The sequence below is a fragment of the Caecibacter sp. AF58-12pH5A genome (genome assembly GCF_027681725.1).
GTDB classification, from domain to species: Bacteria; Bacillota; Negativicutes; order Veillonellales; family Megasphaeraceae; genus Megasphaera; species Megasphaera hominis.
The window spans coordinates 1-42248 of the sequence record NZ_JAQDBC010000014.1 but is presented as its reverse complement, the minus strand read 5'-3'; the positions used below and the strand labels follow the sequence as shown (position 1 = coordinate 42248).

At 51.7% G+C, this 42248-nt stretch carries 58 protein-coding genes and 3 tRNA genes; all 61 read right to left on the bottom strand.

All coding sequences use genetic code 11. From position 1 onward, the window contains the following. On the bottom strand, window positions 1-818 hold an 818-nt coding region (locus PGX44_RS07820; protein WP_498854923.1), incomplete at its 3' end, for an IS200/IS605 family accessory protein TnpB-related protein. A gap of 213 nt (window positions 819-1031) precedes the next feature. Next, window positions 1032-1292 carry a hypothetical protein gene (locus PGX44_RS07815; protein ID WP_498854922.1) on the bottom strand — a complete coding sequence of 87 codons (261 nt, stop codon included), beginning with the start codon at window positions 1290-1292 and terminating at the stop codon, window positions 1032-1034. A 299-nt stretch (window positions 1293-1591) separates the two neighbouring features. Continuing rightward, window positions 1592-2110: a hypothetical protein gene (locus tag PGX44_RS07810; protein WP_498854921.1), complete on the bottom strand. Its 519-nt coding sequence runs from the start codon at window positions 2108-2110 to the stop codon at window positions 1592-1594. Next, complete coding sequence (locus PGX44_RS07805) at window positions 2058-2549, bottom strand: PilN domain-containing protein (protein ID WP_498854920.1); 492 nt, start codon at window positions 2547-2549, stop codon at window positions 2058-2060. The genes PGX44_RS07810 and PGX44_RS07805 overlap by 53 nt, the downstream gene beginning before the upstream one ends. An 80-nt stretch (window positions 2550-2629) precedes the next feature. Then, window positions 2630-3325, bottom strand: a complete 696-nt coding sequence (locus tag PGX44_RS07800; protein ID WP_498854919.1) for a hypothetical protein — start codon at window positions 3323-3325, stop codon at window positions 2630-2632. Window positions 3326-3390: 65 nt separating this feature from the next. Further along, entirely contained in the window at window positions 3391-3849 is a 459-nt protein-coding gene (locus tag PGX44_RS07795; protein WP_498854918.1) for a hypothetical protein, read from the bottom strand. Further along, a complete protein-coding gene (locus PGX44_RS07790) occupies window positions 3833-4390 on the bottom strand; it encodes a hypothetical protein (protein WP_498854917.1) in 558 nt (185 codons plus the stop codon). The genes PGX44_RS07795 and PGX44_RS07790 overlap by 17 nt, the downstream gene beginning before the upstream one ends. After that, window positions 4329-4691, bottom strand: a complete 363-nt coding sequence (locus PGX44_RS07785; RefSeq protein ID WP_186502341.1) for a hypothetical protein — start codon at window positions 4689-4691, stop codon at window positions 4329-4331. Before PGX44_RS07785 ends, PGX44_RS07790 begins: the two co-directional genes overlap by 62 nt. After that, window positions 4678-5148: a pilus assembly FimT family protein gene (locus tag PGX44_RS07780; protein ID WP_498854916.1), complete on the bottom strand. Its 471-nt coding sequence runs from the start codon at window positions 5146-5148 to the stop codon at window positions 4678-4680. The genes PGX44_RS07785 and PGX44_RS07780 overlap by 14 nt, the downstream gene beginning before the upstream one ends. Then, entirely contained in the window at window positions 5127-5609 is a 483-nt protein-coding gene (locus PGX44_RS07775; protein ID WP_498854915.1) for a prepilin peptidase, read from the bottom strand. The genes PGX44_RS07780 and PGX44_RS07775 overlap by 22 nt, the downstream gene beginning before the upstream one ends. Window positions 5610-5615: 6 nt before the next feature. Next, window positions 5616-5999, bottom strand: a complete 384-nt coding sequence (locus tag PGX44_RS07770; protein ID WP_498854914.1) for a competence type IV pilus major pilin ComGC — start codon at window positions 5997-5999, stop codon at window positions 5616-5618. A 34-nt stretch (window positions 6000-6033) separates the two neighbouring features. Beyond that, entirely contained in the window at window positions 6034-7242 is a 1209-nt protein-coding gene (locus PGX44_RS07765; protein WP_498854913.1) for a type II secretion system F family protein, read from the bottom strand. Next, window positions 7239-8207, bottom strand: a complete 969-nt coding sequence (locus PGX44_RS07760) for a type IV pilus twitching motility protein PilT (RefSeq protein ID WP_498854912.1) — start codon at window positions 8205-8207, stop codon at window positions 7239-7241. Before PGX44_RS07760 ends, PGX44_RS07765 begins: the two co-directional genes overlap by 4 nt. Window positions 8208-8212: 5 nt before the next feature. Beyond that, window positions 8213-9355 carry a GspE/PulE family protein gene (locus PGX44_RS07755; RefSeq protein ID WP_498854911.1) on the bottom strand — a complete coding sequence of 381 codons (1143 nt, stop codon included), beginning with the start codon at window positions 9353-9355 and terminating at the stop codon, window positions 8213-8215. Between the two features lie 190 nt (window positions 9356-9545). Continuing rightward, window positions 9546-10958, bottom strand: a complete 1413-nt coding sequence (locus PGX44_RS07750; RefSeq protein WP_498854910.1) for an amidohydrolase — start codon at window positions 10956-10958, stop codon at window positions 9546-9548. A gap of 77 nt (window positions 10959-11035) precedes the next feature. Continuing rightward, window positions 11036-12277, bottom strand: coding sequence for an MFS transporter (locus tag PGX44_RS07745; protein ID WP_498854909.1), 1242 nt, complete (start codon window positions 12275-12277; stop codon window positions 11036-11038). After that, complete coding sequence (locus PGX44_RS07740) at window positions 12274-12687, bottom strand: MarR family winged helix-turn-helix transcriptional regulator (protein ID WP_498854908.1); 414 nt, start codon at window positions 12685-12687, stop codon at window positions 12274-12276. The genes PGX44_RS07745 and PGX44_RS07740 overlap by 4 nt, the downstream gene beginning before the upstream one ends. 171 nt (window positions 12688-12858) lie before the next feature. After that, a tRNA-Val gene (locus PGX44_RS07735) sits at window positions 12859-12934 on the bottom strand. Window positions 12935-12938: 4 nt separating this feature from the next. Beyond that, a tRNA-Glu gene (locus PGX44_RS07730) sits at window positions 12939-13013 on the bottom strand. A gap of 1 nt (window position 13014) precedes the next feature. Beyond that, a tRNA-Asn gene (locus tag PGX44_RS07725) sits at window positions 13015-13090 on the bottom strand. Window positions 13091-13742: 652 nt separating this feature from the next. After that, on the bottom strand, window positions 13743-13949 hold the full coding sequence (locus tag PGX44_RS07720) for a hypothetical protein (protein WP_498854907.1): 207 nt from the start codon (window positions 13947-13949) through the stop codon (window positions 13743-13745). Window positions 13950-14070: 121 nt separating this feature from the next. Next, the gene (locus PGX44_RS07715) at window positions 14071-14493 is read right to left on the bottom strand and encodes a hypothetical protein (RefSeq protein ID WP_498854906.1); all 423 of its coding nucleotides are present in this window, start codon (window positions 14491-14493) and stop codon (window positions 14071-14073) included. A 365-nt stretch (window positions 14494-14858) separates the two neighbouring features. Then, window positions 14859-15137: a hypothetical protein gene (locus PGX44_RS07710; protein WP_498854905.1), complete on the bottom strand. Its 279-nt coding sequence runs from the start codon at window positions 15135-15137 to the stop codon at window positions 14859-14861. A gap of 18 nt (window positions 15138-15155) precedes the next feature. Then, a complete protein-coding gene (locus PGX44_RS07705) occupies window positions 15156-15725 on the bottom strand; it encodes an N-acetylmuramoyl-L-alanine amidase family protein (RefSeq protein WP_498854904.1) in 570 nt (189 codons plus the stop codon). Continuing rightward, entirely contained in the window at window positions 15709-15906 is a 198-nt protein-coding gene (locus PGX44_RS07700; RefSeq protein WP_498854903.1) for a hypothetical protein, read from the bottom strand. Before PGX44_RS07700 ends, PGX44_RS07705 begins: the two co-directional genes overlap by 17 nt. Beyond that, the gene (locus PGX44_RS07695; protein WP_498854902.1) at window positions 15896-16156 is read right to left on the bottom strand and encodes a hypothetical protein; all 261 of its coding nucleotides are present in this window, start codon (window positions 16154-16156) and stop codon (window positions 15896-15898) included. Before PGX44_RS07695 ends, PGX44_RS07700 begins: the two co-directional genes overlap by 11 nt. 2 nt (window positions 16157-16158) lie before the next feature. Beyond that, window positions 16159-16323, bottom strand: a complete 165-nt coding sequence (locus PGX44_RS07690) for a hypothetical protein (RefSeq protein WP_498854901.1) — start codon at window positions 16321-16323, stop codon at window positions 16159-16161. A 16-nt stretch (window positions 16324-16339) separates the two neighbouring features. Further along, a complete protein-coding gene (locus PGX44_RS07685) occupies window positions 16340-16774 on the bottom strand; it encodes a hypothetical protein (protein ID WP_440339554.1) in 435 nt (144 codons plus the stop codon). A 12-nt stretch (window positions 16775-16786) separates the two neighbouring features. Then, entirely contained in the window at window positions 16787-17662 is an 876-nt protein-coding gene (locus PGX44_RS07680) for a tyrosine-type recombinase/integrase (protein ID WP_440339553.1), read from the bottom strand. 1134 nt (window positions 17663-18796) lie between these two features. Next, window positions 18797-19492, bottom strand: a complete 696-nt coding sequence (locus PGX44_RS07675) for a hypothetical protein (protein WP_498854900.1) — start codon at window positions 19490-19492, stop codon at window positions 18797-18799. A 24-nt stretch (window positions 19493-19516) separates the two neighbouring features. Beyond that, a complete protein-coding gene (locus PGX44_RS07670; protein WP_498854899.1) occupies window positions 19517-20164 on the bottom strand; it encodes a baseplate wedge 1 family protein in 648 nt (215 codons plus the stop codon). Between the two features lie 13 nt (window positions 20165-20177). After that, window positions 20178-21629 carry a baseplate J/gp47 family protein gene (locus PGX44_RS07665; protein WP_440339550.1) on the bottom strand — a complete coding sequence of 484 codons (1452 nt, stop codon included), beginning with the start codon at window positions 21627-21629 and terminating at the stop codon, window positions 20178-20180. Continuing rightward, window positions 21619-21990 carry a contractile injection system sheath initiator gene (locus PGX44_RS07660; RefSeq protein ID WP_444322130.1) on the bottom strand — a complete coding sequence of 124 codons (372 nt, stop codon included), beginning with the start codon at window positions 21988-21990 and terminating at the stop codon, window positions 21619-21621. Before PGX44_RS07660 ends, PGX44_RS07665 begins: the two co-directional genes overlap by 11 nt. An 11-nt stretch (window positions 21991-22001) precedes the next feature. Continuing rightward, window positions 22002-22553 (bottom strand): Gp138 family membrane-puncturing spike protein, encoded by a 552-nt coding sequence (locus PGX44_RS07655; RefSeq protein WP_440339548.1) that lies wholly within the window; start codon window positions 22551-22553, stop codon window positions 22002-22004. A gap of 14 nt (window positions 22554-22567) precedes the next feature. After that, entirely contained in the window at window positions 22568-23905 is a 1338-nt protein-coding gene (locus PGX44_RS07650) for a phage protein (protein ID WP_440339547.1), read from the bottom strand. After that, complete coding sequence (locus PGX44_RS07645; protein WP_498854898.1) at window positions 23883-24230, bottom strand: phage baseplate plug family protein; 348 nt, start codon at window positions 24228-24230, stop codon at window positions 23883-23885. Before PGX44_RS07645 ends, PGX44_RS07650 begins: the two co-directional genes overlap by 23 nt. After that, entirely contained in the window at window positions 24227-25036 is an 810-nt protein-coding gene (locus tag PGX44_RS07640) for a phage baseplate protein (RefSeq protein ID WP_498854897.1), read from the bottom strand. Before PGX44_RS07640 ends, PGX44_RS07645 begins: the two co-directional genes overlap by 4 nt. Window positions 25037-25049: 13 nt before the next feature. Further along, a complete protein-coding gene (locus tag PGX44_RS07635; protein WP_498854896.1) occupies window positions 25050-26834 on the bottom strand; it encodes a tape measure protein in 1785 nt (594 codons plus the stop codon). Next, complete coding sequence (locus tag PGX44_RS07630) at window positions 26821-27006, bottom strand: hypothetical protein (protein ID WP_440339543.1); 186 nt, start codon at window positions 27004-27006, stop codon at window positions 26821-26823. The genes PGX44_RS07635 and PGX44_RS07630 overlap by 14 nt, the downstream gene beginning before the upstream one ends. Further along, window positions 27003-27530 carry a phage tail assembly chaperone gene (locus PGX44_RS07625; protein ID WP_440339542.1) on the bottom strand — a complete coding sequence of 176 codons (528 nt, stop codon included), beginning with the start codon at window positions 27528-27530 and terminating at the stop codon, window positions 27003-27005. Before PGX44_RS07625 ends, PGX44_RS07630 begins: the two co-directional genes overlap by 4 nt. Window positions 27531-27545: 15 nt before the next feature. Continuing rightward, on the bottom strand, window positions 27546-27977 hold the full coding sequence (locus PGX44_RS07620; RefSeq protein WP_498854895.1) for a phage structural protein: 432 nt from the start codon (window positions 27975-27977) through the stop codon (window positions 27546-27548). A gap of 16 nt (window positions 27978-27993) precedes the next feature. Continuing rightward, window positions 27994-29073 carry a DUF3383 family protein gene (locus PGX44_RS07615; protein ID WP_498854894.1) on the bottom strand — a complete coding sequence of 360 codons (1080 nt, stop codon included), beginning with the start codon at window positions 29071-29073 and terminating at the stop codon, window positions 27994-27996. 13 nt (window positions 29074-29086) lie between these two features. Next, complete coding sequence (locus tag PGX44_RS07610) at window positions 29087-29728, bottom strand: phage neck terminator protein (protein WP_498854893.1); 642 nt, start codon at window positions 29726-29728, stop codon at window positions 29087-29089. Beyond that, complete coding sequence (locus PGX44_RS07605; protein WP_498854892.1) at window positions 29715-29975, bottom strand: hypothetical protein; 261 nt, start codon at window positions 29973-29975, stop codon at window positions 29715-29717. The genes PGX44_RS07610 and PGX44_RS07605 overlap by 14 nt, the downstream gene beginning before the upstream one ends. Before the next feature lie 112 nt (window positions 29976-30087). Further along, on the bottom strand, window positions 30088-30528 hold the full coding sequence (locus PGX44_RS07600) for a hypothetical protein (RefSeq protein WP_498854891.1): 441 nt from the start codon (window positions 30526-30528) through the stop codon (window positions 30088-30090). Between the two features lie 4 nt (window positions 30529-30532). Continuing rightward, window positions 30533-30928: a DUF4054 domain-containing protein gene (locus tag PGX44_RS07595; protein WP_498854890.1), complete on the bottom strand. Its 396-nt coding sequence runs from the start codon at window positions 30926-30928 to the stop codon at window positions 30533-30535. 5 nt (window positions 30929-30933) lie between these two features. Continuing rightward, a complete protein-coding gene (locus tag PGX44_RS07590) occupies window positions 30934-31236 on the bottom strand; it encodes a Rho termination factor N-terminal domain-containing protein (protein ID WP_349173477.1) in 303 nt (100 codons plus the stop codon). An 18-nt stretch (window positions 31237-31254) separates the two neighbouring features. After that, a complete protein-coding gene (locus PGX44_RS07585; protein WP_498854889.1) occupies window positions 31255-32217 on the bottom strand; it encodes a DUF2184 domain-containing protein in 963 nt (320 codons plus the stop codon). Window positions 32218-32235: 18 nt separating this feature from the next. After that, entirely contained in the window at window positions 32236-32691 is a 456-nt protein-coding gene (locus tag PGX44_RS07580; protein ID WP_498854888.1) for a structural cement protein Gp24, read from the bottom strand. A 2-nt stretch (window positions 32692-32693) separates the two neighbouring features. Further along, a complete protein-coding gene (locus tag PGX44_RS07575) occupies window positions 32694-33794 on the bottom strand; it encodes a DUF2213 domain-containing protein (protein WP_498854887.1) in 1101 nt (366 codons plus the stop codon). A 5-nt stretch (window positions 33795-33799) separates the two neighbouring features. Continuing rightward, a complete protein-coding gene (locus PGX44_RS07570; protein ID WP_498854886.1) occupies window positions 33800-34015 on the bottom strand; it encodes a hypothetical protein in 216 nt (71 codons plus the stop codon). A gap of 14 nt (window positions 34016-34029) precedes the next feature. Beyond that, window positions 34030-35550 carry a minor capsid protein gene (locus tag PGX44_RS07565; RefSeq protein WP_498854885.1) on the bottom strand — a complete coding sequence of 507 codons (1521 nt, stop codon included), beginning with the start codon at window positions 35548-35550 and terminating at the stop codon, window positions 34030-34032. Further along, entirely contained in the window at window positions 35522-36892 is a 1371-nt protein-coding gene (locus tag PGX44_RS07560; RefSeq protein WP_498854884.1) for a phage portal protein, read from the bottom strand. Before PGX44_RS07560 ends, PGX44_RS07565 begins: the two co-directional genes overlap by 29 nt. A gap of 12 nt (window positions 36893-36904) precedes the next feature. After that, a complete protein-coding gene (gene terL, locus PGX44_RS07555; RefSeq protein ID WP_498854940.1) occupies window positions 36905-38197 on the bottom strand; it encodes a phage terminase large subunit in 1293 nt (430 codons plus the stop codon). A gap of 105 nt (window positions 38198-38302) precedes the next feature. Next, window positions 38303-38761, bottom strand: a complete 459-nt coding sequence (locus tag PGX44_RS07550) for a hypothetical protein (protein WP_288298689.1) — start codon at window positions 38759-38761, stop codon at window positions 38303-38305. A 429-nt stretch (window positions 38762-39190) separates the two neighbouring features. Continuing rightward, window positions 39191-39691, bottom strand: a complete 501-nt coding sequence (locus PGX44_RS07545; protein ID WP_288298688.1) for an RNA polymerase subunit sigma-70 — start codon at window positions 39689-39691, stop codon at window positions 39191-39193. A gap of 96 nt (window positions 39692-39787) precedes the next feature. Further along, a complete protein-coding gene (locus PGX44_RS07540) occupies window positions 39788-39919 on the bottom strand; it encodes a hypothetical protein (RefSeq protein ID WP_288298687.1) in 132 nt (43 codons plus the stop codon). Window positions 39920-40418: 499 nt separating this feature from the next. Continuing rightward, window positions 40419-40619 carry a hypothetical protein gene (locus tag PGX44_RS07535; protein WP_288298686.1) on the bottom strand — a complete coding sequence of 67 codons (201 nt, stop codon included), beginning with the start codon at window positions 40617-40619 and terminating at the stop codon, window positions 40419-40421. After that, window positions 40597-41061, bottom strand: a complete 465-nt coding sequence (locus tag PGX44_RS07530; RefSeq protein ID WP_498854883.1) for a hypothetical protein — start codon at window positions 41059-41061, stop codon at window positions 40597-40599. The genes PGX44_RS07535 and PGX44_RS07530 overlap by 23 nt, the downstream gene beginning before the upstream one ends. A 240-nt stretch (window positions 41062-41301) precedes the next feature. Further along, window positions 41302-41724, bottom strand: a complete 423-nt coding sequence (locus tag PGX44_RS07525; RefSeq protein ID WP_288298684.1) for a RusA family crossover junction endodeoxyribonuclease — start codon at window positions 41722-41724, stop codon at window positions 41302-41304. A gap of 9 nt (window positions 41725-41733) precedes the next feature. Then, a complete protein-coding gene (locus PGX44_RS07520; RefSeq protein ID WP_498854882.1) occupies window positions 41734-42123 on the bottom strand; it encodes a single-stranded DNA-binding protein in 390 nt (129 codons plus the stop codon). Window positions 42124-42248 lie beyond the last annotated feature (125 nt).

Sequence of the window (42248 nt, the reverse complement as noted above, 5' to 3'; positions counted from 1 at the left end):
GCAATCTTGCTTGTATAAGCAGGATTGATTTGAATTACATGAACACTTCGTCTATAACAACAATTTTCAAACGTTTTCTTGTACCTGGAATAATCGAAGGCATGAATCATTTTGTTGTATGCCCTGCCCTTATCAGACTTTGCTGTAGCTGTTTCTGATTTTGCTTTGCGAAAATCTAAATCTTCAATAACGATGTCTTTTCCCACAGAGATTGCATACTTTACAATGTGAGAGGTGACTTCACGGATTTCGGATTCCGCTTTCTTTCCCGTACCATGATACTGTAACCGATAGTGTTTTAGTCTGACGAGATTTCCCGTGTCATTGGTTTCGGCTACTTCAATAAACCCGTCGTTATAGTCTAAACCAAGTGTTCCATAGGTTTTTCTCGTTTTACAATCGTCGGTATCCCTGTCAAGCGTTACCATGGCTTGCAGGTAACAGGCATTGCCGCGAAAGACGATGCGATAGCTGATGCCGTGGTCTTGCTTAACAATCGTTTTGGCAAGTAACCCGCTCAAGTATGAAAAGATACAAGTTCCATAAACATATTCACGTTTTTTTGTATTTTTTCGTACCTGAATAGCGAAGCGATTCCCTTTGCCTGCGTGTACCATGGGTATTAATTGTACAATCTGGTTGCAACGATGTTCGTCTTTTGAGCCGATATATAAAGACCGGTTATCTCTTTGCTTACGAAAATGGTCTAACCAGATGGCATGACTTGTCAGCTTGTTTTCTGCCAGATGATATTGAGCCCGAAACAGTTTCTTTGAACCAAAACATAGATGTAAATCCTTGCTTTGAATCTCTTTCAATACATTGGCTTGTTTCTGCTTTAGCTTATTAAGCTTTTGATTGGTATAAAAGATTTTTTCTTTCTGCTGGTGATAATAGGTTAAGGCAGAAGGAGATAATTGATTGTTTCGGGATTTTTCTTTTAATACGGCTACTTTTTCGCAAAGCGTCTTCCGCTTTTTATAAAGCTTTTTTATTTTACGACTCAGCTGATTGAACTCATACCATTTTAGTTAATACAGGGCTTTATATAGCCCTTCTACTTCAGACATAACCGAATTGGCAAGGCGCTTGTTCACGTGAAAGCGGTTTTGCAAAATAGCATTAAACGCACTCTTCTTTACAGAGAATCTGCCACCATTGTTATACCGATGCCATGTAAAACGCAGCATCTTGCCATAGAGGATATGATACTCTTTTACATATTCGATTAACCCGGTATTGTCTCTTTGATTGAGCCGGGTTTCAATGGTATACGTTTTAGAAGCAATCATTCTCCTCATCTTCTTTCTTATCCATTAGTAATCACAATAATGCTAACTACACAGGTGAATTTTCACGAACAAAGATTCGTTTCCCTCTTTCTATTCATTTGATAGGCACATTCCCTAGTCTATCGTAATTGTTCCGTTTTGCAGGCATGGTTTGTGAGGTTACTTTTTTGTATATAAGTTTGCATCTCATTTGTTTTCTCTTATTATTATAACTGATATCATTTTGTTTATCAAATAAAATAACAGCGTACAATCATGTATTTATTACATAATTGTACGCTGTTTATAGAAACTGCTAACTAACCCCGTTTCCGCTCAGAAGCGTTTGTGTTTCCTTGTCCCGGCAAAACCGTAAGGGAAAGGTGAATCGCCAAGTGCTCTCCTTCCCGCTTCACTTCAGCTACTACCGGCAGGCTCTGTGGTACCTGCTGTTCTAAGGCTGTAAGGAAATAGATCAGCTCGTGATAGGTTCCCTGCAGTTCGATTTCATAGACAGAAGGATTGGCCGGATCTGCCTGGAGTGATTGCAGCTGTATTCCCGTGGCGGCAGCGCTTTCCTGTATCACTTGGGACATGTCAGCAGTCAGGGCTGGGGACCGTTCCAGCCACGGTGCTGGCAGCTTTTCCTGTAACACCGGCCGCAGTTCTGTTAGCCGTTCATTCGCAGCCTGCCAGTTACACTTTCTCTCATATAGCGCATGGGTCAGATACGCTGAAATGAGAAACAGCAGGCTCAGGCCCGCCAGCAACGCCCGGCGCGTTGTATTATTTTTTATGTATAGAAGCTGTTTCAGTTTTTCCATTCGTTTCATCTGCATTTCCAAACCCCAAATAAAGCTGCATTTCGAGCCGTGCCTTTTCTTTCTTTTGCACATTGCCGATGTGTACTTGGCTAAAATATTCCGTTTTCTTTAATTGCCGCAGCCACGTCTGTACGGAAGCGATTTTCGTACTGGTCAGGTGAAGACAGAGCTTATCCTTATCTGCTGTAAGGCCCTGTACGGCTACATCGGGCGGCTTGGTATCTGCCAGGCAGACGAGCAAGGCCGGCCAGGCAATGCGGGAAGTCAGACCGGCCCGGATGCGGTCCGCTTTTAGCTTGGCCCGTTCAATCCGGTCATTGCGCTGTTCCAGCCGCTGCTGTACCGGATACAATTCTTTTGCATAGTACTGCTCCTGCTGTGTAATTTCATACAATAAAAAGGCGGATGCCAGCCCCAGGCAAAGGATGCCGGCACAGAGAACTACGATTGCCATGGGGATAAACCGGTACGGCTTCGTTCCTTTTTGACGCTGCCTCGTTGGCGGTATTAAATTCATACGTATCATGGCATACCTCATAAAAGTACCGACGGGGGACCTGCCAGATGCCAGTGCTGTACGCGCTTTCCATACGCCGGCTTCCAGCAGGGCGCTGTCGGTTCTTCTTCTCCCTGGGGATAAAAGCTCATCGTATACGGTTCTTCCTGAGCCAGGTCCCTTTCATCTGCTGCACCATAGGTATAAACAGACACATATCCATCCTGCATATGTAACACATGGGTTCTATTTTTTTCCCGTAAATATAAGGTCCCATCGGTTCCGCCATAGCGGTTACTGATCCAGGCAGGCAGCACGTCTACACGGTCTACAGGTACACCTCTTTCCTCAAAGAATTGCAGCATCGCCTCAACAGGGGCCGCCGGATACGCACTAAAAAGCCATAAATTCGTCTCCCGGCTCTGTTTACGTATCTTATATATATCATACGTATAGGTATCGGCTGTACTAGCCAGGGCATCTGACCAGCTGGCTGCTTCCCGCGCTTCTTTCCGCGTCCGTCCGGGCAGCTCCAGCACCTGCCAAAGCAGCAGGGAACCACTGAGGACAATAGTCAGGGTATACGTAGAAAGCTCATACACCGTAAGAATATCTTCCAGTACAGCTTTCAGTTTTTCTGGTTTTTCCAGCCAGTGGAAATCCCTAATATCCTCATACGTACAGCCGAGGACATGCTTTGTCCGGCCTAACCAGTTTTTTTCTACTTTAACCACATGGACCACCCGGTCCGTGACCCACAATACAGCTTCGTTTCTCATCAATTGTTTTATCATATGCCTTAAACCTTATACGCACCAAAAGTAAAATTCCATTTCCGTTCTGTCGTATCATAAACGGCCGTAAAAGGAACTGCACAGGTCTTCTCCATTTGTTCCAGCCCGTCTTTTCCCTCTACAGGACTGCTGCCGATACCACGCAGCGTCCCCTGCAATATGCCCTTTTCATTTTTGGCTTTAAACTGGACCCGCATGGCTTCGCCGGCCTGCAATCCAGCGATATCCTTGAGAACCAGTGTTTCCCGCAACAGCAGGCTACGCGATGTCTTTTGGCTATAGCGTTCTTTGCCTATTTCTAACGCGCTCTCAGCCAAATACGCAGCCCGTGTCGCATGAGAAAAAGTCCGCACCTCCTGCCAATGCCGCTCTGCCAATACGGCTACAGCCAGGGAAAAGCTGAAAACGACAAAGCCAAGCCAGGTCACAAAAAGCGTTATAAAGCCATTACGTGTTTTTCTCATTCATCCTCCCTAAAGGCCTGACCTTCATGTAACAAGGCCATCTATACAAGCCATCCTTGCTCTGCAGGCAGAGAGAAACGACAATGTATGGGCCTTCAAAATAAAAACACCGTCCGTCTGCAGCTAAGGGCTTAGCCACGATCTGCCGCTCTACCGCCGCGCCTACACGGCTTCCTGTCAGGGGCTGCTCATTGCCATTAGAGAGAATTTTATATACGACCTCTCCCCGTACGGAAAAGCCGCTTTTCCTTTGTTCGGACAGGATGATCAGCTGCGAATGATTTGACAAGGTGACCGTGTCGGCATAGCGCAGAGAGGTAGACAGTGTCTGGTCCAGCAAGATTCCCTGCAAGGCCAGCTCGGTCCGTACGCGGCAGGCTTCAAAATGACGGACAGCCAGGGCCGCCGCCGGCACAAGGGAAAGAAACAGCATACTGACCAATAAGACCGACAAGGCAGCTTCCATAAGCAGGAAGCCATTACGGCTCCGCTTCAGGCATTTTCCAAACGCGCAGGAGTACGTATTTTTCTCCATTCCCATTGGTCACCTCCACTTCGTAGTGCAGCAAACCGGATTCCAGCGGCCGTGCCGTCGTACGAATTCCATAGGACTGCTGCTGAAAGACCTGTTCGTTTTGAGTATCTTCCAGATGCGGCCACGTAGTTTCTGCTTCGGCCAACGCACTACGTCCTGCCAGTACCAGTTCCTGCAGCCTGCGGCTTCGTTCGTAATATAATTCAGACTGGCGCAACAGCCCCAAGGAAGGCACAAATAAAAGCAAGGCTATCGTCATAGCACACAACAGGTCTGTCAGCATGAATCCATTCTTACGCTTTTTCAATTCGTATTCGTCCCGTCTGGGCTGCAATGACAATCGTTTTTTTATACGTATCATCAGCCAGCTTGAAGGTAATGCGCATATCCGGACCTGAAGGGCGTCCCGCTTCGTCAAAGGAAAAGTCTTTTCGTTCTTTTGATTCTGTGACAATCCGGTTATTACCAAAATACTTTCTCTTTTCAATCCGGTAATTATGCATAATCCGGTACTCCCCGTCCTGCACCACAATAGACCAAATATCAATTTCTCCCAGATGATTGCCAATGGCATATTGCCGCACTGTATTTAAATCGAGAGCCAGTTCGTCGACCAGGACATCCAGTTGATGACGGTCATTTTGCCACGCCCTGGGCAGCATAACTGTAGCCGCCATGGTAAAAACGAGGACGGTTACGATGCACAATTCCAGAGCTATAAAGCCGTTTCGCTTACGCGCTCTTAGAGAAAGTAAGTCAGCCATTGCCAGCACTCCTCAGAAAAAAAGAAGGAAAACCACCAGCCACCTACGATACAGGGAGCAAAGGGGATCAGGCGCTGGCGCTGTTTCAGCCAAAGAAACAGTGCCAGCAGTGTCCCTATAAAAAAGGAAAAACAAACTACCAGGTACAGAGTAAATCCGGTACAGCCTAATGCTAATACAGCCAGCAGTTTGATATCTCCCGTACCAAGTCTCTGCGGGGCCAGCCAGGCCAGCAGGCCCAGACCGGCCAGGCAGGAAACAGTAAATTCCTCATTAGGGGCTACGAGCTGTAAGGCCCAGGCGGCGCCATTGACCAGGAGCAGCAGGCCGACTGCCACATCGGGCACCCAATAGTAGCGCACATCCGTGTAGATAATGATGGCCGAACAGAGAGCCATGACGCAAAGCCAGCAATAGTACGCCACCGTCAGGGCTTCACTATGACTCCACATCGTAATCATGGGCCCTTACGTCGGTGTGGACGCCGTGCCTTCGGGATCATCAGAGCTATAGGTAGTGCCGTTCAGTGTGACTTTGACAATACCGTCGGCAATACTATAGGCTTCTGCACCTTTAGGTGGCTGCGGTACAAATTCCAAATACTTATCGTCTGCCAGGACCTGTACGCTTGTCGGATATTCCCCTGTATCAAACTTATACAGCGCAGCAGCATTGCTGATGGTCCGCAGATCGGTCTGTATTTTTGCCTGGTTGGCTTTATCACCGGCCGTACTGAATTTGGGTACAGCAACGGTCGCAATGGCCAAAATAATAGAAACGGCAACGAGCATTTCTAACAGGGAAAATCCATTTTTTACAGGTTTTCTCCATTTCTTTCCTAATGTCAGCATGTTGATCTTACTCCTCTCATGAAATAGGTGATCGCTACCCCATGCCGGCTGCCGCATCAAATAAAGGCAGCAACAGGGCCATGACGACGATGCCGATAATCAGGCCGGTAAGCGTCATGAGCAGGGGTTCCAATAAACTACGCAGGGTCGTAAAAAAGACCGACAGGCGCCATTCGTAATACGCGGCAATTTTATAAAAGATCGTGTCATAGCTGCCCGTCGACTCGCCTACTGTCAGCATCGTCTCTACGTAAGGTGTACTGATAAGTTCGCCTTTTATGGCTTGTGAAAATGAGCCGCCCTCTTCGATCCGGGTCATACAGCGGGTCATTTTATGCCGGTACCAGACTAAGGGGACAACAGCCGAGGCCCGCCGCATAGCCTGTAAAAGGGGAATACCCCCGGCCAGCTGAATGGCCAGGACACTGCTAAAGCGCTGCCAGCATCCAATCAGATAGAGACGCCGTACAGCCGGTATGCGCATAGTCTGTTCTATAAACCAGGCACGGCATGCAGCCCTGCGGCTGGCATACACCAGCCCCAAAACACAGAGCAGTACTGTGGCGATAATGACGGCCGCATGAGCCTGTACCAGGGCAGAAATACGTAACAGCAGGCGCGTCAATAGAGGCAGCGTCAAGTGCAATTGTGCAAACATCTCTGAAAATACCGGCAATACCCAGCATACGGCACCGACGAGAATGCAAAGGGTGCAAAGCAACAAAAAGGCCGGATACAGCAGGGCCTGCAAAAAGAGCTTCTTTTGCCGGTCCGTCTTTTCGTAAAAGTCTCCCAACAGGCCCAGCATCGTCTCAAGACTGCCGGAATACTCGCCGGCATACAGTAATTGACAGGCAAAAGGCGGAAACAACCCCGATTGGTTTAATACCTCCGAAGGCGCCACACCTTCTTCCATCGTCGCCAGAATCTGGCGCAGCTTGTCTTGCTGCGTCTTGTTAGAAACTTCTAGAATCAGTAACCGCCAAGCCTCTACAAAGGGAATACCAGAGCGCATCATTTCGGCCAGTTGCTGAAAAAGATGGCTTAGCACACGCGCCTTAAAGGGCCGGTTGCGCCGAATTTGTTTGTTCCACAGGCTTTCCCTTGTTTTTTCTTCTATTTCTACGATGTGCCACTCCTGCCTTTCTAACAGTTGCCTCACAGCTTGTTGGGACGGAGCCCGTAACACACGGGTCACCGTTTCTCCTGATCGGCGGCGGGCAGTCACGCGAAATTCTTTCATCCTCTTTCCCTCCTGGCATACCGGCTTGCTTGTTCCATGGTCCGCATCCCCTGGGAGGCGCTGGTCTGAATAATGGTCTGCAGCTGGTGTTCCTTGCCGCTGCGAATGAGCTGGGCTACCGCCGGCGTCTGTAAAAGTATCTCCCTGATGATGCGCACACTGCCATTAAGGCAATGCCTGCGCTGGGACAGAATGGCCTGCAATACCATGGCCAGACGGTAACGGACTTCTTCCTGCAAAGCTCCCGGGTAGGCGCCGACAAAACGGGTGACCGCTTGGGCTGCCGAACAGGTATGCAATGTAGAAAGAACAAGATGACCCGTTTCGGCTGCCGTCAGGGCTGCGTCCATCGTTTCGGCATCCCGCATTTCTCCTACAAGGATGACATCGGGATCCTGCCGCAGGGCCTGACGGACACCTTCAGCAAAGCTGGGAAAGTGCTGATACAGTTCCCGTTGCGTAATCAAGGCCTTTTCTCCCGGCAAGACAATTTCAATGGGATCTTCCAGGGTAATGACATGGCAGGGACGGGTTTGATTCAGATAGTGAATCATCCGCCAAAGAGCCGTCGTCTTGCCACTATTAGTCGGCCCGCAGAGGAGAACTAGCCCTTCCGTTTGTAAACTCAGCCGCTGCAGCAACGCTTCATCATCGTCCGGCGGCAGCTGGTCCAAAGGATACAGGATCCGTATATTGACATAGGGTCCTGCATGCGTTTCGGCCAAGGTGACACGGCAGCGTATCCGATCGAGCCAGTCTAGTGAAAAGGAATAATCCCCCTTTTTTAATTCCTTATATAAGGGGAAATGTGTTAGCCAGGCTTGCAATTCTTCTGGTGACACAAAGCAATCAGTCTGGGCAATCAGTTCACTGTTCAGGCGCAGCCGCACTGCCTGCCCCGGCTGTAGATGAATATCCGTAGCATGCTGACGCACGGCACGGGCAATCAGATCATCCATCTGCATAGCCTTCACTCCTCATATACCCGTTTGATTTCTGCCAGATCCGTCAACCGGCTTTCTACAGCCTGCCGGATGCACTCATCCATGAGGACGGCACCATCGCTCCGGGCAGCCTCGACCATGGCTTCCCGGCCTGCTTGCCTGCGTATGGCCTGACGTACATGAATCCCTGCCGGTACGACTTCGCACAAGCAGGAGCGGCCGCTGTAGCCGGAACCAAAGCAGACAGGACAGGATTCCGCAGCAGCAGAGGGCTTTTCGTCGTGGCCTGAGCGGCAAGCGGGACAGCGCTGTCGCACCAAGCGCTGGGACGCCATCCCCAGCAAGGCGTCGGCTACCAGGTACGGTTCGATCCCCATATCGAGAAGACGTATGGGTACATCTACAGCCCGTGATGTATGGAGTGTACTAAACACGCGGTGCCCTGTAAGAGCTGCACGTATAGCTATTTCTGCCGTTTCCCGGTCGCGGATTTTGCCGATAACCAGTATGTCCGGGTCTTGCCGCAATAAAGCCCGTAACCCATTTTGAAATCCCAGCCCTCCTTTTTCGTTAATCTGGCTTTGGCAAAATCCATTGACCCGTAATTCTACAGGGTCCTCCAAGGTGGCCACGCTGAGAGTTTCCCTATCGATTTCCCGCAGGGCTGCATACAAGGTCGTCGTCTTGCCACTCCCTGTAGGACCACTAATCAGAAACAGGCCATGACTGGATTGGACAAGTTGTTGCAAGACCTGCCGTGACGGTTCATACGGAATCAGATGCTGCAAGTCTTGTGGAACGGCGCTGCTATACAAGAGGCGGATAACCGTTTTTTCACCGCGCACAGTCGGCATGGTGCTCACCCGCAGGTCTACCTGCCGGCCCCCTTTTTGCCAGCGGCATCGGCCATCCATGGGAATACGCGTGTTAGCTATATCGAGCTTACTCATGACTTTGATGCAGGCTGTGATTTTCGCCAGGCTGGCCAACGGCAGCGTACCGACCTGACACAAGACACCATCGATACGGTAGCGGACGCGGATGACCGTATCCAGCGGTTCCACATGGATATCGCTGGCATGACGGCTGACGGCAGCCGTTAAAATCTGCTGTACCAGCTGCTGTACAGATGTCCCTTTGGTAATGAATAGATCCTTCTCTGCATTCATACGTGTACCTCCTGCCATCTTTTTCCCGTTCATCATATCATAGGTATCGACTTTTCTTATGTGTTTTAATGTAATTCTCATGGAAGATTAATTGGCCTGCCATTTTCTCATTTTGTTTTAATCTTTCTTCTGCCACAAAAAAAGCAGGCTGCCTGTGACAGTCTGCTTTTTCGCTGCTATATGCTCTTTTTTACATGGGACAATGGTATTCGCCGCCTGTAGTTTCCAGCCATTCAGCCCGGGCTTTTTCCAGTTGTGCCGGCTGCTCCAGTGCTTTGACGCAGGCCAGAGCCAGAACGCGTGCAGCGGCCATGACGGCCTTGTGGCCAATGGTGCTGCCGCCCGCCGAGGTTTGGTACCACGAGTGGGCCGGTGTAGCCAGTGTGCGCGTGGCCATGACGAACTGGGCCGTCGGCGTGACATAGCCTACGTCACCTACGTCGGTGGAGCCGGCCGATACGGCTTGCAGCCGTGTCGGATCGAAGGCAGTAATCTGCGTATCCAGGGGATAGGCTTTCTTTTCCTGCCATTGGTCTTTCGGATAGCGGCCTTTGACTACGTCTGAAAGCTTGTCCAGCATAGACGGATCGTAGGTTTTCAAATACGCAGCTGCAGAGGCGTAGTCTGCGTCATCCCATTGCGGTCCGCCGGCCTCCTCCATGGCTTCGTTCAGGATTTGGGCGCAGGCGGCATTTTGGAAGCAATCGGAATAGCCCATGAGGGGCTTAAATTCAACGCGCGTCCCTGTCATGAGAGCAGCACCGCGGGCTACATCTTTAACGCGTTCTGTAATTTCTTCGGCGTCTTTAATGTACATAGAGCGGACGCCGTATTTCATGACACAGTGGGACTGAACGATATTGTAAGCCGTACCGCCGGCATCGACGTAGGCGTAGTGAATACGTGAATTGGGCACGACGTGTTCGCGCAGGTAATTACAGCCGATGTTCATGAGCTCACACGCATCGAGGGCGCTCCGGCCCATTTCCGGGCTGGCTGCTGCATGTGCTGACTTGCCAAAGAATTCGACATAAAAAACTTTATCGGCATAGTGCCGCAGGTTGAAGACCCCTGTCGTATCACTGGGATGCCACGTAAAGGCGCAGTCACAATCATCAAAATAGCCATCCCGGGCCATCCATGGTTTGACGCCACCTTCTTCTTCGGCAGCACAGCCATAGTAGCGGATTGTACCAGGCAGATGATGCTGCTGCAGGTAATCCTTTACGGCCAGTGCTGCCGCCAGGCAGGCTGTACCGAGAAGGTTATGGCCACAGCCATGGCCACTGCCGTGTTCTTGGCCCGGGCAGGCACATTTTTCCGTAGCCCCGGCGACTTGACTCAAATTGGCCAGGGCATCGTATTCTCCCAAAAGGGCCATAACGGGCTTTCCTGACCCATAGGAAGCAATAAACGCCGTTTCTACACCGCAAATATTGCGTTCTACTGTAAAACCTGCTTTTTCCAGAATCGAAATGAGCAGTTCAGAAGATTTTGTTTCTTCCCGTGAGAGTTCTGCATATTCCCAAATGGTGTCACTGGCCTGTAGGATTTCTTGTTTTTTTCCTTCCAGCAAGGCGTCGATTTCGTGTAATGCGGACATGGCCTCAGCCCCCTTTATCTTATTACATACGTATTTCTTTTATTATGCCACAGGTCGGGGCTTCTGACCAGACAGGTCTATACGCTTCTGCATTTCTTCTTCTCTTCCTGCCATTCCGTCTTACGCTGGATGACCTTCATCCAACGGACGGAAAACATGCCGTAACGGCTGATGAGGACGTAATAAAGGGGCACAGAGAGGAAGACGATGAGGGCCGCCAGGAAATAGACACCGGAGAAGCCGAAGGCCGGCACGGCAGCGCCCAGGGTGTATGGGCCAACACCAATACCCAGATCGATCATGACGAAGAAGGTTGACGTGGCCAGGCCGATCTGGCTGCCGGGAATGCCCTGGATCGACAAGGCCTGGCCGACGGAAGAAATGGTCGCAAAGCCCAGGCCCAGGAGAATACCGCCAATAATAAAGTAAAGCGGTCCGGATGCAAAGCCGACGACGAGGAGGCAGGCCATCAGGCACAGGAGGGCCGGATACATGACGACGTTACCGCCGTAGTTATCGAGCATACGGCCTGTAAAGAGACGGCTTAAGAACGAAAGAGCCGCATAGGCGATGAAAAAGAGGGAGCCTGCCGATACGAGATCGAGGGACTGGGCGTAGGCGCCAAGGTAGCTCAAAATGGACGAATAGGCAATACCCGAGAAAAAGCCAATGACCGAAATAGGCAGTGCTTTGACAGCAAAGAAGCTGGAGAAGGAAATTTCCTTGAGAGCTTCCTTTTCTTCTGCTGTAGCAGCGTGTTCCGGCGTTTTCAGGATGACACTCATGACCAGTGTCAATGCTGCGATGACGATGCATTCGTAGATATTATTGAAATATTCCCCGCCGGCACAAAGCATAATGCCCAAGAAGGGACCAATGGCCGAAGCTAATGTATTGCCCAGGGCAAAGTAACCAATGCCTTCGCCGCGCCGGGCTACGGGCACGATAGCACCGACAATGGTGCCGGCTGCTGTAGACGAGGCGCCGTAGGCAAAGCCATGGATAATACGGACGAGTATGAAAAGGCTGATTTCCGAAGCGACAAAATAGAGGGGCAAGGCAGCCAAATAGATGACGGCAGCCAAGACAAGGATTCGTTTGCGGCCTAGGATATCAACGACGTGGCCAGTGAGCATACGGGCTATGAGGGCACCGATGATAAAGACGCTGGAAGCCAGGCCGGCTTCACCGATAGAGACGTGCCAGGTGGCCATGGCGTAGTTTGTCGACCAAAGCATGAGCTGATAATAAATGACATAGAGAAAAAAATTGATGCACGTAACTAAGATAAAATCACGTGTCCAAATGGACTGTTTCACGGTTCAAAACCCTCCTTATTGATCCGGTATAGCATTTCCTGGAGCTGGTCCAGCTCTTTCTTGCTCAGAGCGTGGAAAAAGCGTTTTTCCATGGCCCGTATTTTGTGGTTAATCCGGTCGTAGACGTCCTGGCCTGCAGGGGTAAAGGAAACGCGTTTTTCCCGCTGGTCCGTGCCTGCTGCTTCTGTAATATAGCCCTTATCGAGAAACTTCTTTTTAATGGCCGTAATGGCCGGTTTCTTGATCATATAATAACGGGCTATGGCAACCAGTGTCGTCGGCTGGTTGTGAGCTACGTACACCATAAACGTCCACTGCGAATAGGTCAGGCCAAATTCTTTTAACGCCTCCGTATCCGCAACGATCATCCTGCGCGTAGCATAGGATAATTCCTGAAACGGTGGGTTCATACCCTCTCCCCCATCCCAATTAGTTAAGTAGATTAATTAAGTAAATTAATTAATTTGATTAACCGTTTATTACTATAGCATAGCAAAAAAAAATGTCAAGCCCCGGCAGCGGGACTTGACATAAAAAAAACTACCTGTTTCTAATTTTCATTAGAAACAGGTAGTTTATCTTGGTGGGCGATAACGGGCTTGAACCGCTGACATCCTGCTTGTAAGGCAGGCGCTCTCCCAGCTGAGCTAATCGCCCAAGATGGTGACCCCTGCGGGATTTGAACCCACGTTCACGCCGTGAAAGGGCGGTGTCTTAACCACTTGACCAAGGGGCCTTGGCTCCTCAAGTAGGACTCGAACCTACGACAAATCGGTTAACAGCCGATTGCTCTACCGACTGAGCTATTGAGGAATAACTCATGTGTTCTCCATCGAACAATAGGAATTATACTAGGATTTGGATAAAAAAGCAAGTACTTTTTTCATCTTTTTTTCTTTTTTGTAAATTACCAAGGTAACTTCCAGTCATGTTAGCCAAGCTAAACATTACTATGAGAAGGCGTTGGCGCAATCGTGGTCTATGACGTCACGCTGCTGATGCGGCCATGCCCCTGTATGAGCTTCTGCGCTCTTCCAGGAGAGCGCGACAAGAAAAGGCCCCTGCGTTGCCGCAGAGGCCTTCCTATTTACACTAAGAGGTTTGTTATGCCTTTACTCTTACATCATGCCAGGCATTTTTTCACTGATTTTCACCTAGTTTTTCGAGCATTAAAAAGCCCCATTTTATCATGGATATTTCAGGCATTGAATCCCTTTACTCCTTATCATTTACTTTTGGTTTTAAGTATTTTGTTCTCGTTCTGTTCTCTGCCTACATCAATAAATAAAAATTTCTTTATATTACATATTTTATGTTGTCCCCGTTTTATGCTGCCTCCGTTGCCGTTTTGAGAACTGGGATTTTAGGCAGGAAGCGGCCTGCCGGTATTTTTGTATATTGTGCGTCTATTACGACGTCAACAGAAAACGAATGTATTTTGTGTTGCGAGGATGGAGATGGCAGCTCATTTCGAGCTGCCCTTTTTGATTTGTTCCTTGATTTCATCGGCTTTTTCCTTACATGCCTGCTGAATGTAGGCCGCCATACTCATGCCAGCTTCATCAGCCCAGGTCTTAATTTGCTCGCGTGTCCCTTTCGGCACGCGGATTGTTATCGACTCATAGTTCTTTGCAAGCCACTTTTTATTGGCTTTCTTTCTACTTTCTTCCATATATTATTCCTCCTGTTTCTTCAAAATCTTACGCATTTTTATACGTATAAGACGATAAAAACAAACAAATCAGCCCCGCCGATTTCTCGGCAGGGTCGATTTGTTTGTTTTATCTGGCATCTTATGCCTTGAAAGTCGTTACGGCTTCTTTTAACAGCTCCTTTTTAAACGTTCTCCATTCTCGGTGGTCAATCCACCACGATGCCGAATTATTTTTATAGTAATGGTCGGTAAATCCATCGAAAAAGTCTGCGAAATCGTCTCCAGCGCCTTTGCGAATCGCTGGTTTTTCCTTCTCAAATTCTTCAATTTTTTCTTTCCGGATTTTGTTTGCCCAAGAAATCTGCTTTTCTGAGCCTTGTAATTCCGGCAGCTCATACTTTTCAGCAAATGACTTTTCTGCGCCCTGTTTTTCTGCTTTGTAGCAATCAGGGCACAGCCCATATTCTTCAAAATATTTTATTTTTCGTTCGCGTTCTTCCGCTTTACCGAATACTTCGATAGTTCCTTCATGGCCACAGCTGTATGTAATATTTACCTTCATTTTTACCGCTCCTTTCGACTTCTCCCGGGGCTTCCTTGTCCCTCTTTCTGATTATATTGTACTGCATGTAGTACAATATATCAAGTCTAATTTTAGATCTTTTCAGTTTTTTCTTTTAAGTTTCCTGCTCTCTGTCAATCAAAAGAAACAAAAAGGCTTGTCATACCGTTTTGGTAGACAAGCCTTTTTGCTTGATCGGGTACTAACGTACTAGTCAATTTTACAATTTCAATCCTCGCGGTCAGAATATCTCTGCCGTGACTTGACTATAGTATACCACCTCTCGCAAAATTTGCAACAAAAAAATAGCCCCCGGCCACGATCGTGACCAAGGGGCTACATACCATAAGTTTCATATTTCGCGGCTACTTGCTCATGTCAGACAATCCCATCTGGATGCTGTTGATAATAGCATCCACTGCGCTGTTGATGAGCTTGATATAGACGGAGTTACGGATTTTGACCCATGGCGACGTCGTACTATTGATTTCAGCTTGGAGCGGGCCGGTGATTAATTTGATCTGCGATTCTACGAGCGGGCGGAGTTCGTCGACGGTGATACTTGATACGACTGCTGCTGCCTGAGCTTTCGCGATTTCTGCTGCTTTCTGTGCCATAACGTCTAAAATTTCTTGCTTATCCATGTTTTTATCCTCCTTAAATTACTGTAAGCTACATTCGTAGTCTGTGACGCCGCGCGCAATAGCCCGGGCAAATTCGTCGGTTCTGCTTTCGAGCAGCTCTGCATCCGCATCATTGTCGATGAACGCCGTTTCAACAAGTGCTGCCGGCATGTCTGTATGCTTGAGTACAATAAGCCGCGGCATTTCTTTTACGCCTCGATTGATAACTGGCAGCGATGTAACCAGCTGATTTTGTATTGATTTGGCCAGCGTGCCGCCGTTGCTATTACTGTCATAGCATTCGACTTCCGTGCCGCGGGCGTTGCCATTGCAAGCATTACAGTGGATACTAACAAATACGTCTGCGCCCCAGTTGTTTGCGTCTTCGCAAACAGGAACGGTGCGGTCCTCATAATCGCTATCATAATAGAGATTATCTGACTGCAATAAGCGGCAGTCACACCCGGCGGCGGTTAAATATTTCATGACTTTTGAGCCAATTTTAAGCGCCACATCGCATTCTCGCAAATCTACATCGCCGTTTGCGTCTGTATGTACAGCACCGCTATCGTATTTTGTATCGTGTCCGGGATTAATGTATACCTTCATTTTTATCGTCTCCTTTTTTATTTTGCAACGCTGTTTTTCCTGTTCCGCCGATATAACCAAGCAGCCCGCTTGCGATAGACATCGCCAGCTCGTTATGATTAAAAAAAATATCCATGATTAGCGCCGCGGCCAGCGCTAATATGACTAAGCAATCACTAATATTGATTTTTTCAAATATCATTGTTCAACCGCCTTTCCAGCGTGTCAATCCGATGATGCGCGGATGCGGCAGAAGATTCTACCTTTGCCAATCTTTCAGCCGCTTCTTGTCGTTTTTCATCTATATCTCGCAGCGCCTGCTGCATTGTCTTTATAACGCACGACAAACTATGAATAGATTCGTTCAGCGGTCGAATAACGGAAAAATTAAAAATCGCTCCGATAACTGTAAATACAGCCGACAGAGACCCTATAATACCTAACCATTCCATGCTCATGCCTCCGTCGTCTGCGTTGCCGTTTCCTGCGCTTTAGTCTTTGTCGCTGTGATTTTGCCGTTGTAGTCAATACAATTCTTATTCGTGCATAATTTTGTCGTTGCATCTAATTTATGTGCACAAAACGGGCAGCGTTTCGCTGGTTTAAATAACATTGCCATGATTTTCACCTCTCATTCAGTCTGCAATTGCTTCTGCATAGCTAGCTTCCAATGCTGTGTAGTCTGCTTGTATGCTTGCTTGCGCATCAGTATCGCCACGTAAAATGGCCGTAGCTAAATCGCTCGCCAGCTGTTTTTTTGTCGCAGCATAATCACTTTCAAGCTTCTGCCGCTCTGCGTACGCTTTTTCTTCTTGCGTCGGCTCTGGCGCAACGTACGGCGCAAAAGAGCCATCCGGCTGGCGACAATATTCTCGCTGCTCGCTGTTGTTGCCGAGCAAATTATTGTAGTCCTTGGCGTCTACAAAAATATATCCTTGCTGCAAAAGGCCATCAACATCAATCGACGTGCTTTGCACTGTGCCGTCATCTGCGACTTGATAATGTACTCCATCTGCGTACGTCGCCCCGCGCCGGCCGTCATCCCCGAACTTTATTAAATAATCCTTCATTTTTTTGCCTCCTCACTTGAGCATTTCGATATTTTCCCGCAGCTCCTCGATGCTTTTATGCGTATAGCCTTCCGTGACGGTCTGCTGCGCATGTCCCAAAATGCGTCGTCGTGCCGTCTCATTGGCTCCCGCCGTGTCTAGTCGGCTGGCCATGGTATGACGGCAATCATGCGTTTTATGTTCCATCCCGATCCGCGTCAAAAGATTACTCCAGCATTGTGTAAAGCGCCCATATGTGTATGGCTGCCCACGCGCGTCTTCGACGAGATACCGCGTGCTATTGTTCATTCTTTGCGTGACCAGCGGGAAAATCCGATGATGTATCGGGATATATCTGATGCCGGCCGCAGTCTTTGATTTCACGACATGCAAAAAGCGACGAGCCACGTCGACGTTTTGCCGCTCCATATTTAGCAACTCGTTAACCCTCATACCGGTATAAATCAGCATGAGAACAACGTCGGCCCCAGGGTCAGATTGATGCGTCCACAAAGTCGCAATTTCTCCTTCGGTAAACGGCCGATGCGGGCGCGGCTTGAGATTCTTTCCAATGTCTACCAGCGACGCGTAATTATGCTCGATATACTGCATAGCTACGGCATAATCAAGTACCATAGAGCAGATATTTTTTACCTTTTTCTTACTCGAGTACGACAGCCCTTGAGCTTGCATATCATCAATAAGCCCCTGCATGTCTGCCCATGTAATGCGGTCGATTGGGCGATTGAGCAATGGCTTGCATTTTGTATATGCATTGTGATAACTTGCCAACGAACTTTTAGACGGCTCATATCGTGATATATGTGCCGACTCCCACGCACGGAAGCACTCCCCAAATGTCGGCACAATTTTAAAATGCGGTATTGCGCGCTCATCTACATAGCGCACTGGCGATAAAATTTCGTGCTGCTGTACCCATTGCGCTTGACATCCGAGAGCGTCCGCATAATGAGCAAAGTACCCGATGACTTTTTGCTTTTTATTGTGGCTTACGACAAAAATATATGGTCGTCGTCGTTTGCCGGGCAGCTTTTTTATGCACCCGGCCCCATTTGGATTTCTCGTTTTTTATCACTCCTTTTTTCTTATTTCAATGGCGATTATAAAATCCGTATAAACAGTGGGTAATTAATACAGGCGTGCCGAACACTGGGGAAAGTATAGTAATCACATATCCCCTATTAATGTCTAATGTATTTGTAGTAGCATCCTCTGTTGATACTCCGAATAGCATATTGAGAACTGGAAATGTTACTACAAAATCTTTGGAATGGTCTATTACTAATACAGGCTATCGATCGTCAACTGTGAGAAGTATTATAATCGGTAACTAAACAGTGGGTAATTGATACGGGAGTAAAGAACACGGGAGAAGCGACACATATTGTTTTCCCAGTTGCATTTCAGAATGTTTTTTCGGTAGCAATATCAGTAGATACCCCAAATTGTGTTGCACAAACTACTAATGTGACAACTACGGGACTAGATTGGCGCTTGTATAGTACCGGTTATTCCTCAACAACAGTAAGAGGCATAGTTATTGGCAAATAGCAATCCATAAATTTGGGTCGCCACTCCCATGAGTCCCGGTTACGTATGACGCATCTGTCCAGTAGAAGCCGTTATTTACAACGCTAACTATTCTTACGATATATGCAACACTATCTCCCCCGTGTCTAGTCAGCGATACTGAAAGGCATTTAGATGCAGTAAGCGGGAATGGCTGGAACCACTGGTCTTGTTTATCACTAGTTCCAGAACACATTCCCCACTGTCTATATGGCCAGCAGTATCCATGTGACCGTGCTTTGCCCTGTGCCAGTGTATCCTTGTTGAGTTTCATAATCCGGAGTAATCATGATTTTGTCTGTTGTGCACTCTGTCCAGTACGGGCAAGCCACATAACCAGGAAAGTCGCCACTCCTCATCGTCATAACGGCAGCCATGGCATACGAGATGTGTAATGGTAGGGAAAAGCTCTGAGTGTAACCGTTTAATGCTACTAGCTGACTTCCCCACTGTTTACCAAACCAATGCTATCCATCTGAAGTTAGTGCTTTTACTGCACCGGACCCGGAATTGAGTTGCCGTGTGCATGTCACCGGCTACAGGTAGCGCTGGATCCGTGGGACTTACAACACCAACACTTCCAGAGCTCCCAGCGATAGGATAGGTAATATACTGGTCCGTACTGATTTCGGCAAGGTATCCCCACTGTATAATTAATCCTCCAAAATTCGGGCCAAGTGAAATATAGCCATTTTGCTTCGAGAGCCCCGTTATGCCCAACTTTTTATTTTTCCATGTGTTTCCGGACCACTCGACGTCACTGCCCGCGGCTAGTTGCTGTACAAAAGCACTCATTGCAGCTAGCGTAATTGCGGGATTATCTCGCCACGACGTGTCGCCAATAATCCCTTTCTCGACATTTGCTAAATTGGATAATAGCGTAATTAGATTATTTTTATCACTTGTCGGCACTTTTGTGTCGTCAATAGCGATGCCCCCGGGGGATGTAGTCCCGAAAGCATCGCTCATAATGTCGTGTAAATATTGTGATTTTTCATCTTGCATCCGCATCCATGAATCGAACATCGTTCGCGACGGCGGCACGCTACCGACAAAATGCCAGCCCGTCATATAATTTTCGGGGGTAAATTCGTATTTATCGGGTGCATTGCTTCCCCAAATCATAGAAAAATCTGTCTTATTTGCCATATATTACCCGTCCTTTCTTTCCTGTTAAAAAACAACAGAGATTTCATCAGCAAACGAGCCGACATCAAACCCTTTCGCGTTCGGCTGTCCCAGAAACCCGAAATAATTTTCGTACTCAAACATAGACATGCCTTGCACGCCGACGCCGCCAGCGCGGACAATGAGGTCTACCGCCCGGGCAATCGACAAGTCGTTCACATCTAACACCTTGCCAATACCAACTAATATTTTCGCGTTCCCTATCTCATTCAATACGACATACGGAGAATCAAAAAGGCGACGCGTGCTGACGATAGTATCCTCAGCCGTGCCGCTTGAAACGTCTTTGAAAACTTTTAACCATAATATTTTCCGATATTCCGGATCTCTTAGACTGACACTTTGCAGCCATGTCTCCCAAGGGGCGCGGAAGCGTCCCTGTTCAAACCCCAGTGTATTATCTTGCCCTTGAAAGCCAAAGAATGAAATTTGAATCGCGTCGGCAATTTGCCGGGGCTGATTGACGATAGTACCAATACCGTCCAGCTGTGCCCCTTCTGCCGTATCAATCCATCGTTTATCCCTCAGGTCGGAAAAGGCCTGCTCTAATTCGTCCAGCTCTTCACCTAATGCCTCAAGAATTGCCTGCAATATCTGCTTTCTCTGAAACTGTCCAATCAGATGGTTTTCCATACTTTCCGTGCGGTTACTGCTCATCTTGTTTAGACACCTCGATTCTGGTCGCGTCAAATACGGCAATCTGCCGGTCGTTGATACTTATATTTTCCGTCGTATATTCGTCTGCCGTGTCGCCAGTGCAGGCCGTCAGGCTGATATACCCGACGCCGGTCGTAGCCGAGAAGATAGACGAAAAATACCGCTGCAAGATAACGTCCTGCCCGATTTCCTGCGCCTGCCCTTTCGCCAGTACCGCGTCAGCGATTTCGTTAAGCGCCGCAGGCGGGAAGACTTCGTCGGGGTTTTTGCCGACGACAATCTTCATCCAGACTTTGACCTGCTGCGGGCGGTTGAAATATATCGTATGCTGCACGCCCTGCGAATCCGTAGCGACGCCGCTGTCGTTGCCGAATGTGTCAATGCCGCCGGTTTTCGTTTCCCAGAGTGCCTGGGCAATGTCGTCATTTTCCCCGCCTTCTACGACGGCCTCGATGGAGTGTGGCGGACGACCGTCAGAATCGGTCGCATCGGTCCGGTTCTCGTACACCTTGGATGTCGTAACGCCTGTCACGTTATCGACCAGGGCTTCGGCGATGGCGTCAATATTCGTGGACCCGCGGCTAAAGAGCGACCGGTTCCAGCGCTGCCGCAAATGGGTATCGGTTTCGGCATCCTGGCCGACAGACGCGGCGTACTGGTTCAAGACCCCGGTCCAGCCGGGAATCGAGGTGACAATTTGGTTGATGGTGCCGATGTCCGGATTGACAGCCCCGACCGTCACGCAGCGGAACTGAATCGGTGTACCGATAGAGCTGATAGTGACATTCTGGGCATCCGTTGCAAAGGTCTCCCCTTTGGTCGTCGTCCGTATGGACAGGACCCCGCTGTCGATAGAATAGGTAACGCCGGTAAAGTTTTTTGCCAAGGTACTCAGCACCTTGCTGGCCGTATCCCCGGAAACGGCGGCATAGCTGGCCGTTTTGTCATTGATAGTCAGTGTATAAACCGTACCGGCACTCACGGCACTGCTGATACTATATGCGGCATAGCAGGCCTTTTCTTTCGAGATGGCCGCATTAGTGGCGATACATTCCCAGTAGCTGCCGTTTTCGTTACTGCTGGATATCTGTGCCCCATAAGGGATGACCGTGCCGTTGGTGCCATAACAGGTAGCCAGCAGCCGGCTTTGTGTGCCGGAAATGGCCGAGATACCCGCCAGGCCCGCCGCATTGGACAGGCTGACGCCCGTGGCCGTGTTCGGATACATGGCGTTATAGGTGTTTTCGGCTTGCTCCCACAGGTCGGCGATTTCGTACGCAAACACGCCGTGAAGCTGCCCGAACAGGCTGTTGCTCCCAGTCTCGATTTCAACGCCCAGCCGGTCCGATACCCGGCGGTTGATGTCGGACAGGATTTCCGGTAGCCGTTTCCGCCGGAAGCCGTCACGGGTCAAGCCATAAACGTTTTCACTATCTGCCATATCCCAGCACCTCCTTTTTCGTGATAAATCCATAATCGGTATCAATCTCATACGATACTGTGAGCGTCCTTAAAATACGGTTGAATGTGAATTCGAGCTCCGTGACGCCTTTGACCCCCTCTACGCTCTGAATGGCCTCCGACAGGACTTGCCGGACGTGGGCCTCGTTGGGGTTCTTGACTAAGATATATTCAAGATAGGGGACACCGTCGCTCGTTTTCAGGAACCATTCGCCGAGCCATTCCCGCAGCGTAATGAGCACCTGTTGGGCGACCCGTTCCCCATTGTTGACGATCATCAGGTCGCCATTCCGGACGACCAAGTCGCCCGTCTGTACGTTCATTGCTAAATCATAGGCCATGTCTATGCCTCCTATTTCGGTGCGCTCGTGGTGCCGCCACTATCCCCGGTGTGGGTGTGCTTCGTCACGGAAATGCCTCCGACGACTAGGTCGCCGCCGGTCACGGTAATGCCGCCGGAGCTAATGACCATTTTTACGCCGCCGTTGAACAGGCAGACGTCGGACGGGCTGGCCGACCGGCATCCCCGGTTATACAGGCCTGGAATACAGATGGCGTCGTTGATGCTATGGCGCCGTTCATTGTCGCTGTCGCCGCCGTTCATGAAGTCGTCCAGCTGGGACTCCGCAAACACGAGCAGACAGCCATCACCGGCCTGTAATGGAATCGTGACGCCCGCTGTACCACCCAGGCCACTGGGAAATATGACGGGTACATGATGCACGATAGGGAACGGCAGGCTGCGTCCATCCTGCACCTTGAATTTCCCTACCGGCTGTACACTAGCCTGGCAGACGCCGGCATCGTAGTCGATGATTTTCCCAGGCATGGCGGTATGAATATTATTGACTGAACCAGCTATCCATCCGTCTACGATGTCCCGTAATTCATTAGATGATTGCATAAAAACACCTTCCCTTAACACTGGCTGGCTTTGATGATGTATTGTGGATACTGGTCGCCCATGTCGGTATCGCCGGCATGATACCAGCTTTGTTGAGTGTAGCTGTTGTGCCACATGCCACCGTTGCCGTCGCATATGCCGACATGCCCTTCGCTGTGGTCGTCGTTATAGAATACGATGACGTCGCCCTTTTCGAGCTGGCTCGGGTCGTATGGGATACAGTTGTCGCCGGCGTCGGCACAAAGACCGTCAACGCCCCACTGGCCGTTATCGTATTCCTGCTTGAGGAACGGCGAATAATAAGACCCGGCTTCCGTGACCCGGTATACGCAGCCGTCAGGGATATAGCCGCCCTGGCTGTTGGCCACGGCTTCACAACCGGCGTCGACGTTGGTACTGACTTCACCGCTTGTCCCGCCATTCCCATAGACGGCCGTGTTGCTGGCCGCATCACTTTCGGGAGACTGGAGCGTGGCGTTCCGGTCTACTAAATCGAGTTCGCTGTTCCATTCGTCGCCATAGGTATCTCCCGTATGGTGGGCCGACTGGACTTTGAACCAGCCTTCGACGTAACGGGATTCTACCTTGACCAGGTCGCCCGGGTTGAGGGTCGGCGACAGCAGCGTCTTGACCTTCCAGCCCGACGAGGCTGTCGACGGGTCCGTATTCTCGGCCTGCTTGCGCTTGCGCTTAGGCGTCGCCGTATTCGGCTGAGAGTTGGCCTTAGTGTACCATTCCGGGCTCCCGATAAGGCCGCTATCTGGGGCAAAGACCAGCCCTTTGTTGCTGACCGTGCCACCTTCCTTGATGAGCTGGATGATTTCGTTCTGGATGCTCCATTTGACGCCCGAACCATAGCATATAGCGTCGAGGGCATCGGCGGCCATGCCGACGAAGGAAAACCCATCCTTGAATGTGCCGAACTGGACGCCGTCGCCCCAGACGAGGGGCAGCCCCATTTCATCGGCGATGTACTGGATGATAGTATTGCCCGGAGTCCCCGGTGCAAATGATAGAGAAAAAGCCGTATCCCGAATGGCCGTCTGACCATCGGAGAGCGACAGTTCCGTCGTGACGTCCTTACCATCGTCTTTCGTCTGGGCACTGATGACCGACCCGACAAAGAGCCGGACGGCCCCGCCGTTGTCCTTATACCCAGCATAGAGCTCGACCTTGGTATCGGGAACGTTGATTTTATGCCGGGTCTCGTCGCTGAGGTTCCAAATGGTTAGTTTCCCCTTGTTCGTATTCTTCGACAGGTCTTTCGTGATGTCGAAAGAGATGCGGAGCGTATTGGCAAATTCCAGGCCTATCCCTGGGAACTTGACCCTATACTGCCGATTCCACAACATTCGTCAATTCCTCCTTCGGCATGTAGATCAGATGGGCTCTCCCACTGATGAAATCTTTGCGGCCAATATCCGAAATACTGGTACTGGACACGACGGCCAACAGCTCGCCCGGAGGCAGGCCCTTGATGCGGCGGTACGCATGGAGCAATGGAAAATTCGGCACGACGACGATACCGCGGACCAGCTCGGAGTTGTCATTATTGCAGACGTCGAGCGTCCAATACTGGCCGTCATCGTTCCAATTCAGCCGGAGCCGGTAGAGAATCGAGTCTAGGATGACCGACTCGACGAACGAATTGGCATCTAAGGCACTAATCGTAATCACCAGAGCACCGCCCCCATTCCGCCCATGGACTGGGCAATGGATACCGTAGCCATGGCCGCCGTATGTTCCAGCCCGACGCCAATGGCCCCGAACTGGCTGAGGTCGACGCTGCCTGTGGCAATCTGGGTCCAAATATCTTCATCGGAGGACGCATTTCCGACGGTACTGGGGTCGATGGTCTGGAGCCCAGTACCGATTTCCTCAGTGGCAGCCATACCGCCGTCTTTCCCGGTCTGGCCGGCTTTTCCCTGGGCATCGGCATTACAGCCGTCTTCCGGGATGTCTTCCGTCCGCTGCGTGACCCGGCGCACATATTGGAATTCCAGCGTTGCCTTATAACAGTACCCATCTTCGGAGCGCCTCGGCATGGGGGCGCTGGTCATAACCATGTCCGTATAGATGCCGTCGACGAGTTTGATGGTGACCGGTTCGCCTTTCTTCCAGATGTCCATAATGGCATCCATGACTCGGTTCAGGCTGTGGCGGGAACCGCCTAATACGGCCATGAACCAGGTGACCGGCGTCGGGGTAAACAACACTTCCATGGTCAGTTTCATCGGCTTGCGGATACAATGGTCCGAAATGGAAAAGCCGTCCTCTACTGGAAACTGCGTGACCTCCGACTCGAATGTCGTAACCCGTGACAGGATGACGTCACATTCGAGCATATCACCAATCTGTGCCGGTTGTGTCAGCTTCGGGAGCACGCCCGTATTACTGCATGGCATGAAGCCGGAACCGCCGGCTAATCCGCCTGCCAGACTGGTACCGATATTGCTGATATTACTACCACTCATAAATGCCATGATATCTCACCTCTTATCCATACGGCGAAAAGTTCGTACCGCTGGCAAACCCGATAGCGTCTTGCACTGTGCCAACGCTCAATTGATAATTGTTCGTATTCGAATAACTGTTCCCCGTCGGGATAACCCGGTTCGCAAAGCTTTCCAGGGCCGACCCTTCGGCGCTGATCTGACCGCCCATACCTAAAAAGTCTTTCGCTTTATTGATGAGCCCTGCCAGCCCGTCGGCACACCATTGGATGAATTCACCGACCTTCTGCAAGGCCGAGGCTACAGTGTCAATCAAAGCCGCCACGCCACGGAATACATAACCGGCCGTACTGAAAAACATGCCTAACGCCGTCACAATGACGCCGCCAACAACTTCAGCAATCATTTTTAAGGGGGGAATTAAAGCTTTAATGAAAGGCTGTATCCGTTCCCAGGCGTCGGCCAGGAAGGCAAGCCCCTGCTTCATCATCTCAAGCCCAGGGCTGAAAGCAGCCATGACTTCATCCCAGTGGTTCTTGACGAAATAGATGGCGGCCGCAATGGCGGCGATGACCGCCACGACAGGCCAACCAGCCGCGGCAATGAATCCAATGACGCCGGAAATAGCCCCGAACACGCCGGAGATGACGCCAGCCACGGCGCCGACAACAGTCCCGACAGCGGAAAATACCCCGGCCATGACGCCCACGGCCCCTGCAATCAGAATGGTTTTCGTGATAAGGTTGTCGATGCCCGTGGCCTCGCCAATCTGGTTGAGCAGATTGTAGACCGTCTTCAAGGCATCGCCGATAGCTACGATGTACGGATGAGCTTCCTTCGCCTTTTCAAAGGCTGCCATTGAGTCGGCCGTATCTCCCGGGCCCGACATGATGGTGACAATGTCGTTCATCCCCTGGGAAATCTCTTTAAATACCTGGCTCAGACTGGTAGCGATGTCGGAAAAGATGCCAGTGCCTTGTTCGATGCGAAGAATGAATATTTTCCACGAGTTGCTGGCCTGGGTCAGGGCTTGGCCAATAGTCAGCGGGATGCCATTGAATTCGGAATCAATGGCCGCCCCGCTGGCCAGGATGGCGTCGATGACCATATCAGACGTCAATTGCCCCTGTTTGCCCATATCTTTCAAGGCTGCTTGGGGCACGCCGATAGATTCGGCCATGTGCTGCATGAGCAGGCTGGCATTTTCATCGAGGGAGTGGAGTTCGTCGCCTTGAAGAACACCAGAACCTAATGCCTGGCCTAACTGCAAGATAGAGGCTTTTGCCTGTTCCGTCGTTGCACCGCCTAGCGTGAGGGCTTTAGATACAATATCCGTGGTCCTCATGGCGTCCTCTTGCGACCGTCCCATCTGCTTGCAGGCCCGGGCCGTACTGAAATAGAGGTCGCCCATTTCAGCCAGGGCACTGCGGTTATTCTGGGATAACTCATACAGCTGCGTTTCCACGCCACGCCGTTCTTCTTCGCTCGACGTGACGGAACGGAGACGGCCATCCAGGCTCATCATTTCATCGGCCGTGTTCTTGATGGCGCTGATGGAAAAAGCCGCGGCCATCGCCCCGGCCAGCGGCCCCAGGGAACCCATGAGGCTGTTGACGGATGACTTGATGCGGGAAATCCCCATCTCAGCCTTGGTGGCAGAAGCAACCATATTCGCCGCGCTGTTGCCGAACATACGGCTGGCCATGGAACTGGCCCCGCCGATGCCTCCCAGGCTCCGCTTGAGGCGGGAAATGCCGTTATTGGCCGCATCCAGGCCGCCTCGATTGACAGCAAACGATATTTTGGTAATCAGTTCACGGACGACCATGGCGCCCACCCCCTTCCGGCTTGTCATACTTCTTCAGGTTCGCGTACTCGATATCACTCTTCATGTCGAGATAATGCGTCATCCCGACAAGGTCGGCCAGGGACACCAGGCCGCTTTTCAGTTCCGTCATGGTGACCATGCCCGCATCCAGTACGCGGTAGATGAAGGTCATTTTCGTGAACTCTTCGGAACATTTGCCTGGAATGACTGCTTCAGCCCTCGCAACGTTCCGAGGACTCCAGTCGGGACGCTCGAGAGCTTGGAAAAATCCAGATAGTTGATTTTAAATACCTGAACCATCAAGACGATCATATCGAAAATGCGACCGCTATAGACCTCATTGACGGCGCTTTCGTCGAGCTGCTGGAAGTCTTTCGTGTGAAGCGGGGCGACGCTGACATAATCCGGGTCCAATAACATGGCAGATACTTTTTCCAGCGTGTCGCCGTCCATGCTGCGGGCCAGCCCATTCAAGGCGTCGGCCACGGTGTTGCCGATAAAGATGACATTGTTCGTGTCCTGGTCCAGCGTTTCTGGCCTGATACCGCCAATAGCGCCACCCAGGGCCGGGGCAAGCACCTTCTGGAGCTCACCCAGCACTTTCATGGCGTGGAACGGCGGGAACTGACGGATAGCAAAGGTATACTGGCCTTGGTCCCACTTCTTCGTTTCACCGCCCTGATAAATGATACTCATGCTTTAGCCTCCTCGTTAATCATTGCCGCCGATGACCGGGTCGTTTACCTGACCGGTGTTGAACGTCCAGTCCTGGTTGTCGATGTTACGACCCCGTTTCGATTCGGGGAAGTTCTGCACCCAGGCCTGCTTGGCAAAGAACAGCGTCGAGCCGCTGAGGTCCTTGATGGTCAACGGGAGCATATAGCTGCCAGTGCGGCGGTCCTTATTGTAGCATTCACTTAAATAGTCGTTGCTCTTCGAGGATGTAGCCAGGCTGACTTTAACCTCGAAAGTGCGGTTCGGGTCGACGCTTCGGCCAACTTCACCGTCAGCGCCGCTATAGATCTGCATGCCATCGCCCAGCGGCTTAATGGTAATCATGTCATCCTCAGCGAAGCCCGTAAGCTGCTTGCTCCCATAGATGATGATATTTTTTTTCGGGTCATATGTTAATACATCAGACATTTTGTTAATTCACCCCCTAAGCACTTTCCAACAAGTTGTCATAAGTAAAAGACCCGTTGATGCGGATAGCGTGAATAGCCCCGGCAAGACGGGCCGTGAATTTCACGTCTTTCAGGACACGGCTGGCCTTCTGGTTAGCCGTGATGCTCGAAGAAAGCGGTACGTCGATGGTATAGCCCAGGTTCTTGTTCCCGTCTTCATCGTATTCTGTCGGGGCAATGCCGCCGGCGGCCTGCCCGTCTTCCAGGGCCTTACGCAGTACCGTTTCCACCATGGCAATGCCTACATCGGTGTACGGTACTTTATCCGAGTTGATGAGCAAATAGAATTCATTGGTCCGAATTTCTTCCTGGAGCCAGTCACGGAAGCGGATAACGTCAATCCATTCGCCGGCGGCCACCTTGCCGTTTTGGGTAATGGATACGTTTCGGAATTTCTCGAACGTGTTTCCGTTTTTCTTGGTAATGGCGTTGTATTCTGTTTCGGTCAGATTATCCGCTGTAATAGCCGCTAGTTTCTTATTCGCCCAGGTTTCACCGCCCGGGTCGATAGCAAAGCAGCGGGCCATGACCGCCGCTTCCGGATATTCGTCTGTGGCATTGGCATGATACCAGGCAGCCGTGCGGTAATAATTCTTGCTCTGGAGCTGTGCCATGATGTCCGTCGTAGCCGAGGCGTCTTTTGCTTTATCGTCGCCGGTGGCCGTCATAAACAGCTTCATATGCGTTTCAGTCCATTCGGCCATAGCTAATACGTTGGCTTCTGTCCGATCTGCCAGGACGATGCCATAAAAGTCATCGTCTTCCGAACGGATAGCCGCCAAGGCCGTGGCCAGGTCTTCCTCGCTGTTCCACTTGCCGACCTTGACCTGCGTCGGGCTGGGAATCTGCGAGAAGCAGGCCGAAACGGCTTTATAGATGGCGTCCGTCGTCTGGAACCCGTCATCGACAAGCTGGTCGGTATCGGTATAGGTCAATACACGGCTCGAACCGTGCGTATGTTGCCCGATAACCATGACCGTGCTGAAGCCGAGCTTGCTGATGCCGGTCGTATTCAAGGCGATCTGGACGTTTACAATGCGGTCAATGTTCGCCATTTAACAGTCCTCCTTAATTCGTGGTACCGTCTACTTCGACGGTATCGATGTAATAATCATGCGTGTCCGGCTCTGTCGTGCTGCCAGAACCGGTATTCCCGGTATCGGTTCCCGTGTCTCCGCTCCCGGAACTGTCCGGATCATACGGGATAGCCGTCGTATCTGGTTCGCTCTTGGGGAGCTGGCTTTCAATGACAACCGATTCGATGTAACCCGGCTCGTCATCGATGTCGTGGTTATAGCGGATATACAGGTCGATATTCGCCCGTTCGTCCCAGGTCTGCGACTCTAAGAGTGCCGACAGGTCGGTGATATTGTTCGTGTCATACACGACGACAGCCGCCGCGAAACAGCGGTCGGCAATCGTCGGGCGCTCGAACCCACGGGCCAGCGTCTCCAGGTGTTCCAGGGCATCCTGGCCGAAATACTGCACGGCCAGCGTCGCCGATGTCGGGACCCGGACGTCATACTTGCCCGGCCCCGTCGGTCGCAGTTCCTCGCTGGCTTCCCCATGGACGCCGTAGAACTGGAGCGTCGCAAAGGGCCGCTTGATGCGGGGCATGTTCTGGTTGACCCAGACGACCTGTTTCCCCGGAAGCCCCAGCAACTCGGCAATGATGCCATGCAGGAAATCCATTTTGTCACGTGTCGTCATCGGTCAGCACCTCCTTGGCATAAGCCCGGTAATGACTGATGACGCCATTCTGATAGGCGTCGCATTGCGTAACCAGGAAGCGGCGCCCCAGATGCCGAACGACGTCGGCCTTGGTGGCCTCTCCCTGCCCGCTGGCCGCACTTTGTGGGATAAGCGGGGTATCGGTATAGATTTTGACGTACGACACGTTACGGGCGCCGTCAGGGCCAACTATTGTCGATTGTTCGCGGATACTTAAAGGCTGCACGCTGGCTTGGATGGTCAGCGTGGTCGTCGTGCCTTTCTGGTATCGGCCGTTATCGTCGATAGTGCCCAGGCTGGTGCGCTCGATGGTGACGGGTCTTCTGAATCCCATACTATCAGTCCTCCACTTTATGGCTTACGCTGTTGCGCATGCGGCCGGTATCAATCAGCGGCTGAGAAGAACCTTTCTGCTTGATGGTGTTCGGGGCATTGGGGACGAAATGGCCACGGCCGATTGTCGCTTTCATATCGCCCTCCGCCTTGTTGCCGAGAATCTCCAGCGCCTGATGCGGGCTCATTCCGTGGGCCACCCGGTCCTCAAGCCGGGCCGCCATGCTCCCCCAGGCCCTACGATTGTTGTCTGTCGTCTGACGAACAAAGGGCCGGGCAGGAATGTGCTGTGTACCGAATTCGTTATAGGTAGCAACTTCGACGAGGCTGGCCCCGTCTTTTTCACTGCCTGCATCGGCCATGATTCCAACTTTGACCGTCCCTTCCAGACGGCTCAGGTTGGTGATGATGGTCTGATACCCCATATCTTTGTCGATGACGCTCATAGTCTCACCCCATTCGTGTACGGACCGGCACGATGACCAGTTTCAATAATTGCAGGTAGGCTTTCCCGTATACGGTCTTATTGAGCAGGTCGTTGCCAGATCCGCCCGTATTGGCCGCCCCGTAGGAGCGGGAAAGGTCGCCTTCGCTTTCGCTGACGATGCCGCCGGACGTCAGCGTCGCACTCATGCCGCCGCTGTTGGCCGTCTCGGCCCGCAGTGTCAGCAGGTGCGCCGTATAATCAGCCAGGGCCACGGGGTAGAATTTCCCGAACTTCTTCTCACTCACGAACAGCTTGGCCAGGTCCATGACTTGCAGGACGTCGCTGTCGTTCATCGTGGTGAATTCGGGGGCTACCGTGTAGACCGTGTTCAGCAGGTCCGCATCACTTGCGATACTCATTTCGCTCATTTCGCGGCCTCAATGGCTGCCAGGATGTCCTCTTTGGTCGAGGCGTTACCCAGGTCGATGCCCTGTTCCTTCGCGTAGGCCTGTAATTCCTCAATTGTCTTGGCGGCCAGCTCTTTTTCAGCTTCTGCGGCGGCGGCTTTGGTCAGCGTTTCGATGTCGCCACTATCCAGCATGGCGGCAATACCGGGATACATTTTCTTGACGTCTGACAATTTCCCGTCGACCGTCGTTGGTTTCAGCGGAATGAGCAGCGTGCCGCCGAACAGGACGGCACGGCTCGTTTTATTTAACAGAATCATTGGGACCTCCCCTTTCTACTAACAGCCCTGGGCTTTAACAAAGGCCATCGGCATGGTGACCGTAACGCCGGCCGCTTCGGCTACGCAATCGACGACATATTCGAGGTTGCGGTACTGCACGGGCTGCTGGTCGAAACGGGTCGGGATTTCAAAACGGATATATGTCGGGTCGAAATAACCGGCGGCGACCATATCCGAACCGTCGGTGCCAGCGCCTTTGAGTTCGCCGACCTTCATCCAGCGGCTAATTTCCGGGTGCAGGCTCTGCAAGAATCGGAGTACCGTCGTACCCTGGGCGTCCTCGATGCGGGTTTCAGCTAATGCCCGATAAACGGCCGGGGCCATCAGGACCGTATTGGCCTGTTCTACTTCATTCGTAGCGGTTGGGATGGCGTCGATGATGTCGTTCATGTCGCGGATCATCTTGTCATAGGTCTTCGTGCTGAAGGCGGTCTTGGAGCCCGTGCCGTCAGCCGGCAGGGAAATCGTCGAAATGTTTTCATTGTCGAGGAAGCCCGTGATGTGGTGAGCCTTATCCCCGTTCCAGGCGATTTTGTTCAACTTGAGGTCGATGCCACGGCGGGCCTGCTGGGCGCGGAGGGCGCTCAATGGGATGCCTGCGAACTGGGCGTTATTGACTTCCCGGTAGTTATAGCCGTATGCATCGCCGATAGAGAAGACCTTGACGGCCTGTTCCTTGGCGACAACATCAACACGGGGCAGGGCGTCAGCATAGTTGCTGATGATTTCAGCCATGCCGACCGCATCATAGATGTATTGGACGGCGCTTTCAGCCCCGGCCGGAATGTCCGTCTGTACCGGGAATACCTGGAAGGCGTTCATGGGGGCCTTCTTGACGGTCAGCGTCTGGGCACGGATATGGGTCAGCTGGCGGGCCAGGAATACGCTCGTAGCTTCGTCCATAGCGGCCACGTTCTGCAAATATCTTGCTTCTTTTTCATCATAACGAGTCATGGTCATGTTGTTCATACCTCCTGTTTATAAACGGATGCGGATGCGGACGACGTCGCCTTTAGCTCCGGAATTGAGGAACGTAACGCCCGGCAGGGTGTTCGTGCCGCCCGATTCGGTGAAGACGACGGCGCCATCGTCGATAGCAATATCGGCTTTATCGCCCGGCTGTACGTCGCCGCCGGCGGTAACGTATACGTCGCCGCTGGTCATGACATCGACAGCGGTGCCGGCCGGATAGCAGCCGATTTCCGGGTCGTAATGTTTATGTAAGGCGATGCCGATGACCTTCGGACCGTCGGTGGCAGCTGTCACGGATTTGACCGTACCTTCTTCAGTGCCACGGAGTACGGCGTCGCCCGGCATGATGGACGATTCAGCGGCATAGCTGTCTACGACGTCGACCGTCGTATCGGCTTTCATCCCGGCGATACCAGGGCGGTCTTCGTTGCCATACCATGTGAAAAGTTTGTTCTGTGCCATAATTATTTAACCTCCTTCATCCATGCGTCTGCTTCGTCTTTGCGCAGCTGTTTCATGGCCTGTTCCACCGTCAGATCTTCTTCGTCGTTTTTCTTTTCTTTCGGCTGGTTGATGGTCTTGACCTGGCTGGCAATGCCGTCTGCCTTGCCGGCTTTGGTTTCCTGCTTCGTGTCTTTCACGAGGTCATAGGCTGCGTTGAGGTATTCGTCACTCTTATTTTCCAGGTCGAAATCGTCGCCGTGCACCTTCTTGATGACGGCTTTCTTGACTTCCTGAACGGTCATCTTTTCGGCGTCTTTGATGCCGAATGCGTCGGCCCGCTTCAATACGGCGACGCGGTCCCTGACAGCCTGGTCAAAAGCGGCTTTCGCTTTTTCTTCGGCCTGCTTGGCGTCTTCCTTTGCTTTTTTCAAATCCGAAACGGCTGCATCGTACTTGGCTTGCAAGGTATCCATTTCGGCTTTCTGTTTCTTATGGTCTTCACGCAGCTGGTCGACGTATACGGCTACTTCCGGCGCCGCGTCGTATTCGATGCCATTGTCGAGTCTTACTTTTTTCATTGTCTTCGTTCCTCCTGTCGTATCTTGGTGCTCCTCAAAATCCATTTCCTGGTCCCCGTCCATGTTCAGCCGGGCAATACCGGCCCGGCCTTTGGGGACTACGGCCACATGGTTATAGCGGATATGGTGCTGAATGGCGTCATATGGCTGTCCATCCGGCGTCACGCCCGGTGTTTCCTCTAAGTCAAGATTGTACCCGCAGGAAAGTTCGCGGGCCTCGGTCGGCAGCTGATAAATAACGACATCGGCCACGATGTTGTTGTTGTCCTGTCTGCCCGGGGAAAGGACGGCCCCGATAGGTTGAATGATATTGCTGTTGTCACTTGTCACCATGCCCTGGTGGCCCATCGTGATAGGTTTCCCCTGTAGCGAGTTCAAGGAATCCGTGTTAAAGGCTTCTTCCGGCGGCCGGTATTCCCGCCGGGTACTTCCGTCCGGGTTCCGGTACTCTAAGATGCCCGTACGGCCGACGATAGGTTTATCACGGATGAACCCTTCGTCGGTCTTCGTCGCATGAATCGCTACCCTGTCATATCGAATCATGTTTCTCACCCCCTTTCCAGGTATGCGTCACAATCGTCCATGATGTCGAATGTCTCATTGACGGTAGAGAACCTTACATCGTCCTGCCGTATCAGAATCTTGTAAGGCAGGCCGGTGATGCGCTCTTTCTTGGCTATCGGCTCATATATTTCATAGCCTTTCCAGGAGCAGAGGTGTTCAGCCCCGTCGTATCCGTGATAGACGGCGAATTCGTTGGCCATGTCGTTCGTGTCGGTCATTTTTCCCTCTTTTCCAGAACGTCGTTGACGATCTTCACGTTGAACGCCTTGTCATCGACTCGCAGGAGCCGGGGCGGCGTATAAACCGTAATGCCGTAGAAGGTCCGTTTGAAGCGTACCCGCTTGAAGTAGCTTTGTATTTCCTTGTCGCCGGTATAGATCCGGTCGAGCTGGGGATCATACATGACCAGGTCGCCTGCTTTATCCTTGGAAATACAAACGATATGGCCGATACTGCCACGGCCTTTCCAGGCAAATTCGATAGTATAGCGCCCCTTCGGGTCCAGCGTGCGGTGCAGCCAGGAGGCCAACTGTTTCGGCGTATGTACGGCCTTGTCAAGGATATATGCCGGGGCTTCCCCGGTTTCCGGATCCAGCCAAGCCAAGTTTGTCTTGCGGGATAACCGTTCCGTCGTACCACCGGCCTCGAACCCTTTAGCAACGACGTCATAACCACGGCGCCGGGCTTCGTAGTCAATGACACAAGTCTGGCAGTTGTTCCGGTACCCCTCGCTGAAGTTGACCCGCGGATTGACGTTCCCGCTGTCCGCTTCGGCGTGTGTCATCTCTTCGCCTCGTGAAGCCCCGCCCAACGTCTTGGGGTATAAGTTGTTCGCATTTCCCTCTTCCTCGCCTTGTGGCGGCGCTGAGGTGAGTTTTTTCGCTGTCAGCGAAATGAAGGTCCCCGCCTTGGTCCGGATGGGGATGGTATCGACGTCGATGACCGGGAGGGCCACACAACGGCACCGTATCGGTATCCCCGGATGACCATCAGGTGGTGGAGCGCTCCAGGCGAATTTCTTCCCCTGCCGCGTGCGATGCCATGGCCGTACCCGGGAATCGTGGGCCGTCTCCCAGATGTAGTGAGTAATGCCGGCCTGTTCCTGTCGGTACTGGCTCATGCGTCCATGCAGCTTGCCTATCTGGTCGGTCGCAATCAGTACAGCCCGGTTCGTCTCATTGTGGGCGATGTCCTGAATGGCCTCAGTCAAAAACCGGGTGAGCTCGGCTGCATTGCTGTTATAGATAATAGCGTCGTTTAACCGCTGCTTGATATGCGCCAGCGTTTCCCCGTCGATGCTCCGTATGAGGTCGAGATTCTGGTCTACCCAGGCCCGCTGGAGTTCCTCCAGATCCGGTGATGCCGCATCCTGCCGCCCGACATCTGTGACGGGCTGGCTCTTTAGCGGCCCAGGGAGAAGCGGCGCCGAAAGGGAAAACACGCTCCGGAATTCGGCGTCTGTCTCTTTCTCCGTATGAGTTTCTACCAGGCGGGCCATTTTCTGCATGGTTCCTGTCAGGACGTCAGCGTTTTCCATGGCCTGGCCTATCTGGTCGATGACTAAGTTAATGTGTCCTGTCGTGTTAGACGATTGCAGGGCCGTTTTCATCTCCGAGATGAAGGCCGACGCCACTTTCATCTTACGAGCTACGTAGGCCGTAAGCAGTTTGGCATAATCCCGCTCCAACCCCACGGGGTATCTGATTTTACGCTTCGGAACGATTTCCTTTGTCATTCATGGATTCCCCCTTGGGTGGTGTGCTGTGGGCCTCTTCGATGACCTTGTCGAGGCTCCGGTCCAGCTTGTAGAAGTCGCCTTCATCGAGCTTGTCCCGTACCTCCTGGGTATCGAGAGCCCCGATAGATACATACTGCGCCGCTGTGGCCGCATCACGGGCCCGGGCTTCGGCTTCGGCCATCTTCGTATCGGCTTCTTCTTTCGCCGACGGGCTCCATAATTTCCCGAACTCGATGGTATATTCATCGGGCAGGGCCAGCGGCACATCATGGGCCAGCGCCAAGAGATGCAGCAGGCGGTTGATTTTCGGCTTTAACGTACGCTGGCGGATGCGGTCGACCATGTTGTAATAGTTCTCCAGGTCGCTGTCCCCGGTGGCATCCAGGCCGCCCGGGCTTTGGCCCATAAGAACCGTGATAGGAATGTCGGCCGCCGCTGACAGGGCCGTCTCGAATTTATCCACCATTTCACAAAGGCCGCTCATGGTGATGGTCTCGATGTTATATTCATCTTCCGTGTCGAGGGCGATGGTATTCATCATCCCCCGGGCCATGTCGATAAGCTGTAGCCTTTTCTGTATGATCTTCTCGCCTTCGTCGGTGCTCAGTACGTTGCCCATGCCGGACAATTTAAGTACGGACTGGCTCATGCGTTCCATGGCCATCAAGGAAAACTCCTGGGACGACACGAACCGCATCAGATTATCGCGTACCTGCTCCATGATGGAACCGCCCCAACCGTTGCGCTGGCGCCGTTCCCGGTTGCTGATGAGCGCCCCGTCAAAGATTAGCAGGCGGCTCTCATGTACCGAGAAAGATCCGCCGTTATAGCCTACAATGGTGTAGGTTTCCGGCTTCCCGTATAAAGGATGGTTCGGGTCTTGGTAATCATATTCCGGCGTGACGTCCTGGGCGTCATAGACGACCAGGTTCCGGATGCCCTTGATGGCGCTTTCATTCAGCGGGTCTTGCAATTCCCCGCCGTCATCAATCAGCATGAGCACGACGCCCCCACCATACAGGCGGTCCCAGCATAGGGCGTTGGAAAAGACGCTCTGGAAATTCAGATCTTCCAAGATGGATTGTACGGCCTTATTCTGTTCCAGCTCGCTGTCTCCGTCATTCAACGTGAAGCCAGCCCGAACGGCGTCATTGGCCGGAATTTTAATGATTTTCTGGGCGATGCCGTTATAGGTGAACAGCTCTTCATACTCGTGCCATCGGGCCTCTATAGCTTTCACCTGGGCGCCCTGAAAATGAGTATGTGTGAACGGGTCCCGCCGCCTAGTGCCATATCCCAAAAAGGCATTAAAGAACCCGTCAGTTCTAATATTGTTCATGTTCCTTGCTCCTTATGAAATCAAGGCATTCCAATCGTTGACTCTCGCTACAGCTGTAAACGCATCGCTGGCTGCATCCACCTGATCATCGTGAAGCGCATCGGGGAAGCCCTCAAGTTCATCGAAAAACATCTCATTCCATGACCCCGCCAATACCATAACAGCTCCATGTTGAACCTGAGCCGCAAATGGTTCGGCTCGTGTAATCTTTGAGCCTGTAACAGTATGTGTCGTCACGCTATATCCAGCCAACAGTGCAGTTATACTAGCCGCTTGCGATTTCCCAGCCTGCCCCGGGTCTTGTGGCACAGTAATGCGGACATTCGGAAATTGAGCCCGGTCCGCTTTAGCTGTATTAACCATAAGCTCACGAACATCAGCCGCATTAAGTGCCCGCCTTTGCACATCCAAAATAATGTACTGTCCATTCCTCATCCTGGCCATGAGGCAGGATGCAGTACGGTCAGGGTCCGGGCTGTTTGGCGTGATAGCTGTCGCCGCCAGGTCCCAGGAGCGGGCAATACTGACGATTTTATCCGGTACTTCCTGAACAACACGGAACATGTCGCGCTTGAAATACAACCCGGCAGCCGGACGGATTTTCCAGTTGCCCTTTAAAAGCCGTTCCTTTTCCACCAGGCTCAAGGCGTTCAGTGTGGCCAGATATCCAGGGTCTGCGTTGAGCAGGGCCTTGTTGTCGAATATGCTGGAGTTGATGAATGTCGCACTCTTGCATAATGAAGGGTCCACATGATAAGCCGTCGCCAGCTCGTCACGGGTATCGCCCCAATGAATAGCGCCATCAATCCTTATAAAATAGCGGATAATGCCAGACCGTTCTGGGATTGCATATCCCGTGTCCTGGTCAATCCACCAGGAAATGAAACGGGCAACCCAGGAATCAGAATCCGGATTGCAAGTGGCCCGGATATAAGGCCGTACGCCGCACGTTGAACGGTTACGGCTCATCATATAGATAAACTGCGCTTCCGTGAAATGTGTCAATTCGTCGAAACAAATGAGAGGAATCTGTGCGCCCTGGTAGCCATAAACGGAATCATCACTGTGGAGATGATTGAATGTAATCTTGGCTCCCGACGGAAAAACAACCCGCTTCGGCGCCGATTCCAAGAAGTTTGCCCCCAACTGTCTATAAATACTTTTCGCATTATCCCACAAGCCGCCTTCATTCGTAATCTGGCCGCTATCACGTCTAAAGATAACGACGCCGAATTTCGGGTTTCGGATATGTCGTAACGGCTCTAACAGCAACGCGTAGGTTTTACCGCCGCCTGCAGAATTCAGGAGCCGCCATAGATAGCAATATCAGCAGGACAGGCTAAAAACGTTTCCTGTGGCCCTGGCTGAGGCTTTAAAATGGTTGGCATGGCATCACCTTCTTACTCCCTATCAATCACTGTCACCGCGTTCATTATCCGGCAAATAGATTTGTACATCGATGCCGTCGCCTTTATCTCCATCGTCCAGGTCAGCAGCAGTTTCTTTGAGCTTTACTTCTCGTTCACGAAGCTTGATGTCCGGCGACTCGCCGAGTAAATCCAATAGAAGTTTCATCATCATCGAATTTCCTTTGACACTGCATCGGATCATCCCGCCCATAATGATTTCAGCGACGGTCATTTCTTTATTCTCCTTCGTGGCATTCATTTGTGCGGCCCGTAAAATAACCCTGCACAAATCAGGCGGTAATTCCTTCAGTTTGACAGGCATAACGCCCTTTATGATTGCTTTAAGGGTCTTCTTAGCCCGTCTTGATTTACCGCTCTGAATACCGGCTTTTCGTGCATTTTCTCGGCGTTCCCTCGGAGTTCGTTGATTAGCCGGCACTAAATTTTTTTCATTAGCCATGTCACATGCTCACCACCGTCCTCGTGTTTTTAGGTATAAAAAAAGAGCCGTCATAATTGACAGCTCCCTCTATTCATATTGGGGGATAGGAAGGACTCGAACCCTCGATGCCTGGAGGCCCCATGGCGGACATACCCAACAACCAACTATCCCAGGTCGGACGATTCCGGGGGTATGCCTGTTCAGCGCGACAGACACACACTACTATTGTACACCCGGCCACGTCCATGTTGTGCGCTGTTAGATTGCCTATCACTAAGAACAAAGCGCACATTGTAGAGACGGGACTGATACCGCGCAATGACCGAACGGCGGCATCTGGTCCCCGTCCCCGATACTGTCATTATAGCACGCAAAGCTTGTCATGTGGTGCTACGAATGTGCTACAAAAGTGCTATGAATGTGCTACAGCTTTTCAGTTATCCACAATCATTGTGTATCCTGCGTGAATAACTCCATGGGGATGGGGATGTCGCCAGGCCCCAGCATCATGTCCGCCATCAGGCTGAGGATGTGGTCGATGCGCCGGCGGCAGTAACTCGGGGAGCAGTGGGCCGTCCGGGCCGTCATGTTCCAGGGGTAGTGATTGATGCAGCGGCTCACGATGATATTACGGTCGGTAACGGTCAGGGCGTCGAGTGTCCGGTCGACACGCAGCAGAATCGGCTCCAGTTCGTTGATGCGGCACTGTAATTCTGTGATGCGCTCTAAGGCCCTCTCGTTGGCGAAATAGGCCCGTTCCTCGGGACTCAGATTATTCGCCCTGCCTCCCGGGGTTGGCGAATAGCCAGGCACTTTGGGCGCCGGCATGGCTTCTATCTGAGCTTTCTTGTCGGCAATCTCCTCTTTGAGGTTCTTGATATATACCGCCGTCCGGTGATAGCGGTGCAGCAGGCCCTTGACCTGCTCGATGCGATCATTCGTTTCCATTTTCCCGGTCCTCCTTCATCCAATAGCTGCCCGTGTGATAAGCATTGCGCCGAATGGCCCGCCTAAAAGACTCCTCGGCGGCCTGTTTCCGGCTCCTCATACAGCTTCGTTCGTCGTTGCACTTCCGGACCCTTTGCCCGAATTCGTCCCGGAACCAATGCCAGCCGGAACGAGGAAGGGGCCGCCCGCAGAACGCGCAGCGGCTCCGGTGCGGGACGAGGGTCCCATGATTTAGTTCCGGCTCCCGGCTCCAGGGCATCAATGGCGGGTTTCGTCTCCGCCGTCTGTTTTTGCGCCCCATGTCCGTTATAAGCCTCCTATCGGTTTGCACATAATAAAGTCATCGCGAGGACCGCCCAAAACGTCAGGCAGGCCCCATAGAACGAATATTTGACAATGTCCCACATCTTCTTACCGCCTCCTCCCGCGAATCTTCTTGCAGGTGTAATGCATCCGCTTCCGGATCTTGAATATCGTGTCGGCCTGGTAAGTCTCGATGTCAGACTCAGAGCGCGTGTCACTGGCTTTCTTCCTTTTCAGTGCGTAGTGCTTGCGCTCTTCATCCGTCATCTGGTGAGACTGTACCGGCCCTGGTTTATACCAGTTCTCCATAGCCTCACCGCCCTATTTAAAGATCATGACGAGCATCGTCACAAAGGCCGCCATGCATACGACGGCGTAAATGATGAGCCCCAGCCATACCGTTCGTTTTGTCATACTGTCACCTCTATCTCTTCGGCGTCGAGGCTATCGGCGCCCAATACTGTACTTCTTTCATCGGGATGAGACGGGTTTCCCCGTCTACGAGCCAATGATCCTGGCAAAACACCCCGACGGCTTTAAATTCCCACTCCGTGCCGGCGTGCATCGCTACCAACACACGCCGCTGCGGAATCGGGAGCTGGTCATTTACATCTACCCATCGCATCGGTCACCATCTCCTTGATTTGGCTATCAGTTTTGTAACCACGGCTATCTAAAGTTCTCAGTACTACCATTATGCTAAGATGAACCATGTCTTTGTTATACATAGCTGTTTTTTTATTTTTAAAGCAATTGCCTATCAGGCTATTAACTTTATCTTCAGTATCGTTACAATAGATTGCATCATAAAGGCTCCCGTCATCCGTGAAGTAATAATAACGTTCTCCATTTTGCGGATGAAACGGCATATCCATCGCCGCTCTTTCGACGGCCAGTTTAATGCCTATTTCCGGATTGAAAGCGTCGCCGGGATGGCACTTCGCCCGGCCCATGTAGTTCGTCTTGTTGTCATCGTCGACGAATGTGACCTTAATTTCCCCGTTTGCGGACCATTTTATCGAGTTGGCCGTGTTCATCGGGAGGCCGTATTTTTTCGCTTCACGCATAAATATCTCATTGATGTACTTCCGGAAATCCGCGCTATCTTTCTGCGTGATGTCGAACTTCGGCGCCTTTTCGAGGGGCTTTTGTAAATCTTCAAATTTACCAACAAGGGGGTATTCAGCAAAAAAAGTGAAAGCTTTATTCGCCAGGGAGCACGCCTTGGATACGGCGCAATCCGCGCATCTCTTTCCGTCTTCCGTCGCAATACGCTTTTATCGTGTTTACGGCCATCTTGTCATCTATCATTTTTTGACCTTCTTTCTAAGTTTTGGATTAAGCTCGTTGAGTTTGTCGTCCGGCATAGGGATGATCTTTATTTCGGCGCGCGGCCACACCGGGTCTACGCCCGCGATGCAGCTGTAAGCCACATCGGCGATATAGCCGTCGTCCTCTACGATGCCGGCTTTCTCTAAAATGTCGGCCGTCGCCTGGACCAGCCCGAACAGGTCAGGCCAGCCCTTGCGGTTCGGCATGTAGTATTCGACGTTCATCCTGGCCGCGCAAGCAATCGTGCGGAAGTTCCTCGGCTTCTGGGTCATCAGCTGGCACAGGGCCATTTTTTCATAGTCCCTGTACTGCTTGGACTGTATGAGCCCGTACCGGGTCTTGGTCATGCTGTTCTTTTTGGTCATCGGGCGGCCGTCGATCGTGAATTTATAAACCATGGGCTCCTCCTAGAACGGAATCTCTTCATCATCTGCGGCGCTCCCCATGTCCTCAAATGATTCGCCCGGCGCGGCGGCTTTCGCGGCTTTCGGCACGGTCCCGACGTAGTCCGCCGTGACTTCGCTGTAGTAGCGCTTGGTTCCATCCTTTTCGTACGAATTCGTCGTGAACCATCCCAGGACGACGACCCGGTCGCCTTTCAAGAGGTTCTGCGCCAGATCCGACGACGGCGGCCAGCAGGTCACCGGAACGAACGACGTCATTTCTTTCGCCTGGCCGTCCCTCCCCTTGTAGGTTTCGGAGCAGGCCACCGTCATCCGGACAAGGGTCTTGCCGGTCCGGGTCACGCTGACTTTCGGGTCGCGGGCCAGGTTGCCCATGAGCTGTACTTTATTCAATCGGTTTCCCTCCTTAATCCACGAACACAACGTTTCCGTCATGATCTACAAAACTTTCATGAAGTAAATCGTAGTCATCGGCCAGGTGGCTGATGTCTTCCAACGCCTTCACGACGTCGTCAACT

Bases quoted from the DNA above. Each gene is read 5' to 3' on its own strand.
- PGX44_RS07815 (WP_498854922.1), bottom strand. From the start codon at position 1,292: ATGATTGCTTCTAAAACGTATACCATTGAAACCCGGCTCAATCAAAGA.
- PGX44_RS07810 (WP_498854921.1), bottom strand. From the start codon at position 2,110: ATGCAGATGAAACGAATGGAAAAACTGAAACAGCTTCTATACATAAAA.
- PGX44_RS07805 (WP_498854920.1), bottom strand. From the start codon at position 2,549: ATGGCAATCGTAGTTCTCTGTGCCGGCATCCTTTGCCTGGGGCTGGCA.
- PGX44_RS07795 (WP_498854918.1), bottom strand. From the start codon at position 3,849: ATGAGAAAAACACGTAATGGCTTTATAACGCTTTTTGTGACCTGGCTT.
- PGX44_RS07790 (WP_498854917.1), bottom strand. From the start codon at position 4,390: ATGGGAATGGAGAAAAATACGTACTCCTGCGCGTTTGGAAAATGCCTG.
- PGX44_RS07780 (WP_498854916.1), bottom strand. From the start codon at position 5,148: ATGGCTGACTTACTTTCTCTAAGAGCGCGTAAGCGAAACGGCTTTATA.
- PGX44_RS07775 (WP_498854915.1), bottom strand. From the start codon at position 5,609: ATGATTACGATGTGGAGTCATAGTGAAGCCCTGACGGTGGCGTACTAT.
- PGX44_RS07770 (WP_498854914.1), bottom strand. From the start codon at position 5,999: ATGCTGACATTAGGAAAGAAATGGAGAAAACCTGTAAAAAATGGATTT.
- PGX44_RS07765 (WP_498854913.1), bottom strand. From the start codon at position 7,242: ATGAAAGAATTTCGCGTGACTGCCCGCCGCCGATCAGGAGAAACGGTG.
- PGX44_RS07760 (WP_498854912.1), bottom strand. From the start codon at position 8,207: ATGCAGATGGATGATCTGATTGCCCGTGCCGTGCGTCAGCATGCTACG.
- PGX44_RS07755 (WP_498854911.1), bottom strand. From the start codon at position 9,355: ATGAATGCAGAGAAGGATCTATTCATTACCAAAGGGACATCTGTACAG.
- PGX44_RS07750 (WP_498854910.1), bottom strand. From the start codon at position 10,958: ATGTCCGCATTACACGAAATCGACGCCTTGCTGGAAGGAAAAAAACAA.
- PGX44_RS07740 (WP_498854908.1), bottom strand. From the start codon at position 12,687: ATGAACCCACCGTTTCAGGAATTATCCTATGCTACGCGCAGGATGATC.
- PGX44_RS07720 (WP_498854907.1), bottom strand. From the start codon at position 13,949: ATGGAAGAAAGTAGAAAGAAAGCCAATAAAAAGTGGCTTGCAAAGAAC.
- PGX44_RS07715 (WP_498854906.1), bottom strand. From the start codon at position 14,493: ATGAAGGTAAATATTACATACAGCTGTGGCCATGAAGGAACTATCGAA.
- PGX44_RS07710 (WP_498854905.1), bottom strand. From the start codon at position 15,137: ATGGATAAGCAAGAAATTTTAGACGTTATGGCACAGAAAGCAGCAGAA.
- PGX44_RS07705 (WP_498854904.1), bottom strand. From the start codon at position 15,725: ATGAAGGTATACATTAATCCCGGACACGATACAAAATACGATAGCGGT.
- PGX44_RS07700 (WP_498854903.1), bottom strand. From the start codon at position 15,906: ATGATATTTGAAAAAATCAATATTAGTGATTGCTTAGTCATATTAGCG.
- PGX44_RS07695 (WP_498854902.1), bottom strand. From the start codon at position 16,156: ATGGAATGGTTAGGTATTATAGGGTCTCTGTCGGCTGTATTTACAGTT.
- PGX44_RS07690 (WP_498854901.1), bottom strand. From the start codon at position 16,323: ATGGCAATGTTATTTAAACCAGCGAAACGCTGCCCGTTTTGTGCACAT.
- PGX44_RS07685 (WP_440339554.1), bottom strand. From the start codon at position 16,774: ATGAAGGATTATTTAATAAAGTTCGGGGATGACGGCCGGCGCGGGGCG.
- PGX44_RS07675 (WP_498854900.1), bottom strand. From the start codon at position 19,492: ATGGCAAATAAGACAGATTTTTCTATGATTTGGGGAAGCAATGCACCC.
- PGX44_RS07670 (WP_498854899.1), bottom strand. From the start codon at position 20,164: ATGGAAAACCATCTGATTGGACAGTTTCAGAGAAAGCAGATATTGCAG.
- PGX44_RS07665 (WP_440339550.1), bottom strand. From the start codon at position 21,629: ATGGCAGATAGTGAAAACGTTTATGGCTTGACCCGTGACGGCTTCCGG.
- PGX44_RS07660 (WP_444322130.1), bottom strand. From the start codon at position 21,990: ATGGCCTATGATTTAGCAATGAACGTACAGACGGGCGACTTGGTCGTC.
- PGX44_RS07655 (WP_440339548.1), bottom strand. From the start codon at position 22,553: ATGCAATCATCTAATGAATTACGGGACATCGTAGACGGATGGATAGCT.
- PGX44_RS07650 (WP_440339547.1), bottom strand. From the start codon at position 23,905: ATGTTGTGGAATCGGCAGTATAGGGTCAAGTTCCCAGGGATAGGCCTG.
- PGX44_RS07640 (WP_498854897.1), bottom strand. From the start codon at position 25,036: ATGGCATTTATGAGTGGTAGTAATATCAGCAATATCGGTACCAGTCTG.
- PGX44_RS07635 (WP_498854896.1), bottom strand. From the start codon at position 26,834: ATGGTCGTCCGTGAACTGATTACCAAAATATCGTTTGCTGTCAATCGA.
- PGX44_RS07630 (WP_440339543.1), bottom strand. From the start codon at position 27,006: ATGACCTTCATCTACCGCGTACTGGATGCGGGCATGGTCACCATGACG.
- PGX44_RS07625 (WP_440339542.1), bottom strand. From the start codon at position 27,530: ATGAGTATCATTTATCAGGGCGGTGAAACGAAGAAGTGGGACCAAGGC.
- PGX44_RS07620 (WP_498854895.1), bottom strand. From the start codon at position 27,977: ATGTCTGATGTATTAACATATGACCCGAAAAAAAATATCATCATCTAT.
- PGX44_RS07615 (WP_498854894.1), bottom strand. From the start codon at position 29,073: ATGGCGAACATTGACCGCATTGTAAACGTCCAGATCGCCTTGAATACG.
- PGX44_RS07610 (WP_498854893.1), bottom strand. From the start codon at position 29,728: ATGACGACACGTGACAAAATGGATTTCCTGCATGGCATCATTGCCGAG.
- PGX44_RS07600 (WP_498854891.1), bottom strand. From the start codon at position 30,528: ATGAGCGTCATCGACAAAGATATGGGGTATCAGACCATCATCACCAAC.
- PGX44_RS07595 (WP_498854890.1), bottom strand. From the start codon at position 30,928: ATGAGTATCGCAAGTGATGCGGACCTGCTGAACACGGTCTACACGGTA.
- PGX44_RS07590 (WP_349173477.1), bottom strand. From the start codon at position 31,236: ATGATTCTGTTAAATAAAACGAGCCGTGCCGTCCTGTTCGGCGGCACG.
- PGX44_RS07585 (WP_498854889.1), bottom strand. From the start codon at position 32,217: ATGACCATGACTCGTTATGATGAAAAAGAAGCAAGATATTTGCAGAAC.
- PGX44_RS07580 (WP_498854888.1), bottom strand. From the start codon at position 32,691: ATGGCACAGAACAAACTTTTCACATGGTATGGCAACGAAGACCGCCCT.
- PGX44_RS07575 (WP_498854887.1), bottom strand. From the start codon at position 33,794: ATGATTCGATATGACAGGGTAGCGATTCATGCGACGAAGACCGACGAA.
- PGX44_RS07570 (WP_498854886.1), bottom strand. From the start codon at position 34,015: ATGGCCAACGAATTCGCCGTCTATCACGGATACGACGGGGCTGAACAC.
- PGX44_RS07565 (WP_498854885.1), bottom strand. From the start codon at position 35,550: ATGACAAAGGAAATCGTTCCGAAGCGTAAAATCAGATACCCCGTGGGG.
- PGX44_RS07560 (WP_498854884.1), bottom strand. From the start codon at position 36,892: ATGAACAATATTAGAACTGACGGGTTCTTTAATGCCTTTTTGGGATAT.
- PGX44_RS07550 (WP_288298689.1), bottom strand. From the start codon at position 38,761: ATGGCTAATGAAAAAAATTTAGTGCCGGCTAATCAACGAACTCCGAGG.
- PGX44_RS07545 (WP_288298688.1), bottom strand. From the start codon at position 39,691: ATGGAAACGAATGATCGCATCGAGCAGGTCAAGGGCCTGCTGCACCGC.
- PGX44_RS07540 (WP_288298687.1), bottom strand. From the start codon at position 39,919: ATGGGACCCTCGTCCCGCACCGGAGCCGCTGCGCGTTCTGCGGGCGGC.
- PGX44_RS07535 (WP_288298686.1), bottom strand. From the start codon at position 40,619: ATGCGATGGGTAGATGTAAATGACCAGCTCCCGATTCCGCAGCGGCGT.
- PGX44_RS07530 (WP_498854883.1), bottom strand. From the start codon at position 41,061: ATGCGTGAAGCGAAAAAATACGGCCTCCCGATGAACACGGCCAACTCG.
- PGX44_RS07525 (WP_288298684.1), bottom strand. From the start codon at position 41,724: ATGGTTTATAAATTCACGATCGACGGCCGCCCGATGACCAAAAAGAAC.